Annotated in this window: 50 protein-coding genes and 1 pseudogene (1 of these 51 only partly in view); 33 read left to right on the top strand and 18 right to left on the bottom strand. The window is 61.8% G+C overall.

Going from position 1 to position 57671, the window contains the following annotated elements; translation table 11 throughout:
- The 3 genes in view from GC119_RS01665 to arc are tightly spaced (at most 54 nt apart) and all read left to right on the top strand, a layout consistent with a single transcriptional unit that may run on beyond the window.
- On the top strand, nucleotides 1-807 hold the 3' portion of the coding sequence (locus GC119_RS01665; RefSeq protein WP_070572744.1) for a site-2 protease family protein. Its footprint begins 366 nt before the window's first position; the window shows 807 of its 1173 coding nt (coding positions 367-1173); its start codon lies off the left edge, out of view; its stop codon occupies nucleotides 805-807.
- Nucleotides 808-861: 54 nt separating this feature from the next.
- Nucleotides 862-1896 (top strand): tRNA (adenine-N1)-methyltransferase, encoded by a 1035-nt coding sequence (locus GC119_RS01660; RefSeq protein WP_151952284.1) that lies wholly within the window; start codon nucleotides 862-864, stop codon nucleotides 1894-1896.
- Entirely contained in the window at nucleotides 1889-3556 is a 1668-nt protein-coding gene (gene arc, locus GC119_RS01655; RefSeq protein ID WP_151952283.1) for a proteasome ATPase, read from the top strand. Before GC119_RS01660 ends, arc begins: the two co-directional genes overlap by 8 nt.
- Before the next feature lie 21 nt (nucleotides 3557-3577).
- On the opposite strand, the gene GC119_RS01650 is transcribed toward arc, so the two are convergent.
- Nucleotides 3578-3964, bottom strand: a complete 387-nt coding sequence (locus GC119_RS01650; RefSeq protein WP_070572749.1) for a DUF3054 domain-containing protein — start codon at nucleotides 3962-3964, stop codon at nucleotides 3578-3580.
- A 32-nt stretch (nucleotides 3965-3996) separates the two neighbouring features.
- On the opposite strand from GC119_RS01650, the gene dop reads away from it, so the two are divergent.
- The 12 genes from dop (at nucleotide 3997) to GC119_RS01590 (ending at nucleotide 15805) form a co-directional block, all read left to right on the top strand.
- A complete protein-coding gene (gene dop, locus GC119_RS01645) occupies nucleotides 3997-5538 on the top strand; it encodes a depupylase/deamidase Dop (protein WP_176745863.1) in 1542 nt (513 codons plus the stop codon).
- 5 nt (nucleotides 5539-5543) lie between these two features.
- The gene (locus GC119_RS01640; RefSeq protein WP_070572752.1) at nucleotides 5544-5741 is read left to right on the top strand and encodes a ubiquitin-like protein Pup; all 198 of its coding nucleotides are present in this window, start codon (nucleotides 5544-5546) and stop codon (nucleotides 5739-5741) included.
- Nucleotides 5738-6541 carry a proteasome subunit beta gene (gene prcB, locus GC119_RS01635; protein WP_070572754.1) on the top strand — a complete coding sequence of 268 codons (804 nt, stop codon included), beginning with the start codon at nucleotides 5738-5740 and terminating at the stop codon, nucleotides 6539-6541. Before GC119_RS01640 ends, prcB begins: the two co-directional genes overlap by 4 nt.
- Nucleotides 6538-7224 (top strand): proteasome subunit alpha, encoded by a 687-nt coding sequence (gene prcA, locus GC119_RS01630; RefSeq protein WP_070572755.1) that lies wholly within the window; start codon nucleotides 6538-6540, stop codon nucleotides 7222-7224. Before prcB ends, prcA begins: the two co-directional genes overlap by 4 nt.
- Nucleotides 7221-8681 (top strand): Pup--protein ligase, encoded by a 1461-nt coding sequence (gene pafA / locus GC119_RS01625; protein WP_151952282.1) that lies wholly within the window; start codon nucleotides 7221-7223, stop codon nucleotides 8679-8681. Before prcA ends, pafA begins: the two co-directional genes overlap by 4 nt.
- A gap of 75 nt (nucleotides 8682-8756) precedes the next feature.
- Nucleotides 8757-9677, top strand: a complete 921-nt coding sequence (locus GC119_RS01620; protein WP_151952281.1) for an FKBP-type peptidyl-prolyl cis-trans isomerase — start codon at nucleotides 8757-8759, stop codon at nucleotides 9675-9677.
- A 12-nt stretch (nucleotides 9678-9689) separates the two neighbouring features.
- Nucleotides 9690-10064 carry an FKBP-type peptidyl-prolyl cis-trans isomerase gene (locus tag GC119_RS01615; RefSeq protein ID WP_070572760.1) on the top strand — a complete coding sequence of 125 codons (375 nt, stop codon included), beginning with the start codon at nucleotides 9690-9692 and terminating at the stop codon, nucleotides 10062-10064.
- Nucleotides 10065-10066: 2 nt separating this feature from the next.
- Nucleotides 10067-11083 (top strand): helix-turn-helix transcriptional regulator, encoded by a 1017-nt coding sequence (locus GC119_RS01610; protein WP_151952280.1) that lies wholly within the window; start codon nucleotides 10067-10069, stop codon nucleotides 11081-11083.
- A complete protein-coding gene (locus GC119_RS01605) occupies nucleotides 11076-12002 on the top strand; it encodes a WYL domain-containing protein (protein WP_070572763.1) in 927 nt (308 codons plus the stop codon). The genes GC119_RS01610 and GC119_RS01605 overlap by 8 nt, the downstream gene beginning before the upstream one ends.
- 16 nt (nucleotides 12003-12018) lie before the next feature.
- A complete protein-coding gene (gene tatA / locus GC119_RS01600; protein ID WP_070572765.1) occupies nucleotides 12019-12291 on the top strand; it encodes a twin-arginine translocase TatA/TatE family subunit in 273 nt (90 codons plus the stop codon).
- A complete protein-coding gene (tatC, locus tag GC119_RS01595) occupies nucleotides 12288-13094 on the top strand; it encodes a twin-arginine translocase subunit TatC (RefSeq protein ID WP_083304037.1) in 807 nt (268 codons plus the stop codon). Before tatA ends, tatC begins: the two co-directional genes overlap by 4 nt.
- 14 nt (nucleotides 13095-13108) lie before the next feature.
- Nucleotides 13109-15805, top strand: coding sequence for a DEAD/DEAH box helicase (locus tag GC119_RS01590; protein ID WP_151952279.1), 2697 nt, complete (start codon nucleotides 13109-13111; stop codon nucleotides 15803-15805).
- A gap of 19 nt (nucleotides 15806-15824) precedes the next feature.
- On the opposite strand, the gene secA2 is transcribed toward GC119_RS01590, so the two are convergent.
- The gene (secA2, locus tag GC119_RS01585) at nucleotides 15825-18080 is read right to left on the bottom strand and encodes an accessory Sec system translocase SecA2 (protein ID WP_151952278.1); all 2256 of its coding nucleotides are present in this window, start codon (nucleotides 18078-18080) and stop codon (nucleotides 15825-15827) included.
- An 11-nt stretch (nucleotides 18081-18091) separates the two neighbouring features.
- Complete coding sequence (locus tag GC119_RS01580; protein WP_151952277.1) at nucleotides 18092-19801, bottom strand: 5'-3' exonuclease H3TH domain-containing protein; 1710 nt, start codon at nucleotides 19799-19801, stop codon at nucleotides 18092-18094.
- Nucleotides 19802-19864: 63 nt separating this feature from the next.
- Here GC119_RS01580 and GC119_RS01575 point away from each other — a divergent pair, with 63 nt between their 5' ends.
- The 3 genes from GC119_RS01575 (at nucleotide 19865) to GC119_RS01565 (ending at nucleotide 23823) form a co-directional block, all read left to right on the top strand.
- Entirely contained in the window at nucleotides 19865-20812 is a 948-nt protein-coding gene (locus tag GC119_RS01575; RefSeq protein WP_151952276.1) for a metal-dependent hydrolase, read from the top strand.
- On the top strand, nucleotides 20812-21540 hold the full coding sequence (locus GC119_RS01570; protein ID WP_151952275.1) for a polyprenol monophosphomannose synthase: 729 nt from the start codon (nucleotides 20812-20814) through the stop codon (nucleotides 21538-21540). The genes GC119_RS01575 and GC119_RS01570 overlap by 1 nt, the downstream gene beginning before the upstream one ends.
- A gap of 126 nt (nucleotides 21541-21666) precedes the next feature.
- A complete protein-coding gene (locus GC119_RS01565) occupies nucleotides 21667-23823 on the top strand; it encodes an acyltransferase family protein (RefSeq protein WP_151952274.1) in 2157 nt (718 codons plus the stop codon).
- Between the two features lie 131 nt (nucleotides 23824-23954).
- Here GC119_RS01565 and GC119_RS01560 read toward each other — a convergent pair whose 3' ends face one another.
- Complete coding sequence (locus GC119_RS01560) at nucleotides 23955-24296, bottom strand: RNA polymerase-binding protein RbpA (protein ID WP_070572779.1); 342 nt, start codon at nucleotides 24294-24296, stop codon at nucleotides 23955-23957.
- 115 nt (nucleotides 24297-24411) lie between these two features.
- Here GC119_RS01560 and GC119_RS01555 point away from each other — a divergent pair, with 115 nt between their 5' ends.
- From GC119_RS01555 to GC119_RS01545, 3 genes are all read left to right on the top strand, one after another.
- The gene (locus GC119_RS01555; RefSeq protein WP_070777281.1) at nucleotides 24412-24819 is read left to right on the top strand and encodes a hypothetical protein; all 408 of its coding nucleotides are present in this window, start codon (nucleotides 24412-24414) and stop codon (nucleotides 24817-24819) included.
- Between the two features lie 126 nt (nucleotides 24820-24945).
- Nucleotides 24946-25773 carry a septal ring lytic transglycosylase RlpA family protein gene (locus GC119_RS01550; RefSeq protein ID WP_070572782.1) on the top strand — a complete coding sequence of 276 codons (828 nt, stop codon included), beginning with the start codon at nucleotides 24946-24948 and terminating at the stop codon, nucleotides 25771-25773.
- A gap of 212 nt (nucleotides 25774-25985) precedes the next feature.
- Entirely contained in the window at nucleotides 25986-26750 is a 765-nt protein-coding gene (locus GC119_RS01545) for a TSUP family transporter (RefSeq protein ID WP_151952273.1), read from the top strand.
- 97 nt (nucleotides 26751-26847) lie between these two features.
- On the opposite strand, the gene GC119_RS01540 is transcribed toward GC119_RS01545, so the two are convergent.
- Nucleotides 26848-27624 carry a class I SAM-dependent methyltransferase gene (locus GC119_RS01540; RefSeq protein WP_151952272.1) on the bottom strand — a complete coding sequence of 259 codons (777 nt, stop codon included), beginning with the start codon at nucleotides 27622-27624 and terminating at the stop codon, nucleotides 26848-26850.
- Nucleotides 27624-28700, bottom strand: a complete 1077-nt coding sequence (locus tag GC119_RS01535; RefSeq protein ID WP_070777279.1) for an Ldh family oxidoreductase — start codon at nucleotides 28698-28700, stop codon at nucleotides 27624-27626. Before GC119_RS01535 ends, GC119_RS01540 begins: the two co-directional genes overlap by 1 nt.
- Nucleotides 28701-28853: 153 nt before the next feature.
- Between GC119_RS01535 and GC119_RS01530 the strand changes: the two genes are divergently transcribed.
- A complete protein-coding gene (locus GC119_RS01530; RefSeq protein ID WP_226829168.1) occupies nucleotides 28854-30077 on the top strand; it encodes an aminotransferase class I/II-fold pyridoxal phosphate-dependent enzyme in 1224 nt (407 codons plus the stop codon).
- A 75-nt stretch (nucleotides 30078-30152) separates the two neighbouring features.
- Here GC119_RS01530 and GC119_RS01525 read toward each other — a convergent pair whose 3' ends face one another.
- The 3 genes from GC119_RS01525 to GC119_RS01515 are packed head-to-tail and all read right to left on the bottom strand — an operon-like array spanning nucleotide 30153 to nucleotide 34955.
- A complete protein-coding gene (locus GC119_RS01525) occupies nucleotides 30153-31010 on the bottom strand; it encodes a 3-hydroxybutyryl-CoA dehydrogenase (RefSeq protein WP_070572791.1) in 858 nt (285 codons plus the stop codon).
- Between the two features lie 53 nt (nucleotides 31011-31063).
- Nucleotides 31064-31561, bottom strand: coding sequence for a peptide deformylase (locus GC119_RS01520; RefSeq protein ID WP_070572793.1), 498 nt, complete (start codon nucleotides 31559-31561; stop codon nucleotides 31064-31066).
- On the bottom strand, nucleotides 31554-34955 hold the full coding sequence (locus GC119_RS01515) for a pyruvate carboxylase (RefSeq protein WP_070572794.1): 3402 nt from the start codon (nucleotides 34953-34955) through the stop codon (nucleotides 31554-31556). The genes GC119_RS01520 and GC119_RS01515 overlap by 8 nt, the downstream gene beginning before the upstream one ends.
- A gap of 139 nt (nucleotides 34956-35094) precedes the next feature.
- On the opposite strand from GC119_RS01515, the gene GC119_RS01510 reads away from it, so the two are divergent.
- Genes GC119_RS01510 through GC119_RS01500 form a run of 3 tightly spaced genes read left to right on the top strand, consistent with a single transcriptional unit; the run spans nucleotide 35095 to nucleotide 40432 of the window.
- Nucleotides 35095-36213, top strand: coding sequence for an exonuclease SbcCD subunit D (locus tag GC119_RS01510; protein WP_151952271.1), 1119 nt, complete (start codon nucleotides 35095-35097; stop codon nucleotides 36211-36213).
- Nucleotides 36210-39242: an AAA family ATPase gene (locus GC119_RS01505; protein ID WP_151952270.1), complete on the top strand. Its 3033-nt coding sequence runs from the start codon at nucleotides 36210-36212 to the stop codon at nucleotides 39240-39242. Before GC119_RS01510 ends, GC119_RS01505 begins: the two co-directional genes overlap by 4 nt.
- A gap of 26 nt (nucleotides 39243-39268) precedes the next feature.
- Nucleotides 39269-40432: a ParA family protein gene (locus GC119_RS01500; protein ID WP_083304039.1), complete on the top strand. Its 1164-nt coding sequence runs from the start codon at nucleotides 39269-39271 to the stop codon at nucleotides 40430-40432.
- A gap of 106 nt (nucleotides 40433-40538) precedes the next feature.
- Here GC119_RS01500 and GC119_RS01495 read toward each other — a convergent pair whose 3' ends face one another.
- Nucleotides 40539-41105 (bottom strand): MerR family transcriptional regulator, encoded by a 567-nt coding sequence (locus tag GC119_RS01495; RefSeq protein ID WP_070572800.1) that lies wholly within the window; start codon nucleotides 41103-41105, stop codon nucleotides 40539-40541.
- A gap of 189 nt (nucleotides 41106-41294) precedes the next feature.
- A complete protein-coding gene (locus GC119_RS01490) occupies nucleotides 41295-41999 on the bottom strand; it encodes a lysophospholipid acyltransferase family protein (protein ID WP_151952269.1) in 705 nt (234 codons plus the stop codon).
- 84 nt (nucleotides 42000-42083) lie between these two features.
- Between GC119_RS01490 and GC119_RS01485 the strand changes: the two genes are divergently transcribed.
- Genes GC119_RS01485 through GC119_RS01475 form a run of 3 tightly spaced genes read left to right on the top strand, consistent with a single transcriptional unit; the run spans nucleotide 42084 to nucleotide 44996 of the window.
- Nucleotides 42084-42854, top strand: a complete 771-nt coding sequence (locus GC119_RS01485) for an alpha/beta hydrolase (protein WP_151952268.1) — start codon at nucleotides 42084-42086, stop codon at nucleotides 42852-42854.
- Complete coding sequence (locus GC119_RS01480) at nucleotides 42844-43248, top strand: hypothetical protein (protein WP_151952267.1); 405 nt, start codon at nucleotides 42844-42846, stop codon at nucleotides 43246-43248. Before GC119_RS01485 ends, GC119_RS01480 begins: the two co-directional genes overlap by 11 nt.
- A 35-nt stretch (nucleotides 43249-43283) precedes the next feature.
- A complete protein-coding gene (locus tag GC119_RS01475) occupies nucleotides 43284-44996 on the top strand; it encodes a DEDD exonuclease domain-containing protein (protein WP_151952266.1) in 1713 nt (570 codons plus the stop codon).
- A 9-nt stretch (nucleotides 44997-45005) separates the two neighbouring features.
- Here the strand turns inward: GC119_RS01475 and trpD are convergent, their stop codons facing one another.
- Complete coding sequence (trpD, locus tag GC119_RS01470; RefSeq protein WP_070572809.1) at nucleotides 45006-46088, bottom strand: anthranilate phosphoribosyltransferase; 1083 nt, start codon at nucleotides 46086-46088, stop codon at nucleotides 45006-45008.
- Between the two features lie 446 nt (nucleotides 46089-46534).
- Between trpD and GC119_RS01465 the strand changes: the two genes are divergently transcribed.
- From GC119_RS01465 to GC119_RS01445, 5 genes and pseudogenes are all read left to right on the top strand, one after another.
- Nucleotides 46535-47137 (top strand): heme-copper oxidase subunit III, encoded by a 603-nt coding sequence (locus GC119_RS01465; RefSeq protein ID WP_371089267.1) that lies wholly within the window; start codon nucleotides 46535-46537, stop codon nucleotides 47135-47137.
- A gap of 50 nt (nucleotides 47138-47187) precedes the next feature.
- A complete protein-coding gene (locus tag GC119_RS01460; RefSeq protein WP_070572811.1) occupies nucleotides 47188-47970 on the top strand; it encodes a cytochrome c in 783 nt (260 codons plus the stop codon).
- A 41-nt stretch (nucleotides 47971-48011) separates the two neighbouring features.
- On the top strand, nucleotides 48012-49067 hold the full coding sequence (locus GC119_RS01455) for a ubiquinol-cytochrome c reductase iron-sulfur subunit (RefSeq protein ID WP_070572813.1): 1056 nt from the start codon (nucleotides 48012-48014) through the stop codon (nucleotides 49065-49067).
- A complete protein-coding gene (locus GC119_RS01450) occupies nucleotides 49067-50692 on the top strand; it encodes a cytochrome b (protein WP_151952265.1) in 1626 nt (541 codons plus the stop codon). Before GC119_RS01455 ends, GC119_RS01450 begins: the two co-directional genes overlap by 1 nt.
- A gap of 318 nt (nucleotides 50693-51010) precedes the next feature.
- A pseudogene (locus GC119_RS01445) lies at nucleotides 51011-51376 on the top strand (IS110 family transposase); the annotation flags it as partial.
- A gap of 601 nt (nucleotides 51377-51977) precedes the next feature.
- Here GC119_RS01445 and GC119_RS01440 read toward each other — a convergent pair.
- The 6 genes from GC119_RS01440 to GC119_RS01415 form a co-directional block, all read right to left on the bottom strand.
- Nucleotides 51978-52379 (bottom strand): cytochrome c oxidase subunit 4, encoded by a 402-nt coding sequence (locus GC119_RS01440; RefSeq protein WP_151952264.1) that lies wholly within the window; start codon nucleotides 52377-52379, stop codon nucleotides 51978-51980.
- Nucleotides 52376-54079, bottom strand: a complete 1704-nt coding sequence (gene ctaD / locus GC119_RS01435; protein WP_151952263.1) for a cytochrome c oxidase subunit I — start codon at nucleotides 54077-54079, stop codon at nucleotides 52376-52378. Before ctaD ends, GC119_RS01440 begins: the two co-directional genes overlap by 4 nt.
- On the bottom strand, nucleotides 54076-54969 hold the full coding sequence (gene coxB, locus GC119_RS01430) for a cytochrome c oxidase subunit II (protein WP_151952262.1): 894 nt from the start codon (nucleotides 54967-54969) through the stop codon (nucleotides 54076-54078). Before coxB ends, ctaD begins: the two co-directional genes overlap by 4 nt.
- A 178-nt stretch (nucleotides 54970-55147) precedes the next feature.
- A complete protein-coding gene (gene aat / locus GC119_RS01425) occupies nucleotides 55148-55750 on the bottom strand; it encodes a leucyl/phenylalanyl-tRNA--protein transferase (protein WP_070573030.1) in 603 nt (200 codons plus the stop codon).
- Between the two features lie 19 nt (nucleotides 55751-55769).
- Entirely contained in the window at nucleotides 55770-56117 is a 348-nt protein-coding gene (locus tag GC119_RS01420; RefSeq protein WP_070572824.1) for a HesB/IscA family protein, read from the bottom strand.
- A gap of 90 nt (nucleotides 56118-56207) precedes the next feature.
- Nucleotides 56208-57599, bottom strand: a complete 1392-nt coding sequence (locus GC119_RS01415) for a dipeptidase (protein WP_151952261.1) — start codon at nucleotides 57597-57599, stop codon at nucleotides 56208-56210.
- Between the last annotated feature and the right edge of the window lie 72 nt (nucleotides 57600-57671).

The following is a 57671-nucleotide window of genomic DNA, read 5'->3' as shown; positions in this document are numbered from 1 at the left end:
GTTTCGGTCGTCGGACCCGTTGTCAACATCATATTGGCGGCAATCGGCTGGATCGGCATGAATCACTCCGACGGGGGCAGCGTGCTGTGGCTGCTGTGCGCCGCACTGACGTTTGCCAACGTGGCACTCGGCGTGATCAATCTGCTGCCCGGCATTCCGCTCGACGGCGGTTGGGCGCTGCAGGCCCTTATCTGGCGGTTCACCGGCAGCCAGTTCCGCGGCACCGTGATCGCAAGCATGATCGGCCGAATCGTTGCGGTCGGATTCGTCCTCGGCGCCATAGCCTATCCCTATATGACAGGGGCAAAGCCGGATTTCGTCACCATCATCTGGACGACTGCCATCGCGGTGATGCTGTGGGTCTCAGCCGCCGACGCCGCCGCGCACGCCAAGCGCGCCCGCCGCATGGAAACCTACGACCTCGACCAGGTCATTCAGCCTGCTATCGCAGCCGCCTATGACGCGGATGTCCAAGAAACGCTGCGCGCTGCCGATGCCGCGGGCAAGGGCAGCGACCCTGCCCTCGTCGTCATCCTTGACCGTTCCGGACTGCCCAACGGCCTGCTCAAGCGACAGCTGGCCGAAAGATCGGCAACGACCGTCGGCGGGCCGGGAGCGGCCGTCGCCGGAGACTTCTCCAGCCCGCTGGGGGCTTGGATCGGCGTGCCCCGGGGAATTTCCGCCCCGCACCTGCTCGAATCGCTCACCCACAGGCCCAAAGCCCAGTTCTGCCTCATCATGGAAGGCTCTTCGCTCGCCGGCATCATCGACCTGCAGGAGTTCTTCCACGAACTTCTCGAAGACTGAGGCCTGACACGAGGGGCGTCTGAGGCAGAGACCACCCGGCTAGACTGGTCAATCATGAGCCACGAATCTGCACCCGCTCCGACCGGAGCCGATGACCGTCGCGGTCTTCTCAAGGCAGGGGACAAGGTCCAGCTGACCGATTCCAAAGGCCGGATGAACACGATCGTCCTCAAGCCCGGCGGGGAGTTTCACACGCATCGGGGCATCATCTCCCACGATGACGTCATCGGAGGCCCCGACGGCACGACGGTGCGCAACTCCGTCGGCGTCGAGTACCAGGTGCTCAAGCCCCTGTACTCCGACTTTGTTCTGTCTATGCCGCGCGGTGCGGCCATCATCTATCCAAAAGACGCAGCCCTCATCACGGGCTTCGGCGATATCTTCCCCGGAGCGCGGGTCGTTGAGGCCGGTGTGGGCTCGGGAGCTCTCACCATCGCCCTCCTGCGGGCTGTCGGCGATTCCGGCAGCGTGCACTCCTTTGAGCTGCGCGAAGAGTTCGCCCAGATTGCCGAGGGCAATATCTCGGATTTCTTTGCAGGCCCGCACCCCGCGTGGAATATCACCGTGGGGGATCTCGCCGAAGAGCTCCCCAAAGCCTATGGCCCAGGCGAAGTCGACCGCGTTGTGCTTGACATGCTCGCCCCCTGGGACTGCCTGGACGCTGTGACGGAAGCCCTCGTTCCCGGCGGTGTGCTCATCGTCTACGTTGCAACCGTCACTCAGATGTCCCGCACCGTGCAGGCACTGCAGGAATCAGGCGACTACACCAAACCGCACGCTTTGGAATCAACGATCCGCGACTGGCACCTGGACGGTTTGGCTGTGCGACCCGAGCACCGCATGATAGGCCACACGGGATTCCTCGTCTTTGCTCGCCGCGTGGCTCAGGGGACGACTCCGCTGCGCCGGACCAAACGAGGTCAGCAGGCGCCTCCTGATCAGCGCGACCTCGATGTCTGGTTCGGTCCCGAAGTCACAGACGAATCCGTTGGGGTCAAATACCCCACAGCGAAGAAGATCCGCCGTTCCGTCCGCGAGGCGGGTTCCCGTCTCGACATTCTCAGCAGCGAAGGAGAGCTCAATGGATGATTCGACAATGCGACAAGAACTGTCGAAAGTCCGCCAGGACGCGGCAGGCCTCCGACAGCAGCTGTTTTCAGCTTCCCAGCGCAACGAACAGCTCAGCACAGCTCTGAAATCCGCACGTGCGGAACTCGACCGTCTCAAGACCGAAGCTGAGAGGATTGCAGAACCGCCCAATTCCTACGCGGTTGTGCTCGGCACCGTGCGCGATGGCGATGTTGTCTTCGCCGACGTCCACTACGCAGGCAGGCCCATGCGCCTGTCTGTGAGCACGGAGGTTCCTCTGCGAGAGCTCACACCGGGCCGTCGCGTCCGACTGACCGAGGGCCTGGTGATCGTGGAGGCTCTCGGCTTCATTGACGAAGGTTCGGTTGTGACAGTGCGCGAACTCATTGACGACACGCGAGTGCTCGCCGCAACCTCAACCGACGAAGAGCGCGTCGTCACACTCGCCCAGCCACTGCGCGACACCCGGGTTCGGGTGGGCGATTCCCTCGTCTTCGATTCCCGCAGCGGCCTCGTTGTCGAAAGACTCGAAAGGGCCGAAACAGCTTCGCTCATGCTCGAAACAGTTCCGGACATCTCCTATTCCGACATCGGCGGTCTGTCCGCCCAGATCAGCGAAATCCGCGATGCCGTCGAACTTCCCTTCGAACACCCGCAGCTGTACACCGAACACGGCCTCAAACCACCCAAGGGAATCCTGCTGTACGGACCTCCCGGCAATGGAAAGACCCTCATCGCCAAAGCCGTTGCGAACTCACTGGCCCAACGCCGCGGCGGGGAGAACACCCGCTCCTACTTCCTCAACATCAAGGGCCCAGAGCTTCTGGACAAATACGTCGGCGAAACCGAACGCCAGCTGCGGACCATCTTCGCCCGCGCCCGCGAAAAGGCCACAGCGGGTTCACCCGTGGTCGTCTTCTTCGACGAAATGGAAGCACTCTTCCGCACTCGCGGAACCGGCAAGTCCTCCGATGTCGAAACCACGATCGTTCCCCAGCTGCTGACCGAGATCGACGGAGTAGAACAGCTTGACAATGTCATCGTGATCGGCGCGTCCAACCGCGAAGACCTGATCGACCCCGCGATTCTGCGCCCTGGTCGTCTCGACGTGAAGATACGCATTGAGCGCCCCGACCGGGATGGCGCCAAGGACATCTTCAGCAAATACCTGACAGAACAGCTGCCGATTGCCGAGTCCGAGATCACGACGACCAAGGCGGCCGCCGTGGACAGCCTGATCGAACGCTGTGTTGAAGAAATGTACGCACAGACCGACCGCAACCGCTTCGTCGAAGTCACCTACGCAAACGGCCGCCGCGAAATGCTCTACTTCGCCGAGTTCACCTCGGGAGCCATGATCTCCAATGTCGTCGACCGGGCGAAGAAGCACGCCATCAAGGCCTACCTCGACCTGGGTGAGCACGGCATCACGTGGGATCACCTCTACCGGGCGATTCGCGAAGAATTCAGCGAACACGAAGACCTGCCGAACACCACAAACCCGGACGAATGGGCCCGCATCTCCGGACGCAAGGGCGAAAGGATCACCCACCTGGTCCTGGCTGCCGATGTCGCCGACCGCGAGAGCCGCACAGACACGGCTGCCGAGAGCGACACCTCGTCAGTTCAGACCGCACGCGGAGACAGCAGCCTCATCTGAGGCGATGTCTGCCGGTTAGGATCAGCCTTTGGCTGATCGCCCGCCGACAGCGCGGGCGATCACACGCCAGCCCACGAGGGTCAGGAAATTCATCGCGGAGGCAACGATGATGAACGGTCCGGCGATTCCCGCCCCGAACGAAAAGCGGGTGATCATGCCAACCAGAACAGTCGTCGACCAGATTGCGACGCCGGTGCGCATGGGCGCCAGGGGAGCAGTCCATGCGGCGCTGAGGATCCACGCGCACGCAAGGCCTACCAGGAACGGCCACGATGTCTGAACAACTCCGTCGAGCGTGAGAACCTGGGCGTGGGTGTAGAAGCCGACAGCCGCAAAGGCAACCACCAGGACGATGTCGGCTGCGAGGGCGGTCAGGATATGAGAAATACGAGAAGAACGCTTAGCCACAGACCAAAGTCTACGAAAGGCAGTGAGGCACAATGATCACCGTCCAGCGGATCATGGGCTCCGAAACCGAGTTCGGCATCGTCGCCGTAGGCGGTCGCCCGCAAGCCCCCATGCGCGACTCCGCGCGCGTCGTCGACGCCTACGCTGGGCCTCGCGGTCTGAAATCCGCCCAGAGCTTCTGGGACTTCGGCTCAGAAACGCCGCTGGCAGATGCCCGGGGCTTCCTCATGAACCTGGCCGATGCACACGAATCCCAGCTGACTCACCTGCCGCAGGAACAGCCGGAAGCGCAGTACCTTGCCAATGTGGTGCTGGAAAACGGCGCGCGCCTCTACGTTGACCACGCTCACCCCGAATATTCATCGCCCGAGGTCACAAACCCCCGCGACATCGTCACGTGGGACCGCGCAGGGGACCGGGTGGCCGAAGCGGCGGTGCATCAGCTGCTCTCAACAGGCCAGCCGGTCGACCTGTACAAGAACAACACCGACTCCAAGGGAGCGTCTTACGGCACACACGAGAACTACCTCGTCGACCGCAGTGTCGAGTTCGAAAAGATCACCGAGGGCCTGCTGCCCTTCTTCGCCACCCGCCAGATTCTGTGCGGAGCCGGCAAAGTGGGCATCGGACGGGAGGGTGAAGCGCCCGGCTTCCAGATCTCCCAGCGGGCCGACTTCTTCGAAGAGTGCGTCGGCTTGGAGACGACCCTGCGCCGACCCATAGTCAACACCCGCGATGAACCGCACGCAGATGCCGTCAAGTACCGGCGCCTGCACGTGATCATCGGCGATGCGACGCTGGCCGAAGTCGCCACGTTCGTGCGCTTCGGCTCCACCAGCCTCGTGCTGGGTCTGATCGAGCAGGGACTGGCGCCCCAAATCGAACTGGCCGATCCCGTCACCGCCCTGCAGACGGTGTCTCACGACCTCAGTCTCAGCGCACCACTGGAGTTGACCGACGGATCGACCATGACGGCGCTGGAGATCCAGCGCGCGTTCTATGCGGCGGCCGCTAAGGCAGCAAATCCCGATGACGAGCAGACCGCTCAGGTGCTGGCCGAATGGGATCGTCTGCTCACCGGTCTTGCAGCCGATCCCATGACGCTTGCGGACTCGATTGACTGGGTGGCCAAACTGTCGCTCATGAACGGCTATCGACAGCGCGAAGGACTCGAGTGGGACAACCCCAAGCTGGCCCTCATCGACGTCCAGTACACCGACGTCCGCCAGGAGAAGGGACTGTTCTATCGGCTGGAACGTGCCGGGCGCTTCCGCCGACTGACGACCGATGACGAGGTGCGGCGGGCCATGACGACACCACCGGATGACACGCGCGCCTACCTGCGCGGCACGGTTGTCGACAGACTGCGCGATGACCTGGTTGCAGCCAGCTGGGAGTCAATCGTCATGCGCCGCGGCGAATCCGCCGTCAGGATCCCCATGAGCGAACCGCTCAAGGGCACGCGCGCTCTGCTGGAAGACCGGCTGAGCACAGCTGTCGACACCGAATCGCTGTTGGCGGCACTCGGGGTCACTACAATCAAAGACAACAACACTGACGACTACGGGATGTGAGCACAATGGCTGGTCAGGATCAGATCCACAGGCACTCGGGCGGAGGAGAAGGCCCGGAAGAATCCGGCGACCTGGGTCTCGGCGGCGGCCAGGCCCAGATCAACACGCAGGGGCTTGACGACATCCTCGACGACATCGACTCCGTTCTGGAGACCAATGCCGAAGACTTCGTGAAGAACTTCGTGCAGAAAGGCGGACAGTGACAGGACTGTCAGCCGCCTACCTCAGCACCGCCTCGAACTCGTTCGTTGAGTTCGCACGCGAAGTCGCCCCGCACGTGCTTCCCTCTGCGCAGGCAGCGGCTGCCGAGAACATCGCCCCGCACGCTACGACTATCGTCGCGCTGACAACGGCCGACGGTGTTCTCATGGCCGGTGACCGCCGGGCGACAATCGGCTCGCTCATCGCCAGCCGGACGATGGAGAAAGTGCACAGGGCCGACGACGGTTCAGTTGTCGGCATCGCCGGCACGGCGGGCATCGCACTTGAGCTCGTCCGACTCTTCCAGCTTGAACTTGAGCACTACGAAAAGATCGAGGGCACGGTCCTCTCCCTGGACGGCAAAGCCAACCGGCTGGCCTCGATGCTGCGAGCCAACCTCGGTTCCGCGCTGCGCGGTCTGGCGGTGGTGCCGCTGTTTGCCGGGGTTGACCAAAAAGCGGACGGTGATACTCCCGGCCGGATCTTCTCGTTCGATGTCACCGGGGGCAGATACGAAGAGCAGGACTACCACTCGGTGGGCTCCGGTTCGACTTTCGCCCGCGGTTCGCTCAAAAAGAGGTGGAAGCCAGGCCTCAGTGAAGGTGCCGCAGTCGAGGTCGCGGTCGAGGCGCTCTTCGATGCCGCCGATGACGATTCCGGAACTGCCGGACCGGACCTCATCCGTCGAATCGGACCGACCATGATGGTGGTTGATTCCGAGGGAGTGCGTGAAGTCCAAGCCGACGTCATTCTGGCTGCCGCGGCCGATGTCGCCGCACGGCGAGGAGGCGGTTCCGCATGAGCATGCCCTTCTATGTTTCACCCGAACAGCTGATGAAAGACCGCGCGGAGTTCGCCCGGAAGGGCATTTCACGCGGGCGCTGCGTCCTGGTTGCCCGGTGCTCAGACGGGATCGCACTGATCGCAGAGAATCCGTCAACCACACTGCACAAGATCGCCGAAATCTACGACAGAATCGGCTTTGCCGCAGTCGGCAAGTACAACGAGTTCGAATCACTGCGCCAGGCCGGTGTTCGCTACGCGGACCTGCGCGGCTATTCCTACGACAGGGCAGACGTGACCGCCCGGGGTCTGACAAATGCCTACGCTCAGACGCTGGCATCTGTCTTCACAACGGAATCCAAACCCTTTGAAGTCGAAATCATCGTCGCTGAACTCGGTGTGGACCCCGAAGGCGACAGAATCTACCGGCTGTCCTATGACGGTTCGGTTGCAGACGAAGCCAGTGCCGTGGTCATCGGGGGAGACTCCGAAGCCCACGGTCGGGCGCTTACTGACATCGACACATCGGCTATGACGAGTGCAGAGGTTCTGCGGTGGGCAGCCAGCACCCTGGGTGCCGACGGCCCGATTCCCGCTCAGCACATCGAAGCGGCTCTGCTTGACCGCAGCGCCGAGGGACACAGGACCTTCCGCCGACAGAACACAGAAGCTGTCAAGCAGATCCTCGGGGGCGAAGCATGAAGCGCATCTACGGCATTGAGACCGAATACGGTCTGACCTATTCAGCCAACGGGGGCCGCCACCTGGGTCCGGAGGAAACGGCGCGCTACCTGTTCAAACCGGTTGTCAGCCGATTCCGTTCGTCGAACGCCTTCTTGGCCAACGGCGGTCGCCTCTATCTGGATGTCGGCTCCCACCCCGAGTACGCGACGGCGGAGTGCTCTTCTGTCGATGAGCTCATCGCCCAAGAAGAAGCCGGAACCCTGCTTCTGACCCAGAACCTGGAAATCGCTCAGCGTGAACTTGCCGCCGACGGTTTGACCGGCACGGCACACATGCTGAAGAACAACCGCGACTCGGCTGGAAATTCGTTCGGCAGCCACGAAAACTTCCTGGTGCGCCGCACCATGGACTTCACGCGTCTGACAACCTCGCTTCTGCCGTTCCTCGTCGTCCGCCAGCTCATCGCCGGGGCCGGCTGCGTTATTCCCGCCCGGGCCAGCACCGATATGCCCGCCGCTGATTCCCAGCGGGCCTCACTCAGCGGCCACGCCACCAAGGTCGAAACCATGCACGGCGATGTTGTCTACGGCCTGTCCGGCCGTTCCGATGTCATGTGGGAAGGCGTGTCCTCAGTGACAACCCGGTCCAGGCCGATCATCAACGCCCGCGACGAACCGCACGCTGATGCTGAAAAGTACCGCCGCCTGCACGTGATCGTCGGCGATTCTTCAATGTCGCAGACCACCACGGAGCTCAAAGTCGGCTCCGCCGGCCTGGTGCTCGACCTACTCGAATCCGGTGTGCCGCTTGCCGACCACACTCTGCGCAATCCCATTCGGGACATTCGCACCGTGGCCCGCGACCTCACCGGAACAGCCCAGCTGGAACTGCGTTCGGGCGAAACGACAACCCCGCTTGGGCTGCTGAGCTTCTACTGGGAGCACGCAGCGAAACTTGCAGACAGGGGCGACCACAGCCTCGGCTCCGACGACACAGCCCGGCGAGTGCTCGATCGCTGGAAGCGAGTGCTCGAAGCCGTTGAGAGCGGAGATTTCAGCTCGGTCGAAACGGAAATCGACTGGGTCATCAAAAAGAAGCTCTTCGACCGCTACGTCGAACGTGAAGGCCTGAGCCTGAAAGATCCGAAGATCACCCGGCTCGACTACGCCTACCACGATGTCACCCCCGGCATCGGCCTGTTCCCGAAACTGGAACAAGCCGGCTTGGCCAGGCGCGCTGTGCCGCTTGAAGCTTCCCAGCGGGCAATGGCAACACCACCACAGAGCACCAGGGCCAGGCTGCGCGGCGAATTCATCGCGCAGGCCCTGGAACATCGCCGTGACTTCACCGTCGACTGGGTGCACCTGCGGGTCAATGACCAAAGCCAGAAGGCCGTGGTTCTCCGAGACCCCTTCGCGACTGAAGACGACAGGGCCCGCGCCTTGACAGAGGCCTTGGCCGAACCTGTCATCTGACCTCACCACCACTCAGGCAAGCCCCAGACTGGCCACACTAGGATTGGCCAGAGCTATCGAAAGGGATGTATCTACGTGCGCAGACAGGTGATCGGCACAGCCGCCATCGCAGCTCTTCTGCTGACCGGCTGTTCGAATGGCGACGATCAGAAAGCCGACGACACAGCCACCCAGCAGGTGCAGGATGCCAAGACTACGAGCCTCGACAAGGTTGAGGTCAGCGGTGAGGACGGCAAAAAGCCGAAGGTGGAGTTTGAAGCTCCCTTCGCCGTTGCAAAGGCTGAATCCAAGGTCTACAGCGAAGGCGACGGGGACGTCATCAAGGACGGTGATCAGGTCACCGCCCACATGACGACGATTGACGGCAGCGATCCGAAAAACCTCCAAAGCACCTACGACCAGGGCAAACCGTCTGGTTTCCCCATGGACAATGACCAGGTTGCCAAAGAACTCGTCGATGCCCTCGTCGGCCAGAAGGTCGGTGCCAGGGTGGGGCTGGCCACGCCGGGCGAAAACGGCCCGAGCGTCCTGTACGTCATCGACATCGTCGAAACCGGAAAGCTCAAGACTCGCGCTGAGGGCAAGGAGCTTCCTCAGAAGAAGGACCTCCCGCAGGTCAGCCGGGACGACAAGGGCAAACCGTCCATCAGCAAGCCCAAGGGCGACCCGCCGAAGAAGCTCATCGTCGAGCCGACGATTGAAGGCGACGGCCCAAAGGTCAGCAAAGACCAGGAAGTCACCGTGCAGTACTCCGGCTGGACGTGGGATGACCCTTCGAAGACCTTCGATTCATCCTGGGATCGCGGCCAGCCTGCGACCTTCCCCCTTGACGGTGTGATCAAGGGCTGGACAGAGGGACTTGCAGGTCAGAAGGTCGGTTCGCAGGTGCTGCTCATTGCACCGCCTGACATGGCCTACGGGGAAGCCGGCAGCCCACCGAACATCGGCCCGAACAAAACGCTCGTGTTCGTCGTCGACATCCTCGACGCAAACTGATTGGAGTACCTCGTGTCCCGCACAAAACCCGAAGTCGAGTTTCCCGGCGACACCGCCCCGGAAGAACTCGAGATCATCGACGACATTGAGGGCACCGGCCGTGCTGTTCAGGCCGGAGACACCGTCAGCGTCAACTACGTCGGCGTGGGCTTTTCCACCGGCGAACAGTTTGACGCCAGCTGGGACCGCGGCCAGCCGCTCAACTTCCGCGTGGGCGTCGGCATGGTCATCCCCGGCTGGGACCAGGGCCTGCTCGGCATGAAGGTCGGCGGACGCCGCACCCTGCGGATTCCCTCCCACCTGGCCTACGGCAGCCAGGGCGTCCCCGGTGTCATTGCGCCGGGCGAAGCACTCATCTTCGTCTGCGATCTTGAGAACATCGCCTGACAATGGCCGACCTCGACCGTCCGAAGACCGGCCGCGCGCGTCGACAGACTGAGCGCCTGCTCAACCTGCTCATCGCGCTGCGGTCGGTTTCCGGTTGGATCGACCGCGACGTACTTCGCCAAACCATCGAGGACTATCGCGATAAGGACGACGCTGCCTTTGACCGGATGTTCAACCGGGACAAAAAGGCGCTTCGGGATCTGGGCATAGAGATCAGCACGACCGACTGGTCTGACCCCTTCACCGGTGAATCCGCCTACGGATATCGGATCAGCGACGAAGACTACCTTCTGCCTCCCATTGACCTGGGCCCGGAAGACATAGCGCTTTTAGCGGCCGCTGTTGACGTTGTGCGCAGCTCGGCCGTTTCCGGCGCGGCCCTCGCTGCCGTGAACAAGCTGCGAGGACAGGCCGCACAGCCGGCTGCCAGCCTCGACACCGACGCAGCCTTTGACCTGCGCTCTGTGGATGACCGCTACGCCGAAGTGATGGAATATGTGGCTGACCGCCGACCCATGCGCTTTCAGTATCGAAAACCCGGGTCTGCCCCGCAGCGCCGCGAAGTCGTCGGCTTCTGTCTACTGACCCGCGGCGAAAAGACCTATGTTGTCGGCTATGACCTCAACCGGCGGGCACAGCGGGCGTTCCGACTCTCCCGCATTGTCGGGCGCATTGCGTCTCTTGACGATTCGCTTCGCAGTGCCGTGCCGGCGGATTTCACTGTAGACCCCCGCGCGGTGGGGGAGTCCGCACACCCAGCAGAGGTTTCGCAGAAGGCCGTGCTCCGCCTCGTACCCGGCAAGGGCAGGCCACTTCGCCACCGGGGCGCGGAAACTGCAGACGGAACCTACGAGGTGCCGTTTGCTGATCTGCAGAGCTTTGCCGAGGAACTGCTGGGCTATGGCGACAGCGTCAGCGTACTCGCACCGCCGGAGCTGCGAGAGGCTCACAGGAAGCTCGCTCAGCTGACCTTGGAGAGCCTCATCGCCCTCGTGGACGGAAACCGCGCTCATGTGTGAAGCACGGCAGCGGCTGTCGCGTCTGCTGGGGTTGGTCCCCTTCATCACTGCTCATCCCGGCGCCCGGCTGGAAGAGCTGGCTTCGCATTTCAACGTCTCCGTCGAAACGATCGAAGACGACCTTCAGCTGCTGTTCGTCAGCGGTCGCCCCGGCCACATGCCGGATGATCTCATCGACGCTCGCTGGGGGCCGGACGGCGTGTACGTAGACAACGCCGCGGAGGTTGCGGCTCCGGTCCGGCTCAGCGCTGCCGAAGCCGCAAGCCTCGTTGTCGCTCTTGACTACCTGCAGGCTGCAAACCCAGACGTCGACGGCATTGAGGACCTGCGGGCAAAGCTGCAGTCGGCCGACCGTTCGACAGAACCGGTTGTCGATGTTCCGACTGTCCCGGAAGATCTTCGCCGTGCCCTGCAGAGTGCTTCTGCTTCCGGCACGCCGATCGTGATTGACTACTACGTCGCCGCTCGTGACGAACTGACTCGCCGAGTCATTCGTCCGCACGAACTGCGCCTGGCCGGCCGCTGGTATCTCGATGCCTTCTGCGAAACCTCCGGGGGAGAGCGCACATTCAGCGTCGACAACATCGAATCAGCCGCACTGGCAGAAGGCGACAGGGAGATTGTGCCCACACCACAGGAAGCGGAAGAGCCGACCGACTACCGGTTCGGCTTTGCCTCCGCTGCCGCCTGGATCCTCGACGAGTTTGCCTTCCGCGATGTTCAGTTCGACGACTCCGAAGGCTGCGCCTACGGCACCATTACCGTCTTTTCGGAAGCGTGGCTGGATCGCCAGATGCTGCGCTGGGGTCGCTGGATCCGCTCCGCAGATCCAGTGCCTGCACTGAGCAGCTCGCTTGGCACTCTTGCGCGTGTTATCGAACATGCCGGACAGGACGAGTACACTGGTGGGGCACGCTGAGAACTAAGGAGCACATGTGAGACCCGGAATCTGGCAAATCGTCATCGTCGTTCTGGTGATCGTTCTGATCTTCGGCGCTTCGCGTCTGCCCGGTGTTGCCAAGAACGTCGGCAAGTCAATGAAGATCTTTCGCGATGAAATGAAGGACTTCGGCAAGGACGAACCCACGGTCTCGGCTCCCAAGGACCCCGGTTCCATCGAATCTAAGAGCGCACAGCCCGGCACTTCTGACAGTGCCGAGGACCGCGCATCTGCTTACACCGAAGCGGACGACGACAAGCGAAAGTGAGCCCGCGCAAGCGCCTGCCGCTGAAGGGCAATCCGCAGAAGCGGATGAAGCTCCTCGACCACTTTCGGGAGCTTCGCAACCGGGCGATAGCGGCCGCCGTTGCTCTGCTGATCGCCTCTGTCATCGGCTGGTTCCTCTACGACAGTGTTCTCGGAGTTCTCCAGAAGCCCCTGGATGACATTGCAGCAGCAGAAGGCAAGACCGCGATGCTCAACTTCGCTGGTGTCGTGTCGCCTTTTGACATGAAGATCAAAATATCGATCTTCATCGGCATCATCCTCTCTTCACCCGTATGGCTCTACGAGATCTGGGCGTTCATCATGCCCGGTCTGCACCGCAAGGAGAAGCTCTACACCGTGGGTTTTCTCGGCACTGCACTCCCGCTGTTCTTGGCGGGAGGGGCGCTGGCGTTCTTCGCTCTGCCCAATGCTGTTCGCACTATGGGCGGCCTGGTGCCTCAGGGAACGTCGTACATTGTGCCGGCGCAGGACTACCTGTCGTTTGTCACCGTTGTCATCATCGCCTTCGGGGCTGCGTTCGTCCTGCCCGTCCTCATGGTGGGGCTCAATATGCTCGATCTTCTGTCAGCCCGCACGATTCGGAGGTCTTGGCGGTGGCTGGTGGTGCTGGTATTCGTGTTCGCCGCAATCGCAACGCCGACCCCGGATGCCGTGTCCATGTTCTACCTGGTCGTTCCGATGCTGTTCATGTTCTTCCTGGCGTGGCTGATCTGCGCGATCATTGACCGCGGTCGCAAACGGCGCCGGATTGCCGACGGCACGTGGGTCGAACCGATCGACTGAGTAGACTGAGGGGCATGGAATCCAACCTGTCTCCGGCTGACGCATATTCACAGTTTCTGCAGCGCCAGAGCGAAGCGGGTTCACCATTGGAGGCTTTCCGCCGTTCCCTGGACTACGAACTCGACGACTTCCAGCTGCGCGCCTGCCGCAGTCTGCAGGCCGATCACTCAGTCCTCGTCGCCGCCCCCACGGGTGCGGGCAAGACGGTTGTCGCACAGTTCTCCATTGCTCTGGCGGTTGCCCGCGGTGTGCGGGTCTTCTACACCGCGCCGATCAAGGCCCTGTCAAATCAGAAGTTCAATGAGCTCGTCGACGCCTACGGCGCTGATCGCGTGGGCCTGCTGACAGGGGATACGAGCATCAACCGAGACGCGCAGATCGTCGTCATGACAACCGAGGTCCTGCGCAACATGATCTATTCGGGAACAGACCTTTCCGAACTCGGCTTCGTCGTGCTCGACGAAGTCCACTACCTGGGCGACCGGTTCCGCGGACCCGTGTGGGAAGAGGTCATCATTCACCTGCCGGCCCACGTCCTGCTGGTGAGCCTGTCGGCGACGGTGTCCAATGCCGAAGAGTTCGGAGCGTGGCTGGCCGAGGTGCGCGGCACCACTGACATCATCGTCTCCGAACACCGTCCGGTACCGCTGCACAATCACGTAGCAGTCGGGACCGACCTCATGCCCTTGTTCGCACCTAACGGCCGGGACATCAACAAAGGACTGGAAGCGGCTGTCCGGCCGTACTCCGGTTTCGGCTCCCGGCGGGACCGCCGACGAGGCGGAGCCCGACACCGGTTTATGCGGCCGGCTCGGGCGGCTGTCATCGCTGAGCTCGACAAGCTTTCGCTTCTGCCGGCCATTTTCTTCATCTTCAGCCGCAAAGGCTGCGACGAAGCTCTCGACCACTGTTTGGCGGCCGGCCTTGATCTGACGACGAAGAGCGAAAAACGCCGAATCGCGGCCGCGCTGGAAGAGCTGGAAGAGTCGTTGACTGCCGAAGACCTCGGAGTGCTGGGATTCCGGTCATTCGCGGCAGGCCTCATGTCCGGTTTCGGAGTGCACCACGCCGGACTCATCCCGCAGTTCAAAGAGCTTGTCGAGAAGCTTTTCGTCGAAGGGCTCATGCGGGTTGTCTTCGCAACTGAAACCCTTGCGCTGGGCATCAACATGCCGGCGCGTTCAGTGGTGCTCGACAAACTCAAGAAGTTCAACGGCGAATCTCACGTGCAGATCACACCGGGGGAGTACACGCAGCTGACTGGACGGGCTGGCAGGCGCGGAATCGACATTGAAGGACACGCCGTGACGGTGTGGCACCCCACGATCGAAGTCGCCGATATCGCTTCCCTTGCCTCCAAGCGGACCTACGCGCTCAACAGCCGTTTTGTTCCCACCTACAACATGGCCGCGAACCTGCTGGCGCGTATGACCCACGATGACGCGCGGAAGGTGCTGGAAACATCGTTCGCCCAGTACCAAGCTGACTCTTCTGTTGTCGGTCTTGCCAAGCGAGTGCGCAAAACCGACGAGGCGCTTGCCGGCTACACAGAGGCTGCACAGTGCGACCGCGGTGATTTCTCGGAGTATTTCGGCTATCGACTTTCGATTGCGCAGTTGGAGAAGCAGGCCGGTAAGCAGCGGTCGAAGCTCAAACAGCGCGATGTCGTCGAATCACTGTCCCAACTGCAGTTCGGCAGCGTTATTCTGCTGCCGTCCCGGCTGAAGTTCGGCGCCTGCATTGTGCTCAGTCCCATGCACAACGACCACACGGGTCTGCGTCTGCCGACAGTCCTCACAAGCGCCGGCAAAGTATGGCACCTGCGTCCACATGAAGTCACTGAGCCGGCGGTGAGCCTCGGTAAGATCAAGAGCCCCCGGAAGTTCAACCACCGCAATCCCCGTGAGCGCAGCCGCCTGCTTGACATCCTCGACCAGGCGATTGCGCAGGGACGGGTCAAAGACCCCGCCGATGTCCAAGTGCGCAGAACCAAGGGACCCAAGGTCGGCTCTGAAGATGTTGAGGCGCTGCGACAGCAGATGCGCTCTCACCCCTGCCACGACTGTCCCGAACGCGAACAGCACGCCCGGTGGGCAGAAAGGGCGCACCGGCTCGAACGCGACCGGGCCAAGCTCACCAGCCAGATCACATCGCGCACGTCCTCTATCGCCGAAGTGTTCGACCGAGTCTGCTCGGTTCTGCGCACACTCGAGTTCCTGCCTGATGACACCGCAATTCTGCGGCGCATATACGGCGATCGCGACCTGCTGATCGCCATGTCTGTTCGCGCTGGACTGTGGGAGGGGCTGACCGAGCCCGAAGCCGCGGCGATGGCCTCGTGCCTGGTATACGAAAGCCGACGCGAACTGCTGACACACACTCGCATGCCCACTCAGACTCTGCGGCAGTGTGTGGGCGCTCTGGAAGACCTGTGGCGAACACTTGCCAAAACCGAAAGCGACACCCGCACGAGCATCACCCCCGAACCCGATTCCGGTATTGCAGTGCCGATCTACCGCTGGACCGACGGCAAGAACCTCGCCGCGGCTCTGGACGGAACGGACATCTCCGCCGGTGACTTCGTCCGGTGGGCCAAACAGACACTCGACGTTCTGGGCCAGATTGAGAACGTCGTCGGGCCGGAAGCAGCCACGACGATTGCCCGTGCGGCTGACGCCGTGCGCCGCGGTGTGGTCATGGATCAGTACTGATCTCAGCGCAGCGCTGATCTCAGCGGCGAATCCGCTTCACCACGGCCTCAATGTCAGAGCCGAACGTCGATTCGGCTGCTACATAGGTCCACGTGGATGACGGCCTCTTCATTCCAATCGCAGGCAGGTCGACTCCGTCGACAGTGAACTCGACTTTGTCCAGGACCTCTTCGGCGCTGGCCGTCACGTCCGACCAGAACTGAGCGAACTGCGCCATAGATTCTTTGTTGAACGCTTCGTGGGGGCGTTCTTTTGCCAGTGTGCGCAGGTGGATCCCCTCGCGCAGATCGTTGAGGAACGCAAGGTGAGTCACCCAGCGGTCGTCGATCTGGAACAGGAGAATATCGCGCAGAGCCTGGCGCACAGCGTCATCACCGGCGGTCTTCACGTCTTCGCGATCGCTGACCTTTTCCAAAAGTTCGTCGATCCCATAGTCCTCGGTCAGCATGGCCTCACGGCGTGCAAGCACCTGCTTGCGCTGTTTCGACATGAGGTCGTTGAACCGCCGGGTATCACGATGAACACCGGTGTTTTCGCCTTCTGCCATCCGCTGGGCGTGTTCGACCAGCTGTGCGGCTTTGCGCGACTGGATGAAGCCGGTTTCGTCGCCGTCTTCGACAAAGCGCTGGATTTCCGGAACTCGTGTGAGCAGTTCGTCTTCCAGACTCGTGAAGAACACGGATGTTCCCGGGTCGCCCTGTCTGCCAGAACGGCCCCGCAGCTGATCGTCCAGGCGCGAGGAGTCGTAGCGACCGGCACCGATCACCAGAAGACCGCCGGCTTCGCGGGCTTTATCACCCGCCAAGCGGATGTCGGTGCCCCTGCCGGCCATCTGAGTGGAGACTGTCACAGCGCCGGATTCACCGGCTTGGGCGATGATATCGGCTTCGCGCGAATCGTCTTTTGCGTTGAGCACCCTGACGTCGATTCCACGCTGTTTGAGCCTGTGTGCGAGGCTTTCGGACTCGGCCACCGACCGGGTGCCGATCAGGATGGGCCGACCCTGGCGGTGCTCCTCGAGAACCTGGTCGACAATCGCACGTTCCTTGGACTCCTGGTAGGTGTACAGACGGTCGGGCTCATCTACGCGAATAACGTCCTCGTTGGGCTCCACAGCGCAGATCTCAAGTTCATAGAACTCCTTGAGGTCATCGCCGACTGCCAACGCAGTGCCCGTCATACCGCATACGGTGGTGTACGTCTGAATGAGCTCTTCAACTGTCATCTGGTCGAGGATCTCGCCCGTTGAAGAAGCGGTCAGCCCCTCTTTGGCTTCAACTGCCGCCTGCAGTCCGTCCGGCCACCGCTGAAGGTCAGCGACGCGACCGCGCGAATCCGAGATCAGCTTGATGCTGCCGTCGACAACGAGGTAGTCGACATCACGGTGAACGACAGCCAGGGCGTACAGCGCGAGGTTGACCGCGGCGAGCGTCTCCGCATCGTCGCCGTACAGATCAACGTCGAGGGCCTCTTCGACTGCGTCGATGCCGCTCTCTGTTAAGGACACCGCTGTGCGGTCGTGTGCCAGTTCGTAGTGTCGGCCCGCTTCAAGGCTGCCAACCAGCCGCGTGATCTCGGCATCGGCCTGTTCGACGCTCGCGGTGCCGGCCAGGACCAGCGGAACCCGCGCTTCGTCAATGAGCACAGAATCGGCCTCGTCGACGATCACAACGTCACGCTGGGCGATTCGGGGCTCCTGGCCCTGGGTGAGAAAACGGTCGCGCAGAGTGTCGAAGCCGACTTCCTGCACGGACGCGTAGACGATTTCCCGTGTGTAGGAATCCCGACGGGAGACTTCCGAGTCGGCTTCGCCAACAGATGCCGCTGTCACACCCAGCAGGTCAAACAGAGGGCGCATCCATTCGACGTCGCGAGCAGCGAGGTAGTCGTTGACGCTGACTACGTGAACTGTCCGCCCCTGCAGGGCGTATCCGGCGGCGGCCATGGCACCGACGAGGGTTTTGCCCTCGCCCGTGAGCATCTGCACGACCATGCCGTCAAGAAGGCCGATGAGGCCTTTGAGCTGTGTCGAATACGGCCGTTCGCCAAGGGCTCTGTCGGCGGCTTCGCGCACGAGCGCGGCGTAGCGGGTGAGTGATTCGCGCCGGTCTTCGAGGGTGAACAGGTCCGCCGCGGTTGTCGCCAGTTCCTCGTCTGGCAGATCCGCATACTGCTGACCGTAGCGGTCAAGGTCGTCTTGGGCTTTTGCGAACCAGCCGACGCGCTTGTCTGCTTGCGCTCCGGGCCGTCCCAGCAGTCGGTCGAAGAAGCCCATGATCGTTCCTCTCAGCTTAAGATTTCCAGCGGCCAATCGGGGTTTATCGTAGCGCGGCGGCCTTTGGAGCGCAGAAACTCTTCGAGATCAGCGGCCTGTGCGCGCTTCCATTCGATCTGCGCCGCGTGCAGCTGCGCCCCCGAGCCCTTCGCAATAGCCTCGTGCTTGTCTGCCATCGCCCACAGTATGCAGCCGGCGGCCGCAGCGTCGGCGAGAGCATCGTGGTGGTTGTCCAGTTCGACATCCCACGCGGCGCACAGATCGGAAAGCGTCCGCTTGCCCCTGCGGAATCGGTCGATCTCTCTGTCGAGCACCAGGGTGTCGAAGATCGGCGGAAGAACATCTGCCACGGCCGTCGACAGTCCCAGACGGCGCCGTTCGGCTTCGAGCACCGTGAGGTCGTAGACGATGTTGTGCCCCACAACGCAGCCGCCACGGCGGCGAATGCTGTCCAGACACGCAATCACCTCGGTCACGACCGCGGTTCGGTCCGCACCGTGCTTGTGCGCATAGTCGCTGGTTATCCCGTGAACGCTGCTGGCGGCCTCCGGAATCTCGATCCCCGGGTCTGCCAGCCACGTGCGAATCTCGAGCGGCTGGATACAGCCGTCAACCCGCCCAAGCCGCACGCACGCCGCCGTAACAACGTGCACTGTCTGCGGGTCCAGTCCGGTGGTTTCAAGGTCGAAGCCCCACAGTTCGGCTGTCGTCCACGACGGCCCCGCGAACTCGGGAAGCTGGTCTCTGCGTGACTGTCGCCCAGCGGCGGGGGAGGGCTCGTCCGGTGCCGGCGGTGCCTCGTCACCCAGGGCCCGCACAAGCCGGGCCGTCGCCCGCTCAGCACCCCACCGTGCACCGAATGCGATGAGTGCTTCGCTGTTCATCCGCTGGGGCACCCCGGCTGCATCCCGCGCGGCTGGGAGCACATCAATGTCTTGAAGAACCGTCATGACTTCTTCTGCCCGGCGCACAGCGTCTTCATGTTCGATGAGTGCTGCGGCGCGCTTCGGGCTCAGACCGTGGTCTTTCGCTCCGCTGTACGCCGCGCGGAACAGCTCGTCCAGCCCGCCGTATCCGGTGAGGAGCTTTGCGGCAGTCTTCTCGCCTATGCCGGGCACACCGGCAAGCCCGTCGGAGGGGTCGCCGCGCAGGGCCGCCATCTGACGGTAGGGTTCGCCGCCTTTGACCCCGTACTCCGCGGGAACATCCGCATAGGTCAGCGGCGCCCACTGCCCCTTGGGGCGTGGCCTGTGAAGCTGAATTCTGCGGTCGGCGCGCAGAACCGAAATGAGATCGCGGTCAGGCGAAACCACGACGAGCTCGTCATCCGGCCCCATTTGGGCGGCAAAAGACCCGATGATGTCGTCAGCTTCCGTGTCGGGTATCTCAAGGACAGGTATCCCAGCCAACCTGAGCGCTTCGCGAATAAGCGGTATCTGCGGTTTGAGGTCATCGGGGGTTTCTGAGCCCGTCTCTTCGTCCTGCACGCGCTGGGCTTTGTACTCCGGCAGTATGGCTGTGCGGAAAGACGGCCGCCAGTCGCCGTCCATGGCCGCGACAATCCTAGTGGTGGCGAGATCTTCAGCAAGGCCCGCAATCGTGTCCAGCAGCCCGCGCAGAGCTCCAACCGGAGTGCCGTCTGAAGCTGTGATGCTGGACGGAAGAGCGTAGAAAGACCGGTAGTACAGGGCCGGGGTATCGAGAACGACGAGTCTGCTCACGCGGCTCAGCCTACCCGAGGCCCCATCACGCGCCCGGCGTCCGTCTGGGAGAATCGCAGTGTGGTGAATTTCGTACTTTACAACGGTGATGTCTACAGCAGCGCTGATCCTTTCGCGACGGCCGTGTCTGTCAGCGGCGACGTCGTCGACTGGGTGGGCGGTGACGAAGCCGCACAGACCTTCGGCTCGGAGCTCATTGACCTTTGCGATGACTTCGCAGCACCGGCCATGATCACGGCGGTCGACCTGCGAAGCGAAGAGTCAGCCCCGCACGATTTCCTGGCCGCCGGCATTGCAGCAGTTCACGCCATCGGCACGGACAAGCAGATTGCAGACTTTGCCCAGGAGGCGGGCCCGCTGCGCGTTATCGGCTACAGCCTCAACGGCACGGGTCAACGGCAAGCACACGTCGGTCTGCCCGAGCAGCGCCCTGAAGCGCCCGTGTTCATCGTGCTGGATGACCTTGAGGCGCTGAGCGCCTACACCGAGGCGCTGCAGGACGCCGACTTCAAACGCCACGCCGCCCGCAGCGGATGGCGCGTATTCGCCAATGTGCAGATCCCCGAAGACCTCGCCGGCCCGCTCGGACAGTCGCCCCTTGCGCTGACAGTCGACCCGCGCGCTTTCGCCCAGCCGGTCGGATCCCTGCTGCGCGAAGGAGCGCAGGTGAGCTTCGCGTCGTCATCCGAACCCTGGGAGGCCATGCGACAGGCGATTTTCGCCCCGGGTTCGACTGTCAGCGGACGCGCGGCGTTCAATTGCCTGACGCGTTTCGCCGAACGCGCGGTCGGCAATTTCGGCGGGGGAGTGATCGCGCCGGGAAGCCGGGCTGACATCGCCCGCTGGAGGGTCGACCATCTCGTCGTACAAGCCGCCGACGAACGTGTCGCCGCGTGGAGCACCGACCCTCGTTCGGGGACTCCCGGACTGCCGGATCTGACCCCCGGAACCCCACTGCCCGAACTCGTGTCCCTGTGGAGCGCGGGAGAACTTGTAGAACTGGATTCCTGATGCGCACACTCATTGCAATCCCCACGTACAACGAGCGCCAGTCGCTGCCGAACACGCTTGCGGCGATCTTCGAACATTCCCCCGAAGTCGAAGTGCTCGTCATTGACGACGGCTCCCCAGACGGAACTGCCGACTGGGCCGAAGCTCTTGGAGACGATCGCGTTCACGTTATGCGCCGGACCGAAAAGGCCGGGCTGGGGCCGGCCTATGTCGCCGGCTTCACGTGGGCGCTGAAACAGGACTACGACGTCATCTGCCAGATGGACGCTGACGGTTCCCACCGAGGACGCGACCTTCCGCAGCTTCTGGGCGCCGTACGAGGCGGAGCTGATCTTGCGATCGGCTCGCGCTGGGTGCGCGGGGGAGAGGTCGTCAACTGGCCGCTGAACCGGAATGTGCTTTCACGCGGGGCCAACCTGTACGCCAATATCGCCATTGGCCTGCACGTAGCCGACGCGACTGCGGGCTTCCGAGCTTACTCGCGTGAACTTCTCCAGCGAATTGATCTTGCCGGCGTGCAGTCCCACGGCTACGGCTTCCAGATCGATATGACCGTCCGAGCGCGCCGCGCTGGTGCGAATATTGTCGAAGTCCCCATTGTCTTCGTCGAAAGAGAGCTCGGCACGTCGAAAATGTCCGGAGGCATCATCGGCGAGGCCTTTGTCAATGTGGCCCGCTGGGGACTGCAGCGCCGTGCGGCTCAGGTTCGCCGCCTTGTGGGCCGCTGATCGAGAAAGGCGGCGGTGTTCACGCGCTTGAACAGCCGGTGACCTCAGGCATCGCACCAGTCGGCTCACAGGCGACTTTAATCCGCGCGTTGCCATCAGTTCACTCAGCAGTGGTGGCATTGCGGCATGTCTCGTGCCGCCTCGTCGCACCGCCCCCGCGCTTTTCTGCCCGAAGTGCAGGCACTGCGGGCAATAGCAGTTCTCGGTGTCCTCGTATGGCATTTCTATCCCCGTGCCGCTCCCGGCGGTTTCGTCGGGGTTGACATCTTCTTCGTCATCTCGGGTTTTCTCATCACCTCCAAGCTCCTGCGTGATGCTGAAGAACAAGGCCGAGTTGATCTGGGGGAGTTCTGGGCCGGTCGCATTCGCCGCATTATGCCGGCCTCGGTCGTCACAGTGCTGGCAGTCATTGCGGCAACCTTTCTGTGGTTCCCCACTGCGGCCTGGCAAGAGGTCTCCAAGCAGTCGATGGCCAGCCTGCTCAGCGTTGAGAACTGGGTTCTGGCATTCGATTCCGTCGACTACCTGGCAGCAGACAACAAGCCGACCGCACTGCAGCACTTTTGGTCGCTGGGCGTAGAAGAGCAGTTCTACCTGGTATGGCCGCTGCTCGTGATCCTCGCAATCGCCCTGCACGGACGGATCGGCACAACAGCCCGCTCTGCGTCAGCTGTGTTCTTTGCAATCATCGTCATCGCATCATTTGTGTGGGCCGAATACTCGGTACGCTCCGGCGATCCAGCCGCGTACTTCTCAACTTTCACCCGCGTGTGGGAACTTGGCGTCGGCGGTCTGCTTGCCGCTGCCATGCCGCATATCGAGCGTCTCCGTGCCCGCTGTGCCAAAAGCGGGCCAGCCGGGATCTCGCTTGATTCGCTTCTTGCGCTTGTCGGCCTGGGCGCAATGCTGTGGGCGATCATCTACTACACGGAGAAGACTCCGTTTCCCGCAGCCACGGCTGCGCTGCCGGTCCTCGGCGCAGCTGCAGTGATCGCTGCGGGACGCACAGCCGGGGCTCTGTCGCTGAACCACCTGGTCGAATGGACACCCGTGCAGTGGGTCGGTAAGGTCTCCTACTCGCTGTATCTGTGGCACTGGCCGGTCTTCATTGTGTTTGTCCAACTGACAGGAAAGAATCCGCGCTGGTGGCAAGCGGCTTTGCTGACACTGCTGTCACTGGCACTGGCTCATCTGTCGTGGCGGTTTGTCGAAGAACCCGCTCGCCACTGGAGCCTGCCCAAACGAACCCCAAAGTATGCGTTTCGGCTTGGCGCAGCTGCCACGATCATTTCCCTCGGCCTCGCCTTCATCCCCGCTGAAGCTGCCGACGTCGTAAACGAGAATCTTCGCAAGGAAGCCGACGCGCTGCTTGCTGCTGACGGCCCGGAACTGGGAGCACGCAGCTGGGACCAAGCCCTGGAAGTCGATGCTCCCGGCTACAGGGATGCCGGAGATCCCGTCAGTGCCGACGCCAGTGCTGTAGCCGATAGTGAGCTTGCCGGAGACGTTCCGCGAGCTCTGCCGGGAGGGAGGGCAATCACTCCGCTGCCGACCGATGCGATCGACGACAAGTCAACTGACGGCTCATGCTTCTCAGAGGTTGAGGCCGACTACACGCCCCGCTGCGTTGAAGGCGATGAGAACGGCAAGAAGACAGTTGCTCTCGTAGGCGATTCCCACGCCCAGATGCTGTTGGAGCCGCTGCGCTCTCTGGCTGAAGACAAGGGGTGGAAGATCATCACCTACACAAAGGCCTCCTGCCCGATGTCGCTTGTGCCGAGGACTTTGGACAAGGCCGAAGAACAGTGCATAGAGCCCAACGAACAGACGCTCAAAGGCCTTGCTGAAGACAAGCCGGACGTCATCATCACGCAGAACTTCTCACTGAGCACATACCGTTCCGATGCGGTCAAGGGCTTTGAAGAATCACTCCGTGCGCTGAAGAAGACCGGAGCGCAGGTCGTTGTCGTACGCGACACGCCCATCCTCGCCGACAATAAGGCAGACCCGCCCACGTACTGCGTCTCTGAATACTTCAACAACCCTTCGCTGTGCAGCAAACCAAGAGGAAAGGCGCTGCTGGACGATCCTTCGGTGACGGCCGCACACAGTATTGGCGGTGTGCGCGTTGTCGATTTCACCGACCGGTTCTGCAGCAAAGACACGTGCCCGGCTGTAGCCGGCAATGTGCTTATCTACCGCGACAAGAACCACGTATCGAATACCTATTTCAGAACGCTGCAGCCGGTCTTCGACGAAAGGATCTCCCGGGCGGTCGACTGACAGGGCAGACTGAGCGGCAGTCAGCTGGCACCTCGCCAGAATGAGGTTGTGTGTCTTGGCAGGGGAGAGGACCAACAAAAGGGCCCAAAGCAGAGCATCTGCTTTGGGCCCTCAGAGGCTGTGCGGGCGGATCAGACCTCGGGGGCCTTTTCGCCGCGGCGGATGGCAAGGCGCTCATCCAAGATCACCTGGAGTTCTTCCATCGAGCGGCGTTCCATGAGCATGTCCCAGTGGGTGCGAGCAGGTTTGGCGTCGTCTTCTTCGACTTCGGAAACGCCGACCCGCATGCCGATGCCGTGAGTGCCGGAATCCCAAGTGTCTGGAACGTCTGCGTCCGTCGAGAAGGGAACTTTGAAGCGGTGTCCGTCTTCGCAAACGAATTCGACAAGCTGACGGGGTGCCGGCTCAACGCCGACTTCCGATTCCAAGGACCGGGAGCCAAGCTGGGTGCCCCGCAGGCTGCGTTCGCTCATGTGACTGAACCTCTCACTCGGTGGGCAGGATCTTTCGGGCAGACAACAAGTCTACCGCCGCGGTGTATTCCCGACGTACACGGCCTATTAAGGCTCCGGTGGGACAATGGCCAATATGAACGACGCTCCGCGCACGCACCGCGAACCGATCGAACCCGACGGCGTGTGGACAAAAGAAGAACAGTCCAGCTTCAAACGTGCCCACATGACCTATCTGAAGGCACGTTCACGCGCTGAGCGGACAGCGCAGTCGGTCACGACGTTCGCACACCGGGCCAAAGCGGCGGGGGAGAAGTTCAGGGACGCCGGCTCAGCAGCGACGCGCACGGCAAAAACCGCCGCCGGCACGGCAGCCGCCGACGGGGGACTGATCGACAGGATCAGCGACGGCATTGATGCGACGGTCGACCGGTTCGGAAAGGCGAGCGGCGCCTCGACTGACACCATCAAACGAGGAATCAGCGAAGCGCGCATCCGCGCAAAGTCAGCAGCGCGACGCCTGTCCGACACAGACACGGCATAAGCGGCGCTTCGCACCTGCGTGCGCAAAGACACACCTCCAACACACCGGCGCTCGTTATCTTTCTGTTACGAAGTGGTATAACATGGCTTTATCGTTCCGAAACTTTCATCTGCGATTGGAAGAACAGTGAGCAAACACCGCGCTGAAGGCACCAAGGCCTCCGGAAATATTTTCGACGTCTTTCGCCGCTCGCCCAACCGTGGGCGCTACAGCGGCGAATCGAAGTCGGCCGCCGGAATTCTTGCGTCGGCAGGACGGCGTCCGGTGCTGGCAGCGATCGCCGTGCCGACTGCGGCAGCTGCAAGCATCGTCGCAGCAGGCTTCGCTGTAACTCCCAGCGCTGAAGACGAACAAACCGAGTTCGCTCAGAAGGCTGCACCTGCCGCCGACAGCCCGGACACCTCGGAGGCCGACAAGGCAGCCAAGGAAGGCAAGAAAAAGCAGAAGGACATTTCTTCTTCCCTCACCGTCAAGGAAGAAAAGCCCGTCGAAACGCCCAGCTCAAACAGCGTCGGAAACTCTGAGGACAGCCGCAGCAAGAGCAGCTCGGGAAGCTCCGGAAGCTCCGGCGGCACCTCGAAGAAGGGCAGCAGCAGCGGCTCCTCGGGCGACAAGGGCGCAGCCGCTTCCGACAGCGGCAAACCGAAGAACTCAAAGGCATCCGGTCAGTCGGGCTCATGCCCGGCCTCGACCTACGGCGGCGGTGACGGCTTCCACGGTAGCAAGACGGCTAATGGTGAGCGCTTCAACAAGAACGCCCTCACAGCTGCACATAAGACGCTTCCGTTCAACAGCCGCGTGAAGGTCACCAACACGAAAAACGGCAAATCGGTTACGGTCCGCATCAACGACCGCGGTCCGTACCACGGAAACCGATGCCTCGACCTTTCAACTGCCGCAATGAATCAGATCGGCGGCGATGGAGTAGCTCAGGTCAAGTGGCAGGTGCTCTGACACCAGGCATTCAGAAAGCGGCGCAGACAGTGCGCCGCTTTCTGCTTTTCAGCTGCGCTGCGCACAGCTAACGCTTTGCACACAGCACAACGTGGCGCACCGCAGAGAAGAGCCGTGATGGCGAACTTCGTCGCGCGGGCTTCCTGAAGACTTCCCACTAAGAGCCGATAATATACATTATGTTAAGTAGAGATTGAGAGGCCGCTTCCCCAATGTCGACGACAGTCATCGCCGTTCTGCTCGCGGGCTCTCTTGCGGCAGGATGGATCGATGCTGTTGTCGGCGGCGGCGGACTCATTCTCCTGCCGCTCATCATGATCATGGCGCCGGGACTGACAAACGCCCAGGCGCTCGGGACCAACAAGTTCGCCGCAGTCTTCGGAACCACAAGTGCCGCCATTACGCTGGCTCGCCGCATTCCAAACGCTCTTGGCGCGCTGCGCTGGGCGCCTTTGGCACTCATCGGCGCTGCGATCGGCGCCCTCATTGCAGCCAGCGTCGACCAGCACATTATGCGGCCGATCATCATCGTGGTCTTAGTTGCCGTTGGCTTCTTTGTTCTGCTGCGCCCATCCTTCGGCCGCGACAGTGAGCCGCGCATTATGTCGAAACGGTCCTGGACCGCAGGCGCCGCTGTCATTCTTGCGATCGGCATCTACGACGGCGCATTCGGCCCCGGCACGGGGCTTTTCTTCATCATGTCGCTCACAGCCCTCATGCGCGGGGATTTTATGACAAGTGCAGCTTGGGCAAAGATTCTCAACGTCGCAACTAATATCGGCGCGCTCATCGTGTTTGGCCTGCGCGGTGACGTCTTGTGGTTGTTGGGCCTGGGCCTGGCCGTTACGAACATCATCGGCGCACGCATTGGTGCGCGCATGGTGCTCGGCCGCGGCGCAGGATTCGTCCGGGTCGTGATTCTCTGTGTTGTCGTCATCATGGCGGGCAAACTCGCCTACGACCAGTTCTTCGCCTGAGTCTGTCCCCCGGTCAGCCGGCCAGCCCGGGCATTCAGAAGCGTAAGCCCGGTCTGGGCAGCCTGTGAAGCGAGGTCGACCCCGGCAATAAACACAGTCACTGCTTCTGCGCCATGTACGTCAGACACATGTAGGGAAGATCGAACGGCTCACTCACCAGATGTTCTTCAGTCAAGTAGCCTCGCAGATTGTCCTCAACACGTGCGCGGACCGTGTCATTCGACCGCAGCCAGTACGTGCGCGTTGCCGTCAGGGCCACCGTGTCGTCAATCGTCATGGGCACGCTGAATTCGTCAATCCGGGCCTGAATGGGACCGAAGTCTGTACCAAGTTGAGGACGCCAACGCGGGCGGTAGACGTCACCGGCGTGCATAATCCTCGATAGGCGCATAACCCAGTCGTGGCGCACATCCAGCTGGTTGAGAACCACGGCTGCCACTCCCCCGGGTTTGAGGACCCGCGCGAACTCAGCTGAGGCCGCCTCGGCATCGAACCAGTGCCAGGCTTGGGCCGACACGACTAAATCAAACGATGCGTCAGCAAACGGAAGCTCCTCTGCCCGGCCCACCGTCGACGGCAGCTGGTTGATCTCAAGCAGTGCCGGATCGGGATCGACTGCATGGACGTCGAGACCAAGCTCAGCAAGTGCCCTGCCGTATTTGCCCGTCCCCGAGCCCACATCGAGCACCCGCAGTTTGTCCGGAGCGAGTACCTCTCCCCCGGCCTCAACGGCGGCAGCGGACATCGCGCGGTCAGCGACAGCGCAAACCGCCGCCTGCGGGTAGCCCGGACGAATCCGTTCGTACTCATCGGCCGAAGCGCCGAACAGAGTGCCGCGATCTTTAATATCGCGACGGATTTTCGGACCGGCCATCAGACTTCGGTCAGAATGAATTCTGCCCCGGCTGCCTCGACTGCGTCTCTGATCGCCTGCACCATGCCGTCAGAAATGGGAATCCCGTTGACAGACCTCGCTTCGACCGAACGGTGTTCGGGATCACCGGCAACCTGCACGGGCTCGTCAGGATCGATCGGCTCCATACCGCGCAGAGTATTGCGCAGCACACGGGCATACTCCTCGGCGTCTGCGCCGTCGCCAAAGGCTCGCGGATCGATTGCCAAGAAGAAATAGCCAATCGACTGTCGTCCTGCGACATCGCCCGGCTGGTCGGAACCAGACAGAGCAGCTGAGAGCAGCTGCACCATCGTGGCAAGCGCGTAGCCTTTGTGCCCACCGGCGCTGTTGCCGCCGACCGGGAGCAGACCGATGTCTGAAGCCTCCGAGTCCAGAAGTGCGCTGTAGACCCGCATGCCATCAGTCACGACCTCACCATGGCCGTCAGTGGCCCATTCCCCGGCCAGCGGCTCATCAGCGTAGGCGTAGACCTTGACCTTGTTTCCGGGCACAACGGTTGTGGCCATGTCGACGAAAATCGGCTCTTCGTCTTTTACGGGGTGGGCAAAGGCAATCGGGTTGGTTCCCATAAGCGCATGCTTAGCGCCGGTCGGCTTCTGCATGGCCGAGCGGGTGGAGCACGTGGCTATACCAACCATGCCTCGGCGGGCAGCTCGCAGAACGTACTGACCTGCGGCACCGAAATGGTTCGCATTGCGCACAGAGCCGATGCCCACTCCGAACTTTTCAGCTGCTTCAATCGCGGCATCCATGGCGCGCACACTCACCGGGTGGCCAAAACCGTGGTCGGCATCGAATACCGAAACGGCACCGAACTGATGGACCAGGCGCTGTTCGGCCTTTTCATTCAGCGTGCCATCGGAAATCTCCTGCCAGTACAGCGGAAGCATGGAAATGCCGTGTGAGTCCACTCCGGCCAGGTCAGTCGCGAACATGATCTCCGTGCAGACCTGCGCGGGCTCTTCTGCAAGTCCGAAGGCCTTGAGCCCGGTGAAGATCTGCTGTTTGACGGACTGCGGGGTGTAGCGGCGCATAGACAGCCTTCCGTTGCTGTGGTGGACTCATGTGGGTTATGTGCTTGCGCTTTGACACCAGCCTATCCGGTGGCTGCACTGCACCGGCAAGATCCTAAAATGAACCGAGAGTGTATTTTCCTGGGTTTCTCTTTGAGAGCCAGAAAGGCCATGATGGACGTTTCCCTTGAGCAGGCACAGGCTGACTACCGCGCGTTCGCCGCTCGCGGGCTCAATCTCGACATCACCCGCGGCAAGCCCGCGCCCGAACAGCTTGACCTGTCAGCTGAACTGCTGACGAACGTCACGGGCGACGACTTCACCTCGCCTTCGGGAATCGACACCCGCAACTACGGCGGTCTAGATGGTCTGAAAGAACTGCGTGAGATCTTCGGTGAGCTCTACAAGGTTCCCACCGAGCAGATCCTGGCACAGGGGTCGTCGTCTCTGACGCTTGAATACATGACCCTCGACTTCGCCAAGCGCTACGGCACCCCCGCAGGCGGTCCGTGGACGAACGCCAAGATCCTCTGCCCCGTTCCCGGCTATGACCGTCACTTCCAGCTGGCCGAAGCTCTCGGCTATGAGCTCATCGCCATCCGCACGGATGACGAAGGCCCAGTCATGGACGATGTCCGCCGCTATGTGGCTGACCCAGATGTCCGCGCAATGTGGCTCGTACCCATGTACTCAAACCCCACCGGCACTTCGATCAGCCAAGCGCGGGCCCGTGAGCTTGCCGAAGTGACTGCCGCAGCTGAGGACTTCACCCTTCTGTGGGACAACGCCTACGGCCTGCACCACCTGTCAGATGACAACCAGGCGCCCATGGTCAACATCCTGTCCCTGTGCGCCGAAGCCGGCCACCCAGACCGTCCCTGGATCTACGCCTCGACATCGAAGATGACCTTCGCCGGCGCCGGTGTGGCGTTCTTTGCCGGCTCCCCCGCTGTGATCGAGTGGTACCGCACGCACATGGGTGCCGCGATGATCGGGCCGGACAAAATCAACCAGCTGCGTCACCTGCGCTTCTTCCGCGACGCTGATGGTGTGCGGGAGCACATGCGCCGCCACGCTGCGATCATCCGTCCGAAATTCGACGCAGTTCTCACCGCGCTCGAAGACGGACTCAGCTCCGACATCGCCTCTTGGACCACGCCAAACGGCGGCTATTTCATCACCCTGCGTGTTCCCAACGGCACTGCTTCAAAGGTCGTGAAATACGCTGCCGAAGCCGGCGTAGCCTTGACCCCAGCCGGGTCGACTCACCCCCACGGGCTCGATCCCAACGACGCCTACATTCGGATTGCTCCGACCATGCCTAGCCTCGAAGAGGTCACGGCAGCGGCAGAAGGCCTGGTTGCCTGCGTGCGTCTGGCGGCGGCTGAACTCGGCTGATCTCTCCCCCACCCCAACAACAGACGAGGCGGGGCCCACCAAGGTGAGCTCCGCCTCGTTCTTTCTGTTCTTGGGTCAGCGGTAGTCATAGAAACCGCGGCCGGACTTCCGACCGAGCAGTCCCCCGTCGACCATGCGCGACAGAAGGACCGGCGGCTTGTCGGCGGCAGCCCCGGTTTCTTCGTAGATCGACTGGCCGACGAACAGGCAGGTATCGAGCCCGATGAGGTCAGCCAGCGTGAGCGGACCCATGGGGTGAGCGGCACCGTTCATCATGCCGTTGTCGATGTCTTCCTTCGTCGCGTGGCCCGCTTCGTACATACGGATGGCGGCGAAGAGGTACGGGATGAGCAGAGCGTTGACAATGAAGCCCGGGCGGTCATCCGAGCGGATCGGCTTCTTGTCCAGGACGTCGACCGCGAAGGCTTCAACCGTGTTGGCAACTTCTGGGTCAGTGAGCACGGAGCTGATGATTTCGACAAGCGGCTGCACCGGTGCGGGGTTGAAGAAGTGCAGGCCGAGAACCCGTTCGGGACGCGAAGTGACCTGGGCAAACCGGATGATCGGCATTGACGAGGTGTTGGACGCAAGGATCGCGTTCTTGTCCGTCACAATGTCGTCAAGCTCGGCAAAGATCGATTTCTTGATGTCTTCGTTTTCACTTGCCGCTTCGATCACCAGCTGGCGATCAGCCATAGCCTGCAGATCAGTCGTGAACGTCAGACGGCCAAGAGCAGCGTCGGCATCCTCCTGGCTGAGTTTGCCCCGTTCAACACCCTTGGCGAAGGACTTCTCGATGCGGCCGCGGCCTGCTGCGACAGCTTCGTCGCTGATGTCCCGGACGACAACGTCCAGACCCGAACGCGCGAGCACTTCGGCAATGCCCGAACCCATAAGGCCGGAGCCGATGACACCGGCTTTTGTGATTTCCATTGTTCTCCTTTCGAAGACGAAAGGCGGCGACCCCTTAGAGGCCGCCGCCGTTTTCACCTGCCGAACCAGGCGGAGCTGCGAATCTGCTTCATCGCCTCTTTCCGCCTTGGCCCGGGCAGTGTCTGAACGTACACAACGCCGTTCAGGTGGTCTGTTTCGTGCTGGAGCATTTGAGCGAACACCCCATCACCGTGCAGCTCGACCGGATTTCCGGCCGCGTCGAAACCCTTCACTGCCGCATATTCCCAGCGCGGGGTGGGAAACTGCAGTCCGGGGATCGACAGACAGCCTTCATCGATGTCGCGCTTCTGGCCGCCTGTTTCGATGACTTCGGGATTGAAGATCGCCCCGGTGCGCCCGTCGAGATCATAGCCGAAAGCGCGCAGGGCAACACCGATTTGGGGCGCTGCCACGGCGGCGCGGCCGTCGGGCAGCGAAGTGTCGATGAGGTCCTGCGCCAGCGCCCGAGTGGCCGGCCCGAATTCGGTGACGGGCCGGCACTCAGTGCGCAGAACGGGATCCCCGAAGAGCCGGATGGCTCGTTCAGCCATTGATGACCACCACGAGGTCGCCGCCTTCCAGCTGCGCGACCGGCTCGATGGCCACACGCGAAACCGTGCCGTCGATGGTTGCCGTGATGGAGGCTTCCATCTTCATCGCTTCGATCGTGGCGACCGTCTGGCCTGCCTTGACCTTGTCGCCTTCGGATACCTGGAGGGTGACGACACCGGCGAACGGGCTTGCAACGTGACCCGGATTGGACTCATCTGCTCGTTCGGCTACGGCGATGTCGACGTCAACGGAGCGGTCGCGCACCGACAGCGGGCGCAGCTGGCCGTTGAGCGTCGCCATGACATTGCGCATACCTCGTTCATCGGGCGAGGAGATCGCCTGGATGCCGACGAGCAGGGCCTTGCCCTTCTCGATGACGACGGAGTGCTCGCGGCCTTCGCGCACGCCGTACAGGAATTCGTTGGTCTCCAGCACCGATAGGTCGCCGTACTGGTCGATCATGCGGCCGTACTCCTTCGTCGGCTGGGGGAACAGCAGACGGTTGAGCGTGTCCTGGCGGGTCTTGCCGGGTTCGCGCAGAAGTTTGGCTTCGTGCGGTTCGAGTTTCTCAGCGGGCTTAGTGTGCTTACGGCCTTCGAGCGCCTTGGTGCGGAACGGCTCGGGCCAACCGGCCGGCGGGTCGCCGAGGTCACCGCTGAGGAAGCCGATGACGGAATCCGGAATGTCGAAGTTCTGGGGGTTCTCCGCAAACTCTTTGGGGTCTGCGTTGACTGCCACGAGGTGGAGTGCGAGGTCGCCGACCACCTTCGAGGACGGGGTGACTTTCACCAGGTGGCCGAGAATCCTGTCCGCGGCTTCGTACATGAGCTCGACTTCTTCGAAGCGCTCGCCCAGGCCGAGTGCAACGGCCTGCTGACGGAGGTTCGAGAGCTGACCGCCGGGGATTTCGTGGCGGTAGACGCGGCCTGTGGGGCCGGGCAGGCCGGATTCGAAAGGCTTGTAGACGTTGCGCACAGCCTCCCAGTACGGTTCGAGGTCCTGCACGTTGGCCAGGTTGAGGCCGGTATCACGCTCGGTGTGTTCCAACGCGGCGACGAGAGCTGACATGGGCGGCTGGCTCGTGGTTCCCGCCATCGATGCCGAAGCTGCGTCTACAGCGTCCACGCCTGCTTCGGATGCTGCCAGCAGGGTGGCCAGCTGGCCTCCGGCGGTGTCGTGGGTGTGCAGGTGCAGCGGAAGGTCAAACTCGCTTCGCAGAGCGGTGACGAGCTTCGCAGCGGCTGCCGGGCGGAGCAGACCCGCCATGTCTTTAATGGCCAGGACGTGTGCACCGGCCTCGACGATCTGCTCTGCAAGACGCAGGTAGTAGTCGAGGGTGTAGACCTCTTCCTTCGGGTTGAGAAGGTCTGAGGTGTAGCACAGGGCGACTTCGGCAACTGCCTTGCCGGTTCCGCGCACTGATTCGATTGCCGGGCGCATCTGCTCGACGTCGTTGAGCGCGTCGAAGATGCGGAACACGTCGATACCCGAGCGGGCGGCTTCGTCGACGAAGGCGTCAGTGACCTCAGTCGGGTACGGGGTGTAGCCGACGGTGTTGCGGCCGCGCAGGAGCATCTGCAGGTTGACGTTCGGCATGGCAGAGCGCAGCTTCTCCAGACGCTCCCACGGGTCCTCCGCAAGGAAGCGCAGCGCGACGTCGTACGTGGCTCCGCCCCACGCTTCGACCGAGAGGAGTTCGGGAAGCATCTGGCCGATGTACGGTGCGACGGCTTCAAGGTCGCGAGTGCGCACGCGGGTCGCCAGAAGCGACTGGTGAGCATCGCGGAACGAGGTGTCAGTCACCTTGAGTTCTTCAGCGTCGCGCAGAGCTTTTGCCCAGCCCTCGGGGCCGAGTTCCAGGAGGCTGTTGCGCGAAGACTTCGGTGCTTCGGCTGCAAGTTCGAGCTGCGGAAGCTTTTCGGAGGGCTTGAGGTCAACCGGTGAAGGCCCGTAGGGCTGGTTGACTGTGATGTCGGCGAGGTATTCGAGAACCTTAGAGCCGCGGTCGGCGCCGACGCGGGCTTCCAGCAGGTGCGGGCGCTCTTCAATGAAGTTGGTCGACAGATCCCCGCGGATAAATGCCGGATCGTCGAGCACCGCGCGCAGGAACCCGATGTTCGATGCGACACCGCGGATGCGGAACTCAGCAAGCGCGCGGCGCTGCCGGTTGACCGCAACGTCATAGGTGGCACCGCGTGCGGTGCACTTGACGAGCATGGAGTCGAAGTGAGCCGAAACCTCAGCGCCCGCGTAGACGGTTCCGCCGTCCAAGCGCACGCCTGCGCCGCCGGCAGAACGGTAGGCGGTGATGGTTCCGGTATCGGGGCGGAAGGAGTTCGCGGGGTCTTCCGTGGTGATGCGGCACTGAACGGCCGCCCCCTTGTAGCTGATCTTGTCCTGTGTGAGGCCCAGCTCTTCCAGGCTTGCCCCGGCGGCAATGCGCATCTGCGCCTGCACGAGGTCGACGTCGGTGATCTCTTCTGTGATCGTGTGTTCAACCTGGATGCGCGGGTTCATTTCGATGAAGGCGAACTTGCCCGCGCGCGGGCCGGCGGTTTCAAGCAGGAACTCAACGGTTCCGGCGTTCTGGTAGCCGATCGAACGCGCGAACTGCAGAGCCGCTTCGTGCATGGCGCCTGCGATTTCAGGATCGAGGTTCGGCGCCGGAGCGATTTCGACGACTTTCTGGTGGCGACGCTGGATCGAGCAGTCGCGCTCGAAGAGGTGAACGGCGTTGGAGTCGTTGTCGGCCAGCACCTGAACTTCGATGTGGCGGGGGCGCTGAACAGCCTGCTCGATGTAGACGGTGGGGTTGCCGAAAGCGCCCTCACCTTCGCGCATGGCGATCTTCGCGGCTTCGACGAGCTCGGTGCGGTTGTCAACTCGGCGCATACCGCGACCGCCGCCGCCTGCAACGGCTTTGACGAACAGCGGGTACTCCATGTTTTCGGCCGCCGCGAGCAGTTCGTCCAGGTCGGTGGATGCCGGTGTGGCATCGAGGGTGGGCACTCCGGCGCTGCGCGCTGCGGCAATGGCCTCGACCTTGTTTCCGGCCATCTGCAGCACATCGGCGCGCGGACCGATGAAGGTGATTCCCTCACGGTCGCAGGCGCGGGCGAGTTCAGGGTTTTCCGACAGGAACCCATAACCGGGGTAAACAGCGTCTGCTCCGGATTCCTTGGCCACGCGAATGATTTCGTCGACGTTGAGGTACGCCCGAACCGGGTGCCCTTCGTCTCCGATCATGTATGCTTCGTCAGCCTTGAGGCGGTGCTCAGAGTTGCGGTCTTCGTAGGGGAAGACGGCAACGGTGGACGCGCCGAGTTCGTAGGCTGCGCGGAACGCGCGCACCGCGATTTCACCGCGGTTGGCTACCAGGACTTTCTTGAACATCAGGCAAGCTCTATTCCGGTTGTGCCCCGTAAGGGGCGGCCTCCATTTTGTGTCTGAACCACTGTACCGAATGCGGCAGTGATCTCCGCCATGCGGCTGGCTCGGGGCAGTGTCCGTGCCAGCCTCTACGCTTGTCCCCATGAGGATCCTTCACACTTCAGACTGGCATATCGGGCGGACGTTCCACGGCTTGAACACCGTTGCGCAGTTTCTTGAGTACGCCGACTTCCTCATTGAGACCATCGAACGCCATTCGGTTGATGTGCTTCTCGTCTCCGGCGATGTATTCGACCGTGCCGTCCCGCCGCTCGATGCTCTGGAAGCCTACGAATCCACCATGGCGCGCGTTCTCAACACCGGCGCCGTCGCCGTTCTCACCAGCGGCAACCACGATTCCCACCAGCGGCTGGGGCTTGGCCGCAGACTCATGGAATCCTCCGGACTCTTCATTCGCACGTCGCTGTCCGACATCGAACGCCCAGTGCTGCTGGGCGCAGACGACGACCGGACGGCCGTCTACGGCATCCCCTACCTCGAACCGGCTCTCGTCAGCGGTCAACTGGACACGGCGCGCACCCACAGCGCCGTTCTCAGGGCCGCCATGGAGCGCATACGCGCCCACCGCGCCGCACACTGTCCCAAGCACAGGGCAATCGTCATGGCCCACGGGTTCATAGCCGGTGCCGAACCCAGCGACTCCGAAAGGTCTATTGAGATCGGCGGTGTCGGCCGGGCAGAGGCCGACCTCTTCACGTGGGCGGACTACGCCGCACTCGGCCATCTGCACCGCCCGCAGACAATCACACCGAACCTGCGCTATTCGGGTTCGCCTCTCCCCTACTCCTTTTCAGAGGCCGGCACAGACAAGATCATGTGGCTCTACGACACGCACAGCGGCATCATTGACCCCATCCCAATTCCCGAGCTCCTTCCGATCTCCTCGCTCACCGGAAAAGTCGCGGATCTGCTGGCACAGGCGCCGGACCAACAAGACCGCTGGATAGAGGTGCAGCTGACAGACACTACGGTCCCCCACGGCGCATTGGACTCACTGCGCCGAGCATTCCCCCAGCTGCTCAGCGTGCGGTGGACCAACCTCGTCCAGGCCTCGTCTCACCCCCGCCGCCGCGCCGATGCGATCGACGACGCCGAACTGTTCGCGCAGTTCTGTCGGACAACAGTCGGCCGCTCCCCTTCAGAAGCTGAGAGAACCCTATTCGCAAGCGCAATGCAGTGGGCACAGGAGCAGACGCAATGAAGTTTCACAAACTCTCCGTGGAAGGCTTCGGTGCCTTCAACCAGCGTCAGACAGTAGACTTCGACGCGGTTGCCAGTGACAGTCTGTTCCTCATTGCGGGGCCGACGGGGTCAGGAAAAACAACAATCCTGGATGCTGTCACCTTTGCGCTTTTCGGGCGCGTACCCGGTGCCCGCAATGATGCAGGCGAACTGCGTTCAACATACGCCGACCCCAATACCCCCACGACTGTCGTCCTCGAATTCACAGCCGACGGGCGCCGCTGGAAGATTGAACGCAGCCCCGGCTACGACCGTCCCAAACTTCGCGGCGAAGGCACAACCAAGCAGAGGCCCCAGGTGCACCTGTTTGAAAGCCGAGCTCAGCAATGGAGGCCGGTTGCTTCTCGCAACCAGCAGGTAGGGGAAGTCCTCGCACCGATCATCGGCCTGTCCGTCGAACAGTTCACCAAGATCGTCCTTCTGCCCCAGGGAGAATTCACGGCATTTCTCAGAGCTGATCCAGCTGAGCGCGAACCGCTGCTGCGCAGGCTTTTCAGCACGGAGCGGTTCAGCTTTGTCGAAGAATGGTTCAGCAAACGCTCGCAGGAGGCCGGCCGTGAGCTCGACGACATCATGAAGCACCGCCGTGACCTCATGAAGACAGCGGCCGAACTGTGCCTTGATCCTCTGCCTGTTCCAGACGACCCTCGTCCCCGGCCTGTAGACGTCGGTGCGTTTCTGTCATCTGCGCGAACAGCTGTCACTGAGCACTTGGAGACAGCTGAGATCGCCGGTCGCGCAGCTGATGCCCGCGCAGAACGGCAGCGCGAACGCGCTGAGGAACTGCTGCGCGCTGCCGACAAAGCCGAAAAGCTCGAAGAGCACCGGCGGCTGGAGGTCGAGCACGAAAGCAAGCGGGAGGCAGTCGAAACCGCTCGGCACCAGCTCGGAAGGAAGGCAGAAGCCGACCGCATCATGCCGAGCCTGAGCGAACAGCGGAAAGCCCATGCGGCTCTTGCCAACGCGCGCAGGCAGCATCAGCGCACGCAGGAAACCCTGACGGCAGCCCTAGGGCCGGTTGAAGATCTTGCCAAGTGCGACACCATCGCAAGGAGCGCCTATGCTGCGGCCAACAGCCTGCAGACCAGTCTGCGTCGCCGAGAAGACCTCGAAGCAGAAAGCCGCCGATGCCGCAAAGCCCTCGAGACGGCGCACGCAGAACTGCAGAAAGCGCAGGCAGTTCACGCAACGGCTGTGGAAGCCGACATAGCGGCACAGAATGCTGTTGCGGAGGCGCCCGACATCGAAAAACTCGAAGCTGAGCACCAGGAAACCGCAGCTTTGGCTGACAGAGCTCTGGAGGCTTACGATCGGCGCTCCGAACTGCAGAAACTGGAGCGGGGCGCACAGGCGATTGTGCGCGACCGCGAACATACCGAACGCGATGCCGCTGAACACTATCGAAAAGTGCGCGACCTGCGCCTTGCAACGATAGCGTCCGAACTGGCCCAGGGTCTGCGAACCGGCCATGCGTGCCCGGTGTGCGGTGCGGTAGAACACCCAGCCCCGGCGCCGACGGCGGCTGAGGAGGCCACGCGGGAAGCCGAAGAAGACGCTGAGCGGGAAGCAGAGCGCGCTCGAACCGCGGCAGCAGACGCTCGAACCAATGCTGCAGCGGTGCAGGCACAGCTGGCCGCTGCCGAAGAATCTGTCAAGAACACCAGGTTCACAGGCGCCGAAGAAGCACGAGCCGCTGTGAATCATGCAGAGGCAGCGCTGAGAGAAGCGCGCGAAGCGCAGCAGAAGGTGCTGCGCACTGCCGAACACACGCGTGACCGCCTGGCGGCCGCACAGGAACAGCTCGCCACCGCTCAGAAGCAGACCGACAGTGCCAGGGAACGCTTTGCGGCAGCCGAATCTCAGATGGCTGCGGTGACGCAGACTCAAGATTCAGTCTTCGCACCCGATATTCAAGCAGCCGGCATCGAACTTCCGCTGACCGCTGACGATGCAGCTGCTGCGGCTGCCGCTCTCAGTGACCGCATTGCGCTCATCAGCGACTTGCGCGCGGCTGAAGACAGCCAAAGGCGAGCCGAACGTGAACACGCTGAACGAACCGCACGTGTCGCCGCTGAGCTCAGCGCTTCTGAATTCGCCAGCGCGGAGACTGCTGAGCAAGCCGCCTCGGCAGACACCGACGATCTCGAGCGTGTTCTGAAGGCAAATGACTACAGGGTGGCCAAACTGCGGGAGAACCGGGAAAGCTCTTGGTTTGCCGAAGCCCACGACCTGCTGACGGCAGAGGAATATCAACGCCGCGCGACAGACGCAACGACAGCCGCACACATCTGCGCCCAGCAGGCGCGCACTCTGCACGAGCGCACAGCGGTTGTAGCCGACCGCCTGAATTCACTGCAGAGCCTCATCGGCGACTTCGCCGCCGAGTCCGAACATCAACACCGCGCCCTTGAAAGGCTGGCAACAGAGATTCAGCTTTCGGAGCTTGTTCGCGGAACAGCGCATCACTCCAAGCTCCCGCTGTCTTCGTTCGCCCTCCTGGGGCTGTTCGAAGCCGTCACCCGCAGCGCGTCAGAACGACTCAGCAGCATGACCAGCGGACGCTACAGGCTGGCAGTCGACCCGCGCGGGCGGCGAAAAGAACGCAGAGTCGGCCTCAGCCTCGTCATCCATGACGCCTTTTCCGAAACCGCGCGCGATCCTCGTTCCCTATCCGGCGGAGAATCGTTTATGGCCGCTCTGGCTTTGGCCCTCGGCCTGGCCGACACTGTCGCCGAAACCGCGGGCGGCCTGCGACTGGACACCCTGTTCATTGACGAGGGGTTCGGCAGCCTCGACCCGGACTCACTCAATTCGGTGCTCACCGTACTCGACGAACTGCGCACCGGCGGGCGCTGCTTGGGTGTCATTTCGCACGTCGAATCGATGCAGCGAGCCATACCGGCGAAAATCGTCGTTGAGCCCGGTGCATCAGGTTCAACAATCAGCACTGCGGGGCTGAAACATTCCGCGGGCGCCTCCAGCATCTGAGCAGAAGAATCAGATACCGTTGAATTGTGCTTGTCCTCAGTATTTCCAGTCTCAAAGGCGGCGTCGGCAAGACGTCGGTCACACTCGGCTTGGCTTCTGCCGCCCAAAGCCGGGGAATACCGACCCTCGTGGTCGACATGGACCCTCAGGCTGACGCTTCCACGGGCCTCGATGTACCGATTTCCACGCCGCTGGACATCGCCGATGTTCTCGCAGCGCCGAAGTCAAAGCTTGCGCGTGAAGCCATGGTGTCCAGTGGATGGACTGAAAGGGGATCCAGCCGCCTCGATGTCATTCCCGGTTCGCCGCGCGCTGCTGAGTTCGATCGCCCCAGCCTCTCCGAGCGCTACCTCAAGCGTCTGCGCGACACGCTCAACCGCGTCTCGGACGTCTACAGGCTGGTCATCATCGACTGCCCTCCGTCGCTGAACGGGCTCACCAGGACAGCATGGACCGCAAGCAACCGAGTGCTCGTCGTCACCGAGCCGGGCCTCTTCTCAGTCGCAGCGGCAGACCGTGCCCTGCGGGCATCTAATGAGCTGCGAAAGAGAACCGCCAAGGACCTCCAGCCTCTCGGCATAGTGCTCAACCGCGTGCGCCCATCATCGCGCGAACACAGTTTCCGCATCAACGAACTCAAGGACATGTTCGGGCCGCTTGTCGTCAATCCGCCGCTTCCTGAGCGAACCGTCCTCCAGCAGGCGCAGGGGTCAGCTCGCCCTATCCACCAGTGGCCAGGCGCGCCCGCCAGCGAACTTGCCCGCGCTTTCGACAAGATCCTCGACCGTGCACTGCGCAGCGAGAACATTCGAGGTCGGCGACCGGTCGAAGTCGCGCCGAGCACCAACGAGATTCCAACAACCAGCCAGGAGCCGCAGAAGCTGCGAGGACAAGCCGAGCGCAGTCGCGATGAAGCTCCGAGACCGAAGATCAACAGGTTCTCGGACACGCAGAGGACTGCGCCCGAGGCACAGCAGACAATGCGGATCGGCACGGTGCCCGCAGAAAATCCAGTAAGACCACAGACACGCTCTGCAGATAGGCACGGCCCGGCAAGACTCAGCGGCTTGGCAGATAAGTTCAGGTCAACCGATCAGGCCGGTCCAGTTGAAAAGCCGGGCTCCAGCACACCGACTGGGCCGCGCTCGGACGGCTCATACCCAAGCCGTCGCGATCTTCGGCGCCGCTGATACAGCATTCACAAAGACAGGCCCCGTCCGTCCAGCAGAAACGGCCAGGAGATGATCTCCTGGCCGTTTCTGCATATAAGGGCCTTCGGTCCCCCTGGGGTGCGAGTCAGCTTGACTTGCGGGCCCTCCGAAGAGCGAGTTCGTCAATCGGCAACTGGGCCTGCTCTGGCCTTTCGCTGGGAAGCTCAGACAGCGTTCCTTCGACTTCGCGCCACACCTGACCGACTGCGATGCCGAATACGCCCTGCCCTCCCTGGACAAGGTCGACGACTTCGTCAGCGGAGGTGCATTCAAAAACAGAAGCGCCGTCGCTCATCAAGGTGATGCGCGAAAGGTCGTCAATACCGTGTTCGCGCAGGTGCCCCACCGCAGTGCGAATCTGGTTGAGGGCCACACCGGTGTCGAGCAGGCGCTTAATGACCTTCAACACCAAGATGTCGCGGAAAGAGTAGAGGCGCTGCGAACCAGACCCGGTGGCAGTGCGAATAGACGGGACGACAAGATCGGTTCGCGCCCAGTAGTCGAGCTGTCGGTACGTGATGTCGACGACACGGCATACTGTCGGGCCGCGGTAGCCCGCGTCTTCGTCGAGCTCCGGAAGGTCGTCGTCAAAAAGCAGCCCTTGAGCTGCGCGGGGAATCGGCTTGGCCGATTCTTCTGTTGAGTGGCTCACGCCATCTCCTCCTTAGACCCCTGGGGGAAGTAAGGGCGCGTTGTCGAAGTCCTCTGAGTTTACCGCATAGGACAGACACGCACCCGGGGCTGTCTACATGAAGAATGTATGTGCTGCGCGGACCGGATTCAAACATCTTGGCGATAACTTTTCTGCGTGTCGTCGTTATCCTAAGAATCGAAACCCTGCTCAGCTGTCTCGTTCAGCTTTCTTCTCAGCCAGCAGTCGGGTCTTGACCGTCGATGCGTATTTGTCCTCGTACTGCTGACCGGACAGGCGCAGGATTTCGTACATGACTTCGTCAGTTATTGATCGCAGCAAAAACCTGTCGTGTTCGAGGTCCTGGTACCGACTGAAGTCCATCGGCTCACCGAAGACCACACCCACCCGGCGCAGCCTGGGAATGACGGAGCCGGTTTTCAGCACCTTGTCGGTGCCGATGACCGCAACTGGAATGACCGGGACACCCGCCTCGAGAACTAGGCGAGCAACTCCCGTGCGACCCCGGTAGAGCTTCCCATCAGGACTGCGCGTACCCTCCGGGTAGATTCCCAAGAGAGCCCCGCTCCTGAGGACTTTCAGACCAGCCTGCAGCGATGCTTCGGAAGCCGACCCTCCGCCTCGGTCCATAGGAAGCTGGTTCGTTGCCTTGAAGAACCACTTGGTGAAGAAGCCCGTAATGCCCCGACCCGTGAAGTAGTCCTTCTTAGCAAGGTAGACCACCGGGCGAGGCGCAACGAGAGGCGTGAAGATTGAATCGACAAACGAAAGATGGTTGCCTGCAATGATGGCCCCGCCTTCAGCCGGAATGTTCTCAAGACCGCGGACCCAGGGACGAAAAAGAGCCTTGAGAAACGGACCGACGAAGATCCGCTTGAGCAGCCAGTAGAACACTCAGAGCCTTTCGGGACGCACCGCGCTTGTTTGCGCTTTCGAGTATAGGTCCTCTTGACCCTGCCGCTGTGGCATGCTGGAAACATGACCTCTCATCTGGCCGAAGAGATGACGCAGCCCCTCCGCCTTCCCGGCTCTGGCGATGTCGGGATTCTCGCCGTCCACGGCTTCACGGGCTCCCCCGCCTCGATGCGCCCGCTTGCACAGGCCCTCCACACCGCTACCGGTGCGCCGGTCCGAGTGCCTCTGCTGCCGGGCCACGGCACTGACCTTGACGACATGGCTTCAAGCACGTGGGAACAATGGTGCTCAGCCGTTGACCGGACCGCTGACGAACTTCGCGCCGAGTGCAGCCAGATCGTCCTCATCGGACTGTCGATGGGCGGAGCGCTCTGCCTGCACACTGCTGCCAACCGATCAGACACCACACACATCGGGCTTATCAACCCGGCCGTTTACGTCGACAGCCCATTCGCACCGTTCGCCGGTTCGCTCGCTGGGCTGATAGAGCGGGTCCCCGGGATTGAGAACGCAATCAACAAGCCCGGGCAGGACGAACTGGCGTATCCGCAGGTTCCGCTGCGCAGTGTGGGCGAACTCTTCCGCGGCGTCCGCGATGTGCGTTCTCTGCTGTGGCGCGTGCATGCGCCGATCACCTATTTCCTCTCCGGATCAGACGATGTGGTCAGCCCGCGCTCATGGAACTCTGTGCGCCGGGGCGTCCGCGGGCCGATGAGAACGGTGCCGCTGCCCATGAGCAATCACGTTGCGACCCTTGACTACGATTCCGACAAGATCGAACGGGTGCTGGCCGCTGCCATTCGCGGTCTGCAGGGGGCTGCCGATGGCGCGTGACGAACACAAACCGGAATGGGATCGCCTCAGCCCTGATGAGAAGGTCACGGATGAGCAATGGGACTCGGTCATGTCCGGCTACAGCGATCTCGACGCCGTCAATTCCGAAGTCTCAGCTGACGAAGCCGCAGACTACCTCGCCGAGCAGGACGGGTGGACTGCCCCGCCTGCGCCCAAGATCGGCATCCGCAGAGCACGACCCGGCTTTGTTGTGTCAGCCGCCGCGCTGCTTCTCGGCATTATCGGACTGGTCATGACCGCTATGTTCTTTCGCTCAGCGCCGGGACTGCTGACGGCGTTCTTCATCGCCAGTGCCGCCGGCGGCGGGGTGGCGCTCCTGCTGTTTCTTCCCGCATCGCGCACCGAGCAATTGGATGACGGCGCACAGGTGTGACTCTTCGTGTCAGTGCCTGGTGGGACGATGACTGAATGAAGGAATTTCCCGGCTTCGATCTCCCTGAGCCCGTGCGCTCCGGCCAGCTGAACATCGCCGATATCGGCACGGACCTCAGCGATGTCACGTTCACGGTTCTCGATTTCGAAACCACCGGATCAGACCGTTCCGGCGGCAACGTCACGGAGATCGGCGCTGTGCGTATGCGCGGCGGCGCAGTCGACGGAGAATTCCAGACGCTCGTGAATCCGGCAGGGCAAGTCGTTTCGCCCTTTGTGCAGCACTTGACCGGGATCACCAATTCCATGGTGGCCGCGGCACCGGAAATGCGCACAGTCCTCCCCGCGTTCTTGGAATTCGCCCGGGGCACAGTGCTAGTTGCACACAATGCGCCTTTCGATATCGGCATTCTCCGGCGAGCGTGTGAAGAACACGCCTATCCGTGGCCCCAGTTTCGCGTTGTCGACACGCTGACTTTGGCCCGACGGATCCTGCCGAAGGGGGAAGTCCGCAACCACAAACTCGCAACGCTCGCTCAGCATTTCGGCACTAGGACCGATCCGGAGCATAGGGCGCTCGCAGATGCACGGGCAACGGGAGAGCTCCTCAATCACCTGTTCGACCGGCTGGGCGGATACGGCGTCAACACGCTCGAAAAGCTGCTGTCGCTCAAACCACAAGGCCTGGGACGCAGACGCACAAAGCTGCACTTGGCAGACAATGTCCCCACAGGCCCCGGTGTCTACATGTTCCTCGACGGGGCACGCCGCGTCCTCTACATCGGCAAGTCCCGCGATATGCACACTCGCGTCCGGTCGTACTTCACTGCGGGTGAAACTCGCGGCCGGATGACTGAAATGGTGACTGCCGCCCAGGAGGTCACCACTGTTCCCTGTGCGACAGAAGCAGAAGCTGCGGTGCGTGAAGTGCGGCTCATTGGGGAACTCGCCCCGCCCTACAACAGGCGATCAAAGAGGCCGGAGCGCCAAACCTGGCTGAAGTTCACCGACGAAGCGTTTCCTCGCCTATCAGCCGTAAGGACGCAGCCGCCCCACGGTCTCCTGGCAGCGGGGCCGTTTTCCTCGCACCGCAGTGCACTCCAGGCCAAAAATGTGCTTGAACAGCTGTACCCGCTCAAAACGTGCACGCAGAACCCGCGGTCGGCAAAGTTCAGGCCCTGTGCCGCCAGCCAGGTCGACGCATGCGGTGGCCCCTGTTGCGGCATAGCAAACGCCCGGGAGTATCAACACAGCATCCGCGGACTCAAGCAGTTCGCAGCCGGAGACACAGCCGATTTCAGTCACCGCCTGAACGAAAGGCTGAAGCAGCTTTCCCAGCAGCAGCGCTTTGAATCAGCCAGCGACGCGCTGGAAGCCGCCGTGCAGATGCTGCGCGTCCAAGCACGTGCGGAAGCAGCGCGTCTGATCAACCAGATACAGCAGATAACAGCCGCACGCCCGCAGCCGAACGGAAGCTGGGAGATCGTCCTCATCCGCTGGGGGCGGCTGGCCGCATCCGAAACCGCCGCGAAGGCCTCAGCTGTGCTCAGCACCGCTCGGGAAATGGAGGCAACAGCTGCCCACGTTGAACCCGAATACCCAACGCTTCTCGAAGAGCACACAATCTTGTCGGCGTGGCTCTACGGCGAAGGCACTGTGCTCATCAGCTCGACGGCACCGCTGGCGCTGCCGCGCACGGGCTTCGGCTTTGCCTCTGCGCGGCTCGGCTCACGCAGACGCGGTGATTGACTCTTCTACTCACGCAGACGCGGTGACTGACTCTTCTACCAGCTGGTCGAGCTTTGCAGAGGCTTTGCCAGCGTCAAGCGCTTCCTGAGCCCGCTGGAACTGACTGGCCAAGCGGTCGGCAAGCGGCCCCTCGGCATCCGCAGAGGCGGCCACAAGAGCAGCGGCAGCGTTGAGGAGTACGGCATCGCGCACCGGACCGGTTTCACCGTCGAGTGTGCGGCGAATAACGGAAGCGTTGTAAGCGGGGTCCCCACCTCGCAGGTCGTCCTTCGTCACCCGAGCTATGCCAAGCGACGTCGCATCGAAGACCGAATGCTCAATCTGTCCGTCGCGGACTTCCCACACGTCATTGACCGCGGTGTTCGACAGTTCGTCCAAACCGTCCTGCGAACGGAAGACAAGTGCCGAATCTCCGCGTTCAGCGAGCACCCCGGCTATAAGAGGCGCCATAGCGGGATCCGACACGCCGATGGCAGTTGACCGGGTCCCTGCTGGATTTGCAAGAGGCCCGAGGATGTTGAAGGCGCTGGGCACCGCGATCTTCTTGCGCACGGGCGCAATGAAGCGCATAGACGGGTGGTAGACGTTGGCAAACAGAAACGCCATCCCGACTTTGTCGGCCAGTGCCGCCGTCTGCTCTGGCGTCAGGTCGAGCGCCAGACCGAGGTGTTCAAAGACGTCAGCCGACCCTGATGCCGACGAGGTGGCCCGGTTTCCGTGTTTAGCAACCGGAACCCCGGCTCCGGCGATGACGAACGAGGCGGTTGATGAGATGTTGACTGTCTTGGCGCGGTCGCCGCCAGTGCCGACGATGTCGACATAGCCGGTGAGGCCGTCAATGGAAACGGCGTGTTCCATCATCGCCGACACAAGGCCCGTAATCTCTTCGACGGTTTCGCCCTTGCCGTGGTGAGCAACAAGGAACGCGGCCATGGTGACATCCGGAACATCGCCGGACATGATCTGATCCATCGCCCATGCCGCAGTCGCACCGTCCATGTGGCGGTGGTCCATGAGACCGACGATGAGGTCCGACCAGTCGCGTACATCCTTCATGACGCTGCTTTCGTAAGCGGTGAAGGGAACGGTCATAGCTGAGCCTTTCTGATGGACGAGTGTGCGACACGGCAAGCCCGGCCAGTTTATCTGGGCGGCGCGGCCAGACAGCGCTCGGCCCAGACTTCGGGGCAGCGCCTACGACCCATGCCGGAGTGAACTGTGCAGATGAAGTTGCGGGCTTTGCCCTGGGGCGAAGAATCGCCTTGCGAGAAGACCCGCAGGGCAAAAGCGCAGAATGAGAAGGAAGATGACTCCGACAAGCAGAACAGTAGCCCACATCACAGTAGTTCGACACGCAGGGCCGGCACGTCGGCATCACCGGGAAAAAATAAAAGAACCGCGCCAACTAGCCGAAACGCGGGCATTGAAGTCTCAATCAATGAGTGAATCCTGAGTGAAAGATGAAATTCACCTGCGGACTGAGTAATAATCGGGGTGTGTCAACTGCAGCTTCATCTCAAACAGCGCCGGTTCATCCCGTGATCAGCAGGCCGAACACGACGACCATCGGCTTCGTCGTGTGGCTTGCGAGCGAGCTGATGTTCTTCGCCGCGCTCTTCGCCATGTACTTCACGATCCGCTCCGTCGCCCCGGACATGTGGGCAGCGGAAACACCCAAGCTCGAAGTCCCGTTCGCGCTTGTGAACACCTCGATTTTGGTTCTGTCCTCCGTGACCTGCCAGGTCGGCGTTCATCACGCTGAGCGCTTCAAGCCCAGCCGCCCCGCGGGCAAGAGCCTGTTCGCCATCGGACAGTGGGGCATGATCGAGTGGTACTTCCTCTCGTTCCTCCTCGGCTCGGTCTTCGTCGGCGGCCAGGTCATGGAGTACGCCACGCTCGTCTCCGAAGGCGTCGCAATCAACTCGAACGCCTACGGCTCCGTCTTCTACCTGACGACCGGATTCCACGGCCTGCACGTCATCGGCGGTCTCATCGCGTTCCTGTTCGTGATCGGACGTGCCTACGGTGCCAAGCGCTTCGGACATCGCGAATCGACGTTTGCAGTATGTGTCTCCTACTACTGGCATTTCGTCGACATCGTTTGGGTTGCTCTGTTCGCAATCATCTACCTGCTCCAGTAAGCGGGCGCCCCGCACACCCCGCAGCGATAATTTAGTAAAGGACAAGACTCGTGAAGTTTCTTGCAGAACGCCGCCGGCACCCCATGGCGCTCGTTGTTCTCCTGCTGGTCGGACTCCTGTTCACCGGAGGGGCATACGCGCTGTTCACCGGCGGAAGCGATGCCAACGCAGACGAATACTCCGCTGATCAGATCGACGACGGTCAGAAGCTGTTCGTCACGAACTGCGCAACCTGCCACGGCATGAATGGCGAAGGCACCGAAAACGGACCCAGCCTCATCGGCGTGGGCGCATCCGCGGTCGACTTTCAGGTTGGCACAGGCCGCATGCCGCTCCAGATGCACGGCCCCCAGGCCCCCGTCAAGGCACCGCAGTTCAATCAGGACGAGATCGACAACATGGCTGCCTACGTCGCCTCGCTCGGTCCCGGCCCGGCAATTCCCGATGCTGAATACCTCGATGCCTCCAAGGGCGACGCTGCAGCCGGCGGCGGTCTCTTCCGCACCAATTGCGCTATGTGCCACAACGTCGTCGGCGCGGGCGGCGCTCTGACCCGAGGCAAGTACGCTCCGAACCTCAGCGAGGTTTCCGAGCGCCACCTCTACGAGGCAATGCAGACCGGCCCGCAGAACATGCCGATCTTCAACGACGCAAACCTCACCCCCGAAGACAAGCGCGACATCATCGCATACATCGAAGACACCAAGAAGCCCTCTCCCGGAGGCTTCAAGCTCGGAGCTCTCGGTCCGGTTGCTGAAGGTCTCTTCATCTGGTTCTTCGGACTGTCCGCAGTCATAGGCATCACCGTGTGGCTCACCGCCCGGTCGAAGTAAGCCAAGCCCTTATCCGTTTCGAGTACTAGACGAGGATGCACATGACCTCGAGTCACAACACCGGCACCACCGGCCAGCTTGAGCCGGTGAACGGGTTTGAAAACCCCGGCCTGCCGCAGCACAACCCCAGGATCACCGATGCCGAACCGCTGGCTGAGAAGGCAGCGGAGCGCCAGGTCGCTCTGTGGTTCCTGCTGTCGATGATCGGAACCATCTGGTTCATCGTCTCCTTCTTCCTCTTCGGCCCCAAGGGAGAAGAACCCACACACGCAGGCCTGCGTCTCCAAACGCTCATGCTTGGACTTGGCGCAGCGGCTGCACTGTTCGGCCTCGGCATCGGCATTGTCCACTGGGCACGCACGCTTCTGCCCGACGCCGAAATCGTTGAGGAGCGCCACTCGATCGCCGGTTCCGAAGAGGACCAGGCCATCGCTCTGGAGATCCTCAATCAGGCGAAGGAAGAGTCCGGCATTGCACGCCGACCGCTTCTGCGCAACATGCTCATCGCAGCTGTTGCGATCGCTCCCCTCCCCGCGGTTCTCGTCCTTCGCGACCTTGGGCCGCTGCCCGGCGACAAGCTCTTCACCACGCTGTGGAAGAAGGGTGTCCGCCTGGTCCTCGACCCCGGCGGCGTTCCCGGAGAGGGCGAAGAGCGCGCAATCAAGCTCGCTGACGTAACCATCGGCTCTGCATACCACGTTGTGCCAGAAGGCATGCACAAGTCGGAAGAGCCGCTGAACGAAAAGGCCAAGGCCGCGGTTCTGCTTATGCGCATCAGCCCTGATGAGCTCAACACCGAACCCGGTAAGGAAGACTGGGGCGTTGACGGAGTAGTTGCATACTCCAAGATCTGCACCCACGTCGGCTGCCCGGTTGCTCTGTACGAGCACCAGACGCACCACCTGCTGTGCCCCTGCCACCAGTCGACGTTCGACGTGACTCAGCACTGCAAGGTCATCTTCGGCCCTGCTAAGCGTCCGCTTCCGCAGTTGCCGATCGAAGTCGACAGCGAAGGCTACCTTGTCGCCCAGAGCGACTTCCGCGAGCCCGTTGGTCCGACCTTCTGGGAGATCAACACGAGGGAGACTGACGCCTGATGAGCAACACACTCACTGACAACAAAGCACTGATTGCCGGTGGCCGCTGGGTGGAGTCCCGCACCGGCGCTTCCAAGGCCGTCAAAGAATTCGGCCGGAAGATCTTCCCGAGCCACTGGTCGTTCATGCTCGGCGAGGTCGCACTCTACAGCTTCATCATCCTGATCCTCACAGGAACATTCTTGACGCTGTGGTTCCGCCCGGCTATGGGACACGTGATCTACGAAGGTCCGTTCGTCCCTCTTAAGGGCGTGCAGATCTCGGAGGCCTACGCTTCGACCCTCTACATTTCCTTCGAGGTCCGCGGCGGACTCTTCATTCGCCAGATGCACCACTGGGCCGCTCTGCTGTTCATGGCCGCTCTCTCGATCCACGCTATGCGCGTGTTCTTCACCGGCGCCTACCGCAAGCCCCGTGAAATCAACTGGATCATCGGTGTCGGCCTGATTGCAATGGGCATGGCTGCCGGCTTCACTGGCTACTCGCTGCCGGACGACCTCCTGTCCGGTAACGGTCTGCGAATCATCGACGGTCTGCTGAAGTCCATCCCGCTGGTTGGAACGTACATTTCGTTCTTCCTGTTCGGGGGCGAATTCCCGGGCGAAGACATCGTCTCGCGTCTGTACTCGATGCACATCATGGTTGTGCCCGCACTGCTGATCGCACTCATCGGCGCTCACCTGATGTTCGTCGTCATCCACAAGCACACCCAGTGGCCCGGAGCCGGCCACACCAACCGCAACGTTGTGGGCGAGCCCGTTCTGCCCACCTTCGCTGCGAAGGGCGGCGGCTTCTTCTTCATGATTTTCGGCCTGCTGGCCCTGATCTCCGGTGTGTTCACGATCAACGCGATCTGGAACTACGGACCGTACGACCCCTCCCCCGTTTCGGCTGGTACACAGCCCGACTGGTACATCGGTTGGCTCGACGGATTCCTCCGAATCATGCCAGGTTGGATGGAGTTCTACGTCTTCGGCTACCCTATCTCCGTCAACATCAACACCGCGCTTCTTGCCACCGGGGTTCTGTTCGTTGGAATGATTATCTGGCCGTTCTTCGAACAATGGCTGACCAAGGACACCCGCGAACACCACGTGCTCGAACGCCCGCGCAACAACCCCACGCGCACCGCGTTCGGTGTCGCAGCAGCCATCTGGTACCTGAATCTCTGGGCTGCCGCTTCGGGTGACCTCATCGCAGTGTTCTTCCACATGTCACTCAACGACATGATCTACATCTTCCGAGCACTGTTCTTCCTCGGTCCGATTGTCGGCTACATCGTGACTAAGCGAATCTGCCTGGCCCTGCAGCGCAAGGACCGCGAGATCGCTCTCCACGGTTTCGAGTCCGGTGAAATCATTCGCCTGCCGCACGGTGAGTTCCAGGAACGCCACAAGCCGCTGTCTGAAGACAAGCTGTGGAAGCTGACCGCCTTCGAAGCTCCGGGTTATGTACCCGCACAGCCGCACGAGGACGGTGTTATCACCAAGGCCGAGAAGCGCCGCGCACGTGTTGCACGGTTCTTCTACGAAGACCGAGTCGCCCCTGTTACGAAGGCTGAGCTTGACGCCGCGCACGACGACCACGAAGAGGTCAAGGCAGACGACAACAAGAAGCTGAACTGACACTAGGCGCTTGAAGCCCCGCAGCCACGTTGGCTGCGGGGCTTCTGCTTTGCCGGTGTCGATCCGTGTGCACGCGGCTCCTGCCAGACAGGTTAACCTCCGGTAGTACACCCAGTTTCCATGCTTTCAGAAGCTCATCCCGTGTCGACATAGCTAGTGAAAGCTACTCTCCCCCGCCACCTTTTAGGTATCACTGCTTTCCGTCAGGAAGGGCAGTGCTGGGAACCGGCTGGTTCCGGCGTGATGTCTGGCCCCAGTTGCTCTTGATCCGGGGGTGTTGTCACTGGGACCAGTCTGGTTCGTTCGGATGCAGCTAAGCATGATCAGCTGCTGGTCGTGGTGGACCAGCCTGCAACCATTGGCGCGTTAGTCATTGTGGTAGGCCAACAAATGGGGATTGCCGTTGCCTACCTGCCGGGGCTGACCAAGCGCCGTGTCGCTGATCTTCATCCAGGCCAGGCGAAGACGGATGCCCGGGATGCTTACATCATCGCTGATGCAGCCCGCACCATGCCCCACACACTGCGTGGGATCACTGTCGCGGACGAACACATCGCCGAATTGTCAATGCTGTGTGGCTTCGATGACGATCTGGCAGCCCAGCTGACCGGGGTACGCTATCGGCTGCCAGTCCTGCTCACACAGATACATCCTGCCCTCCAGCGGGTACTGGGACCGCGCCTGCCACCCTCTTAGCGAAGTCCTGACCTCTACTATGCCAGGCATCGGGGTCAGGACAGCCGCGCGTATCGTCACAGAAGTCGTCGGCAAAGCCTCATATCCGCAAAGCCCGCTCCACGCAACAAGCCCCAGCAGCTTAACGAAAGCCATAGAAGCACCCTCCCGGTAGGGCCAGTTGCTTAACCTGACGCGAAGCAGCACATGTGACCACAAGACCCGGCGAGGGGGCCAGCTGCGAGGACCCTCGCCGGCGAAGGTGAAACGAGTTCCCGGACTTCAAGCTTGAACGTTCCGTTTGTGTGCTCCCCCGCCGCCGATTGCTACCCACTCGCCAGAGCTGCATCATTGGCCTTACTCGGTCCGGGACACGCCTCGTGGGCGAACATGCACACCCACCACCTGGACAATGACGCTGCTCAGCCGATTCAAGCGACCTATAGGTGCTGTGCTGCCACCTTTTGGGTTGCATATTGGCTTCAGTCGTCTCGAAGTGCCCGCGGATCAGAATTGAGACTGTCTGCGGTGTTGACGGCGTACCTACTGCAGCTGAACACAGCAAAGCGCCCCCGTGCGTATTGCACGGAGGCGCTTCAGTCAGAGTTAATCAGTGCACGTGATCGCCGCGGTCGTACTCGTAGACAAGTCCGATCAGAGCCACCAGGCAAAGAACACCGCCGAACGGAATAATCCACCAGCCGACAGCGACTCCCAGGAAGCAGAGACCGATGCCTGCAGCAAGTGCCAGCGGCCACCAGCTCCAGGGGCTGTAGAAGCCGTATTCGTAGGCTTCGTCGCTGATCTCAGCGGAATCAATATCCTGGGGGTGCTTTCCCATCTGCTTATCCTGCAGGTACACATAGCCGCCGATCATGAGCGACATGAGACCAACAAGTGCAATGGCGGGAAAACCGACCAGTTCCTGAAAGTCCGTCAGGTAGCCGTAGACAAACGCAATGGGAATGAAGAAGAAGATTCCCGCTCCGATAATCAGACCCGAGGTTCTCACTTGGTGCTCCTTTCGGGCAGCGAGTAGGCGTCAGCCGGGTGACCTGCCAGTTCAAGCAGTTCCGGGTGGTTCGCATCAAAAGCAGGACGCTCCGAGCGGATACGCGGCAGCGATGTGAAGTTGTGACGCGGGGGCGGGCACGAGGTGGCCCACTCGAGCGAACCGCCGTAGCCCCACGGGTCGTTCACCGTAACCTTCGGTGCCTTACGAGCAGTGATCCACACGTTCCAGAACCACGGGATCATCGACAGCGCAAGAATAATCGTGCCAACGGTCGAGAGCTGGTTCTGCCACGTGATGTTGTCCTGCGGCAGGTAGTCGGCGTAACGACGCGGCATGCCTTCAACACCAAGCCAGTGCTGAATGAGGAAGGTGCCGTGGAAGCCGATGAACAGAATCCAGAAGTGGATCTTGCCGAGGGTTTCGTTGAGCATCTTGCCGGTGAACTTCGGCCACCAGAAGTAGAATCCGGCGAACATCGCGAAGACGACGGTACCGAAGATCACGTAGTGGAAGTGAGCCACAACGAAGTAGGTGTCAGACACCTGCTGGTCCATGATCGGGCTTGCCAGAACGACGCCGGTGAGACCACCGAAGACGAAGCTGACGAGGAAGCCGATCGACCACAGCATCGGAGTTTCGAAGGTGAGCGAACCGCGGAACATCGTGAAGATCCAGTTGAAGATCTTCACACCGGTCGGGACAGCGATGAGCATCGTCATGAACGCGAAGAACGGGAGCATCACAGCACCGGTCACGTACATGTGGTGTGCCCAAACGGTCACCGACAGAGCGGCAATTGCGATTGTTGCGTAGACCAGCATCTTGTAGCCGAAGATCGGCTTGCGGCTGAAGGTCGGGAAGATCTCAGACACGATGCCGAAGAACGGCAGTGCAATCACGTAGACCTCGGGGTGGCCGAAGAACCAGAACAGGTGCTGGTACAGAATCGGTCCGCCGTTCTCGGGGCTGAAGACGTGTGCACCGAGCACGCGGTCTGCGGCAACTGCGAACAGAGCAGCGGCCAACGGCGGGAACGCCATCAGAACGAGGATACCGGTGATCAGAACGTTCCAGGAGAACACAGACAGGCGGAACATCGTCATGCCCGGTGCGCGCATCGTGATCACGGTCGTGATGAAGTTCACGGCACCGAGGATCGTGCCGAAGCCCTGGAAAGCAATGCCGAGAGTCCACAGGTGACCGCCCAAGCCAGGCGTGTAGGTCGTGTTGTTCAGCGGCGCGTATGCCGTCCAGCCGAACGATGCGGCACCCTGCGGGGTGAGGAACCCGGAGCAGGCGATGAGCGAGCCGAAGAGGAATACCCAGAACGCGAAGGCGTTGAGTCGCGGGAACGCGACGTCGGGAGCACCGATCTGCAGCGGCATGATGACGTTCGCGAAGCCTGCAAACAGAGGCGTAGCAAACATCAGCAGCATGAGCGTGCCGTGCATGGTGAACAGCTGGTTGTACTGTTCCTTCGTTTCGATGATCTGCATGCCGGGGGCAAAGAGCTCAAGACGGATGAGCACAGCCATAACACCGGCAACGCAGAAGAAGAGGAACGACGCAATCAGGTACATGTACCCGATCGTCTTGTGGTCGGTGGAGGTCAGCCAGTTGACTATGACCTTGCCCTTACTCACCGGAACCTTCGGTGCAGCACCGAGGTCGACGGGGCGATCAGCTACCGCCGTCATTTGTCAGCACCTTCTTTCTGGTATGGGTTGGAGTACCAGTGCGTACGGTCGTATTCTTCGCCGAGCACACCGGTGTTGCCCTGTTCGCGAAGCTCCTTGGTGTAGGCAAGGTATTCGTCCTTGGACACAACCTTGACGTTGAAGAGCATCTCGGAGTGGAATTCGCCGCAGAGCTCTGCACACTTGCCGAGGTATTCGCCTTCTTTCAGAGCCTTGAGGTGGAGGGTCTCCACACGGCCCGGGGTCATGTCGCGCTTCTCAAGGAACGCGGGAACCCAGAAAGAGTGAATGACATCGCGCGAGCGGAGCTGGATTTCGAGATCCGTGTCCGCAGGCAGGTACAGCGTCGGCGCTTCTTCGCCGGGCTTCTCCGTACCGTCCAGGTTTGCCTGAACACCTGCGTAGTGGACGTCCTGGGATGTGTAGTTGAAGTCCCAGGCCCACTGCTTGCCGACAACTTCGATCTTTTCTTCGCCCGGCGTCTTGTCGTTCGTGGTCTGGTCGAACAGCGCCATGTTGTGGAAGAAGAAGCCCACAACGAGCATGATCGGGATGACCGTGTACATGATTTCGACGGGCATGTTGTACTGCAGCTGCACCGGCAGTCCGCGGTCGTTCTTACGACGGCGGTACGCGATGATGCAGAAGAGCATCAGGCCCCAAGTGATGGCGCCTACGGCAAGAGCAGCAATCCAGCCTCCGGTCCACAGAGCGGTGTACGCGTCTGTGTGTGACGTGGCGCCTTTAGAAGCGGCGGGCAGAAAGCCCAGCTCCGGAGCGCCGTTGGAGCAGCCGGCCAGAAGTGCGGAAGAGGCAAGCGCCCCTGCGACGCCCGCTTTCTTCGCCCAGGCCTTCGGAGACCTGCGTGCTGACTGGTTCGGAGAATCCACGTGCAGCCTTTCGGATACCTAACGGATGCTTCCCAGCGGTTTGACTGCTTATTCACATCCGCAGCTCGCCACCGGGAGACACCCAACTCTGACTTTGTCTCATCTACCCTACCGCTAACGGGGGTGGAATTTCATACTCGCCTGCTCGTTGCATGAGAAAATCCTGTGTGCCGATCCTTCAAAGCCGCATTTCTAGGGCTTGCGCATACTCTGACTCGGAAATTTCCGACACGCCGAGCGTCTCCAAGTGCGGCGTCGACCATTGCGTATCGATAAGCCATTGCCCGTCCGCGCACCTGCGGTCCAGGTGCTCCACGAGGCCGACAAGCGCAGCTTTCGACGCGTCGGTCTGCCTGTGAAACATCGATTCTCCAGCGAAAACACTGCCCAGATCCAGACCGAACAGACCCCCGATGAGCCGGCCGTCACCGTTCCAGACATCGACGGACTTCATCCAGCCTGCGACTGCCAGCTCCGTATAGACGGCTTTGATTTCATCGGTGATCCACGCCCCCGGGCGCGTAGGGTCGGCACAGGCTTCCAGGACTTCACAGAAAGCGGTGTTCCACGTGATTCGCATACGGCGCATTGACTTGCGCAGGCTTTTGGAAATCTTGAGGTTTCCGGGCAGAAGAACGCCGCGCCGTTTGGGAGACCACCAGCCGAAGCCGGTCGTGCCCTCCAGTCCAAGCTCCATGGGAAAGAGCCCGGCTCGGTAGGCAGAAATGATCTGGCCGACCTCCAGCTGCGGCGAGACAGCTGCGAGGTCGGCCGGTTCCATTCCCATTGGCTGCGAAGCTTCAGTGGAAGGAGTCACCGCAGGCGCACGAGCCTGCGGCGTTGGGGTTGTCGATCGTGAAGCCCTGCTTTTCGATGGTGTCTGAAAAGTCGATGGTGGACCCGTCAAGGTAGGGAACGCTCATACGGTCGACGATGACTTCGACCCCGTCGAAACTACGCACGGCGTCGCCGTCGAGGACGCGTTCGTCAAAGTACAGCTGATAAATCAGGCCGGAGCATCCTCCGGGCTGAACAGCAACACGCAGGCGAAGATCGTCGCGACCTTCCTGTTCGAGGAGGCTGCGCACCTTGTCTGCCGCCGCAGTGGAAAGGTCAACTCCGTGCGACGCCTGTTCTGCAACAGTCATATTCACTCCAATTAGTCGGTAGAGCCTACGATACGTGTGAAAACGGCTGAGGCAAGCATAGTATTCCCCCGAGCCGCTGGGGCGGGAGAGTCAGACCTGTTCCCCCAGACGCCTGAGCAGAAGAGCTTCGGCCACAATGGCCCGTTTGAAATCGGGCAGATAGAGACTCTCGTTGGCGCTGTGGGCTCGCGTGTCGGGATCCTCAATCCCGGTGACGAGGATCGAGGCTTTGGGAAACACATCGAGGAGGTCTGCAATGAACGGAATCGACCCGCCCAAGCCCATCTTCACGGCCTCTGTCCCAAACCCGTCGGTCAGCGCTTCCAGTGCCTTTCCGAGAATCGGATCCGATTCGTCTGCCCGCCACGGGCTGCCGTATTCAGAGGCGCCGAATTCGATCTGCGCGCCGAAGGGCGCATCAGCTTCAAGATGTTCGCGAAGCCTGTTCAAAGCGTCTTCGGGGTCCTGGCCCGGCGCCAGCCGCATGGAGACCTTTGCTCCTGCACGGGCGTGCAGAGTGTTCGAAGAGTCTGCAACACTCGGCATGTCAATGCCGATGATCGTCAGGGCCGGCTGCGCCCACAGACGCGAAGCAAGTGGGCCCTTGCCGATGAACCGTGTGTCGGGCAGAACCCCACAGTCACGACGCAGGTCGTCCTCGTTGTAGTCAACTGCGACTTCTTCGGAAGCGACCAGCCCCTCAACGGCAGGCGAACCGTCTTCGCGGTGCAGGCTGGAGAGCAGGCGAATGAGAGCGAGCGGGGCATCCGGCGCCACTCCCCCGTACATGCCCGAGTGCACGGAGTGCTTCATTGTTCTGACCGTGAATTCCAGCGACGCCATGCCGCGCAGGCTCGTGGTCAGCGCAGGTGTGCCTTCCGCCCAGTTGCCGGAATCGGCAACGATGATGACATCGGCAGCCAGACGGTCCCGGTAGCGCTCAATGAAGTCTCGGAAGCTTGGTGATCCCGCTTCCTCTTCTCCTTCAACAAACAGCGTCACACCGATGTTGAGTTCATCGGCCAGCAGCCTCAGCGCAGTCAGGTGAATGAGGATTCCCGCCTTGTCATCTGCTGAGCCCCGCCCGTAGGCGCGGTCGCCCTTCACGGTCAGCTCGAACGGGCTCGTGTCCCAGTCGTCCCTGTCGCCTGCGGGCTGAACGTCGTGGTGGGCATAGAGCAGAACCGTGGGCTGTCCTTCCGGTGCCGCGCGGCGGGCTACTACGGCAGGGTAGCCCTCGCTGCCATCAGAGTTGGCACCGTGCAGGATTTCCACCGTGTCGAAGCCGACTTCCTCAGCAAGCTCAGCCGTGAGTGCAGCAGAATCGGCGACGTGCCGCGGATCGGCGTTCGGCCACGCAACAGACGGCACTGCAACCAGCCGGGTGAGGTCTTCGAGAACATCCGAGTAGATGGCGTCCAGACGCTCGTGCAGAGCTTCGGGTCCAGCGGATTCGCGCTGTGAAGATTCAGAAATGGTCATGCTCCGATACTATTAGCGCCGTACAGCCCTCGAAAGCACCGCACGGAGCACACGTGCGGCAAGCACTGTCAG

Origin of the sequence: Brevibacterium sp. Marseille-P9724 (genome assembly GCF_902500275.1) — a bacterium.
GTDB lineage: Bacteria > Actinomycetota > Actinomycetes > Actinomycetales > Brevibacteriaceae > Brevibacterium.
Note: the sequence above shows the minus strand (reverse complement) of the source record. Positions and strands in the feature narration are given on the sequence as shown.

Coding starts and splice junctions, on each gene's coding strand:
- trpD (WP_070572809.1), bottom strand. CDS start 46,088: ATGACCGTTCCCTTCACCGCTTACGAAAGCAGCGTCATGAAGGATGTA.
- GC119_RS01505 (WP_151952270.1), top strand. CDS start 36,210: ATGAAGTTTCACAAACTCTCCGTGGAAGGCTTCGGTGCCTTCAACCAG.
- GC119_RS01590 (WP_151952279.1), top strand. CDS start 13,109: ATGGAATCCAACCTGTCTCCGGCTGACGCATATTCACAGTTTCTGCAG.
- GC119_RS01540 (WP_151952272.1), bottom strand. CDS start 27,624: ATGGCCGGTCCGAAAATCCGTCGCGATATTAAAGATCGCGGCACTCTG.
- GC119_RS01545 (WP_151952273.1), top strand. CDS start 25,986: ATGTCGACGACAGTCATCGCCGTTCTGCTCGCGGGCTCTCTTGCGGCA.
- ctaD (WP_151952263.1), bottom strand. CDS start 54,079: ATGACGGCGGTAGCTGATCGCCCCGTCGACCTCGGTGCTGCACCGAAG.
- GC119_RS01510 (WP_151952271.1), top strand. CDS start 35,095: ATGAGGATCCTTCACACTTCAGACTGGCATATCGGGCGGACGTTCCAC.
- GC119_RS01530 (WP_226829168.1), top strand. CDS start 28,854: ATGGACGTTTCCCTTGAGCAGGCACAGGCTGACTACCGCGCGTTCGCC.
- aat (WP_070573030.1), bottom strand. CDS start 55,750: ATGGAACCGGCCGACCTCGCAGCTGTCTCGCCGCAGCTGGAGGTCGGC.
- GC119_RS01565 (WP_151952274.1), top strand. CDS start 21,667: ATGTCTCGTGCCGCCTCGTCGCACCGCCCCCGCGCTTTTCTGCCCGAA.
- GC119_RS01610 (WP_151952280.1), top strand. CDS start 10,067: ATGGCCGACCTCGACCGTCCGAAGACCGGCCGCGCGCGTCGACAGACT.
- pafA (WP_151952282.1), top strand. CDS start 7,221: ATGAAGCGCATCTACGGCATTGAGACCGAATACGGTCTGACCTATTCA.
- prcA (WP_070572755.1), top strand. CDS start 6,538: ATGAGCATGCCCTTCTATGTTTCACCCGAACAGCTGATGAAAGACCGC.
- GC119_RS01450 (WP_151952265.1), top strand. CDS start 49,067: ATGAGCAACACACTCACTGACAACAAAGCACTGATTGCCGGTGGCCGC.
- GC119_RS01560 (WP_070572779.1), bottom strand. CDS start 24,296: ATGAGCGAACGCAGCCTGCGGGGCACCCAGCTTGGCTCCCGGTCCTTG.
- GC119_RS01525 (WP_070572791.1), bottom strand. CDS start 31,010: ATGGAAATCACAAAAGCCGGTGTCATCGGCTCCGGCCTTATGGGTTCG.
- GC119_RS01660 (WP_151952284.1), top strand. CDS start 862: ATGAGCCACGAATCTGCACCCGCTCCGACCGGAGCCGATGACCGTCGC.
- GC119_RS01520 (WP_070572793.1), bottom strand. CDS start 31,561: ATGGCTGAACGAGCCATCCGGCTCTTCGGGGATCCCGTTCTGCGCACT.
- GC119_RS01535 (WP_070777279.1), bottom strand. CDS start 28,700: ATGCGCCGCTACACCCCGCAGTCCGTCAAACAGCAGATCTTCACCGGG.
- GC119_RS01480 (WP_151952267.1), top strand. CDS start 42,844: ATGGCGCGTGACGAACACAAACCGGAATGGGATCGCCTCAGCCCTGAT.
- GC119_RS01475 (WP_151952266.1), top strand. CDS start 43,284: ATGAAGGAATTTCCCGGCTTCGATCTCCCTGAGCCCGTGCGCTCCGGC.
- GC119_RS01415 (WP_151952261.1), bottom strand. CDS start 57,599: ATGACCATTTCTGAATCTTCACAGCGCGAATCCGCTGGACCCGAAGCT.
- GC119_RS01455 (WP_070572813.1), top strand. CDS start 48,012: ATGACCTCGAGTCACAACACCGGCACCACCGGCCAGCTTGAGCCGGTG.
- GC119_RS01555 (WP_070777281.1), top strand. CDS start 24,412: ATGAACGACGCTCCGCGCACGCACCGCGAACCGATCGAACCCGACGGC.
- GC119_RS01640 (WP_070572752.1), top strand. CDS start 5,544: ATGGCTGGTCAGGATCAGATCCACAGGCACTCGGGCGGAGGAGAAGGC.
- arc (WP_151952283.1), top strand. CDS start 1,889: ATGGATGATTCGACAATGCGACAAGAACTGTCGAAAGTCCGCCAGGAC.
- secA2 (WP_151952278.1), bottom strand. CDS start 18,080: ATGGGCTTCTTCGACCGACTGCTGGGACGGCCCGGAGCGCAAGCAGAC.
- GC119_RS01420 (WP_070572824.1), bottom strand. CDS start 56,117: ATGACTGTTGCAGAACAGGCGTCGCACGGAGTTGACCTTTCCACTGCG.
- GC119_RS01485 (WP_151952268.1), top strand. CDS start 42,084: ATGACCTCTCATCTGGCCGAAGAGATGACGCAGCCCCTCCGCCTTCCC.
- GC119_RS01570 (WP_151952275.1), top strand. CDS start 20,812: ATGCGCACACTCATTGCAATCCCCACGTACAACGAGCGCCAGTCGCTG.
- GC119_RS01515 (WP_070572794.1), bottom strand. CDS start 34,955: ATGTTCAAGAAAGTCCTGGTAGCCAACCGCGGTGAAATCGCGGTGCGC.
- GC119_RS01605 (WP_070572763.1), top strand. CDS start 11,076: ATGTGTGAAGCACGGCAGCGGCTGTCGCGTCTGCTGGGGTTGGTCCCC.
- dop (WP_176745863.1), top strand. CDS start 3,997: ATGATCACCGTCCAGCGGATCATGGGCTCCGAAACCGAGTTCGGCATC.